Genomic DNA, 56416 nt, shown 5'->3' on the forward strand with positions numbered 1-56416 from the left:
CAACTTGTGCAACAACTATTTTTATGAGTTTTGCTGGTGATTATCAAGCAAAACTTGATAACCGCTTGTCCCTCGCAAGGAACAATAATTAGTATACCGGCATTGACCCGTTCGGTCAATGCTTTTTCACGAAAAATATTAAAAAATGCGTTTTACTTTTAAATAAACAAAGGAGATAGAAAACATTCGTTTTCTATCTCCTTTGTCGCGCTTATCGCATTTTATTGTTCGTTATTTTTAGATAAACTCCACAGATTGACCATCACGGCCATCTTTCACCAAGATACCCAACTCTTTTAACTGGTCACGTAGCTCATCAGACTTCGCGAAGTCCTTGTTTTGTCGTGCTTGTGCTCGTTCTTCTAATAGAGTCTTCGCTTCCGGGGATAACTCGCGACTTTCTTCAAAATTATCCACACCAAAAATGTGCAACCATTCAGCAAACTTCCGATAGATTACCTGCAACGTTGCCGCCGGCTTTCCCTCTTCCAAAGAGCGGTTTGCCAAAGTCAAGCCCTCGAACACCACAGTCAGTGCGTTCTCCACACCAAAGTCATCGTCCATCGCTCCGATGAAGCGTTCCTCCAGCAGGTGTAGTTGCGCCGCCACGGCAGCATCTACCTCTCCAGCAGTACCCGCCTTCTTGGACAAGGCCCGCATCGTGCGGTAAATCTTATCCAATTCCTGCTGGGCCTGGTCCAAACGATCACGAGAGTAAGCGACCGGACGGCGGTAGTGGGTCTTAACTAGGAAGTAACGTAGGCCCTGCGGGTCAATGCTGTCATCTTCCAACAAATCATGAATAGTAATGAAGTTACCCAAGGACTTGGACATCTTCTCATCATTGACGTTCACAAAACCGTTGTGCAACCAGTAGTTCACGAATGTCTTACCATGGTAAGACTCCGACTGTGCCAGTTCATTGGTATGGTGTGGGAAGGCCAGGTCGATACCACCAGCGTGAATATCAATGGTCTCGCCTAACAGCACGTCGTTCATCACGGAACACTCGAGGTGCCAGCCCGGACGTCCCAGTCCCCATGGTGAAGGCCAGGCCGTCGCATCTGGGCGAACCTCCTTCTTCCAGAGGGCGAAGTCCGTGTTGTTTTCCTTTTCGTCCTGATCATCCCCATCCAAGCGACCAGCTGCGTTCTTTTTCAGCTCATCCATGTTTTGGTGGGACAAAACGGCGTAGTCCTTAAATTGGTTAGTCCGGAAGTAGACGTTCCCGTTCACCTCGTAAGCCATCCCCTCCGCCATCAACTTCTCGACAAAGGCGACCATTTCTTCCATAAACTGGGTGGCACGGGGACGGGAAGTGGCAGGTTCAACGTTCAAGGCTGCCGCGTCTTCCAAAAAGGCATCGGCGTACTTGTCCGCCACCTCTTCTTCAGTCAGTCCTTCCTTTTTACCCTGGGCAATGACTTTATCACCTAAATCGGTAAAGTTGGAGACAAAGTTCACTTCATAGCCCCGCCACTCCAAGTACTTACGAATGGTATCAAAGGCAACCGTCGAGCGGGCGTTTCCAATGTGAATGTAGTTATAGACAGTCGGTCCACAAAGGTACATGCGAACCTTGCCCTTTTCGATGGGGGTGAAACTTTCTTTTTCGAGGCTGTACGTGTTATAAACCGTTTGCATGTCGACTGTCCTTTTTAAACTTTTTTCTTATTATAACAAAAAAGCAGGAACCTTTCGGCTCCTGCTCTTTCAATTATTCATTAGGCAAGGTACTTTGCTTTCACATCGTCCATTGTCTTCAAAACTTGCTTCTTGTCCAACAAAACAAGCAATTCAGGCAAGTTTGGTCCTTGGATTTGATGAGTCGTTGCGATTCGGATTGGGTTCCAAAGTTCGCGGCCCTTAATCTCCAAGTTGTTTTGGATGGCACGGATGGTCTTCATGTAAGTATCCGCATCAGCATCCTCTGGCAAAGCCTTATAAGCTTCTTCCCAGGCAGCAAAGACCTTGCGGCCGTTTTCAGACGTGAGGTATTCCTTCATTTCGTCTGTAATGTCGCCCAATTGGAAGAATGGTTCGCGCATCAAATCAACGATTTGACGGGTGTATGAAATACCATCCACACCGGCAACGTCGATGGCTTGAACTAGCCAATCATGCTTAGCCTTGGCTTCGTCTTCGGTAATAAAGCCTGCCTTAACCAACTCCTCGATAAGTTGTGGCATGATCTTATCCTTGTCGCGACGAATCCACTGGTTGTTAATCCATTCCAACTTCTTTTGGTCGAACTTGGCGTTGGCCTTTGACAAACGCGTTTCGTCGAACATGTTCTTGAATTCTTCCAATGAGAAGATTTCGTCTTCACCCTTAGGTGACCAACCAAGCAAACCGATGAAATTATCCAAGGCTTCTGGTTGGTATCCCAATTCGCGGTACTGTTCCACGAACTGCAAGACATCGTTATCACGCTTTGACAACTTCTTTCCAGTTGCAGCGTTGATAATCAAAGCCATGTGACCGAACTTTGGAATGTCCCATCCAAAGGCATCGTAAACCATCATTTGCTTTGGTGTGTTTGACACGTGATCATCACCACGCAAAACGTGGGAAATCTTCATCAAGTGGTCATCAACAACAACGGCGAAGTTGTAGGTTGGCATACCATCGGCCTTTTGGATAACCCAGTCACCACCGACTTCTTTTCCACCGATTGAGATGTGACCCTTAACGATATCATCCCATTCGTACATCTTGTCTTCGGGAACACGGATACGAACAACTGGCTTCAAGCCTTGTGCTTCGTACTTAGCATATTCTGCTTCGCGTTCTTCCTGTGACATGCCTTCGTATTCGTAGACATAGTGAGGAGCCTGCTTAGCAGCCTGTTGTGCTTCACGTTCAGCCTTCAATTGTTCAGAAGTCTTGTAAGACTTGTAAGCCAAACCACGCTTCAACAAATCGTCGATGTATGGTTGGTAAATCCCTTGTTCGTTACGTTCTGATTGACGGTAAGGACCGTATTCACCAGGGTTTTCTGGTGATTCGTCCCAGTCCAAGCCCAACCACTTCAAGTTGTCGAGCTGAGACTTTTCCCCGTCAGCAATGTTACGGGCCGCATCAGTATCTTCGATACGGATTACAAAAGTCCCGTTGTAATGACGGGCAAAAAGCCAGTTAAACAGCGCCGTACGGGCGTTTCCAATATGCAAGTAGCCCGTTGGTGATGGGGCATAGCGGACACGAAAGTCGTCTGTCATGAATTCTTTACTCCTAAGTCAGCTTAGCTGAAAATTTCTCTTAATTAGTATACAACAAAGTTCCTAGTCATTTCAGGGCCTAGCGGGATTTTCTGAGAAAATCTACTCTAAAGCAAGCTTCAAAGCCTCTTTAATAGTAGAAACCCCAATCACTTGGATACCATCTGGCACATCAATCCCCGTCAGGTTATTCTTAGGCACAATCGCCCGGGCAAAGCCGAGCTTCCGTGCTTCCTTCAAACGGCCCTGCAAATCAGAAACCGAACGGATTTCCCCGGTCAGTCCCAGTTCACCGATGAAGACATCTGATGCTGGTGATTCCTTATCCTGATAGGAAGAGGCAATCGCAACGGCAATGGCCAGATCAATGGCTGGCTCATCCAGTTTGACACCACCGGCCGCCTTCAAGTAGGCGTCCTGGTTCTGCAAAAGTAAATTGGCCCGCTTTTCCAAAACCGCCATAATTAAGGACACGCGGTTACGGTCCAACCCCGTCGCCGTTCTCTGAGCGTTTCCAAAGACCGATGGCGTTACCAAGGCCTGGAGTTCAACCAAGATTGGTCGTTCTCCTTCAAGGGTGGCCACAATGGCTGAACCAGTCGCTCCGGCCAAGCGTTCCTCCAAGAAAATCTCGGATGGGTTGGCGACTTCGGCAAGCCCCCGGTCGCGCATCTCAAAGATGCCTAGCTCGTTAGTCGCACCGAAACGATTCTTCACTGCACGGAGAATCCGGTACTTATAATGACGGTCTCCTTCAAAATAAAGCACCGTATCAACCATGTGCTCCAAAATCTTAGGACCGGCAATGGCACCACCCTTGGTTACGTGGCCGACGATGAAGATAGAGATGTTATTTGTCTTGGCAATCTGCAGTAAATCGGCCGTGACTTCCCGAATCTGGGCTACGGAACCAATTGGCGAGGTCAAATCCGGTTCCTGCATGGTCTGCACGGAATCAATTACCATAAAATCGGGTTTCAGCTCTTCCACCTGCTTCTTGATGGCTTCCATGTCCGTTTCTGGGTAGAGGTAAAAGTCATCCCCACCAACTTGCAGTCGGTCAGCCCGCATCTTGACTTGGGTCGCCGACTCTTCACCAGTGACGTAAAGGACTTTGCCCTTACTTGCCAACTGGCCGGAAACCTGGAGTAGCAAGGTTGACTTACCAATCCCAGGATCCCCCCCAATCAAGACCAAAGTCCCGGCAACAACACCGCCACCAAGTACCCGGTTCAGCTCTTTCAAATCAGTCGCAACTTTGGGCGTTTCTTCCAAAGAAACCTGGTTAATCTTTTGAACCTTGGCAGCCTTACCGTCTAGCCCAACACGGGACTTACGGGACTGTGTTTCCGGTTGAATTTTTTCTTCAACGAAGGTTCCCCACTCACCACAGTTTGGACAGCGTCCAAGATAACGGGCAGAGATGAAATCACAGTTGGAACAAATGAATTGTGTTTTTGTCTTGGCCACTAATTAGGCCTCCCCCGTTGAACCAAAGCCACCGGCACGCACGACCTTCACATCGTCCGCATCCTGGTCAGCAAGCAAGAATGGTAGGAAGATTCCCTGACCAATTCGCTCACCCTTCTTGATGGCGACATCTTCATCCCCAAAGTTCAAGAATTGGAGGAAGATTTCCCCTTCGTTCTTTTCATTGTTGTAGTAGTCACCATCGACAACGCCGACACCGTTTGGCATGATCAACTTCTTCTTGATTGGTCCGGATGAACGGGAAACCAACTGCAAGTATTCACCCTCTTGCATGTAAGCCTTAATACCAGTTGGCACCAAGACAGGCTTTACTGATTCTTGCAATCCCTTGGCTGGAATAACCATGTCCACGGCTGCTTCAAAGTCATAGCCGGCAGCCTGCATCGTGGAACGCTTAGGAAGGTTCAACCCTTCCCCTTCATATTTACTGACAATTTCAAATCCGCGTACTGACATTTCGCGTCCCCTTTATTTCTGCTAAAATTTACTTATATTATGTCTACCATTATACGTCATCAAAGATATTTCAAAAAGGAGGAAAGCATGGCAATCATTCAAAAACCTGGTTGGTTCTATTACGAAGAAGAGGGTGAACGACTCGGTGAGGTTTCCTACCTCAAAGCCGGCCATGGTAAAGTTTTGGTCCTCAATCATACCTACGTCGACCCTAAACTCCGTGGCCAAAACATCGCTCGCCAACTAGTCGACGCCGTCTGCGACCTCGCCCGCTCCGAAGGTAAAAAAGTCCAACCGGACTGTCGCTATGCTGCCGCCCTCTTCAAGCGTTTCAAAGAAGACTACGAAGATGTCGCTCTCGAGCCCGGACAAAATGCCGACTCCTGTCCCATTAACTAAAGGAAAATTCCATGAAACAAAAGAAGACTTTCAATAACTTTTGGCGCTATTTCCTGACCGCCTTTCTGGCCATCACGATTGCCGAGGTTCTACAATTTTTCATCCCCGCACTAGCTAAGCCAATGTGGGTCAACCTACTAACATTCTTACTCGTTTACTTCTTGGTATCGACAACCATTACAGTCATTGTGACCCGGATGAATCGAAAGAAGTAAAAAAAGTACACCCGACCTATGTCGACCCACAACCGCGCGTTCCAGATATCATTCTCGAACTTGGACAGAACGCCTATTCCTGTCTCATTAGCTAAAGGAAAACCGCATGAAACAAAAAAAGACTTTCAATAACTTTTGGCTCTACTTACCGATTGCCTTTTTATCCATCACGATTTCCGAAATCCTACAGACTTTGATTCCCGCACTGGCCGAGCCAATGTGGGTCAACTTTCTAATGTTCTTACTGGTTTATTTCTTAGTATCAAAAACACTTACGGTGCTTGTAGCCCAGATGAATCAAAAGAAATAAAACAAAAAGCAGCACCCGCTATAATTGGGGACTGCTTTTTTATGATAATCTATCTAATTATTGCTAGCACTATATAGATTTTTTAGTTCATAGCACTTACTAAGCGACCCATGAAGGGCATGGTCAATCAAACCATGTCCTTTATTGTACAGTCTCATTTCTGCACTGACTAAGCGAGCCAACTTACTGTCCATTCCCTAGTATTAAAAATAATCGCAACAATTGTGACTCGGATGAAGCGAAACAAATAAAGCATAAAACGGCCCATTATTGACTTATACCTCAAAAGTTACTATAACTTTCGGGGTATTTTATATTATAGAAACGGACTCAATTCACCAAATCAATCTAGGTCAAGACTATCAATTTCGCCTTCTTCATTACCTACAAACATGAAGAAGATCAAACAAGCTTGTCCAATCGATAAGCTCATTGGAATACAGGCTTCCATTACTTTACCAGATATGAGGTCTGCAATTAACCAAATGATTTCGCCTACCAATGCCATTACCATGACAAATTGACAAAAAACTAAAGTATTCTTATTTTTCACTTCTTATCCCTCATCCTCAAAAACGTTTTTTATATTTTATCAGTTTATCCTTATATTTAAAATGCTCTTTTAAAAAAATACATTTATTTACCAAAATAAGAGGTGTTTTCTTCCCCAAAGGGACATTGCGTTCCTTAAATAATACGCACTACACCAACATTTATCTCATCACATTTTGTCATAAATTTTCTCCGAAAAATCAGTTATACTGTGAGCAGAAAATAACCGAAAGAAGAAATGGAGGTTAGAAATGAACACAACGATTAACTTGGACTTTGGTTCACCAAAAGTTATTGCACTTGCTGGTGATAAGGAGGGAGAAACAATTTACACCGAGCAGGTTGACTCGGTATTAACTCCTGAAAAATGGCAGGGGGAAATTACAATTTGCTTTCCAGACTCCGTCGTCATCATCGGTAGCTCTTTTTGGATGGGATTTACTAAAAACATGATTCAAGAAATTGGCTATGACGGTGTCTGTGATCGAGTAAAATTTGTGACTTCATCAGACGAATTAACGGAGGAGCTCTATGACGATCTTTTATGAAAGTATCATTATCCTTATCAGCATTCTCACTGTTTCAATTTCAGGATTAACATTTTATCGTTCCGAGCAACGCCTTAAATCAGTTCGCGAATTGGAGATGTCTCGAGTACTGTATGATGAGTACTTACTCTTGAAATTACCAAAAGCATATGACAGTTATAGTAAATCAAGCAACCCGATTCAAGCGGGCAAACAGTTATCCCGACAGCTCAAAATATTTAAGCAGCACCTTCACTACTTTGAGTATTCACATCTACCAATCTATACAAAAGTCTTATCAGCAATTCGACTCATTGACCTCGCTGTAAAAGATCAAGTTGAAGGAGCTAGCCACTCTCAATCCAACCGAAAAATACGTTATGCATTGAATACCATCTACAAAGCTTTCCTCTACGAACTACCCGATGACCATATCGAACAATACTTCAAGAAAAAATAGGAGGTACCTAAGCATGGCAAAAACAATCAACCTATCTTTTGCCCCTAACACCTACGGACTCGCTGGGGTATCCAAAGGTAAAGAAACTTTCAAAACACAAGTAGAACCCTTGATTACTCCCGAAGTACTAAATAGTCCTGATCCAATTACCATTCAATTTCCAGACTCGATTGTCATTATCGGTATTTCATTTTGGGACGGCTTTTCAGAAGAGCTCATCAACAAAGTCGGCTACGACGGTATCGCAAAACGCGTGCACTTTGGCACTTCGTCCGACCGTCTGACGCAAGAACTATATGATTACATGATTTAGGCAACCCTCTTCATTCCACACAAAAACACGCCCCCAATTCCTCGGGAGCGTGTTTTTTAGACTAGAACGTCAATTGCTTTAAATTACTTAGCCTTCTTTTCTTCGATAGCTGAGATGACAACCTTGCCATCAACCATGTCGGCTGACAATTCGGTCTTGTCTGGGTTATCCAAATAAAAGTCGGTGACTTGGTCACGGATTTGTTGCTCGATGACACGGCGTAATGGACGAGCACCAAGTGCTTCATCGTATCCGTCTTCAATCAAGTGTTCCTTGACTGCGTCAGAGATCGTCAATGACAAGTGCTTCTTTGCCAAAGTCTTGTTAACGTCATCCAACATCAAGTTAACGATTTGCTTCAAATCGTGCTTCGTCAATGCTGAGAATTCAACGACACCGTTGAAACGGTTCAAGAATTCAGGACGGAAGAAGTGTGACAAGCGGTCCATCAAATCGCCCTTTTCAACTTCCTTGTTACCGAATCCGGCGTTAGAAGTTGCAATGACAACCGTGTTCTTGAAGTTAACCACGTTTCCTTGACCGTCCGTCAAGCGACCGTCATCCAAGACCTGCAAGAGCAAAGTCAAAACTTGAGGGTTAGCCTTCTCAATTTCATCCAAGAGGACGATTGAGTAAGGGTTACGACGAACTTTTTCAGTCAAGGTGTGTGAGTTATCGTCATATCCGACATAACCAGCAGTGGCACCAATCAACTTTGAAACAGCGGTTTGGTCAGAGTATTCTGACATATCCAAACGGATAATGGATTCCTTCGTACCGAAGAGATCCTTAGCCAACTGCTTTGCCAACTCGGTCTTACCAACACCAGTAGGTCCGACAAAGAGGAATGATCCAATTGGACGGTTTCCCTCGTCGAATCCGGCACGGTTACGACGGATGGCACGAGCGACCATGTTCACGGCTTCGTCTTGGCCAATGACTTTACCAGCCAAGCGCTTGTCAATTTGCTTCAAGTGCTCGATGTCTGAGGCACCCATCTGTGAAACAGGGATACCAGTCAAACGTTCAACAGACTTCGCAACATCGTTGGCAGTTGCGGTAACCTTCTTGGTCTCCTTAGCTTCCTTCAATTCATGCTTGATGTCCTTGATTTGGTTCTTAATTGACAAGGCCTTTTCATAATCTTCTTCAGCTACGACACGGTCTTGTTCAGCTTGCAAAGTCTCTAAGCGCTTCTCCAAGGATACCTTATCGGTAGCTGGGTTCTTAGCAGACAAGTGAGCAGCCGTCATATCAATCAAGTCGATGGCCTTATCAGGCAATGAACGTTGTGGAATGTACTGAACTGAGTAATCCACAGCTGCCTTCAAAACATCATCAGGCAAGTTGACGTTGTGGTGCTTCTCGTACAAAGGTGCGATACCCTTCAAAATCTTGAACGTATCGTCAGCTGAAGGGGCGTTAACCTTCACTTCATTGAAACGACGTGCCAAGGCAGCGTTCTTCAAAATCGTGTTACGGTATTCGTCTTGCGTGGTTGCACCAATCAATGACAACTCACCACGTGACAAGGCTGGCTTCAAAATATCAGCCAATCCCTTACCGCCGTCTTCGCCACCGGTTGAACCGGCACCCAAGATTTGGTGGATTTCATCGAAGAAGAGGACAACGTTTCCAGCCTTCTTCACTTCATCAACCAACTTTTGAACGTTCTCTTCGAAAGCACCACGGTACTGAGTACCAGCTTCCAACTGAGAAATATCAATTGAGTAAATTTGCTTGTCTTGGATAGCGGCGGGAACGTCACCAGCTACAATAGCTTGTGCCAATCCTTCGATAACCGCCGTCTTACCAACACCGGCATCCCCAACCAAAACAGGGTTGTTCTTTGTACGGCGTGACAAAATCTCGGCCGTCTCTTGAATCTCTTTGTTACGTCCAATAACTGGATCCAACAAGCCATCCTTGGCTTCCTGTGTCAAGTTACGTCCTAACTTTGCCAACATTCCGTCTTCTTTTACCTTGCCGGCCTGTTGACTTGCACGACCGTTACCAGCCGTTTGTGCTTGGTCCATGTTAGGCAACTTGCCTGTTTGCTTGTATTGTGCAAATTCTTCAGGAGTTACTTCGCGACCATTGATGAGGTAACGACGGTTTTCTGAGTTCATGCCGCCGAGGCCGCCCATCATGTTGTTAAAGATATCATTCATATCTGAGTTAAAAGGATCATTTTGGTATGCCATAATCATTACCTTCCTTATTTTAAAATCATATTTTTATTTTTGTACATTAGCTAAATCCTAATGCACGGAGTCGGTCATTCTGAATCTTCTGTCTTCTCCCGGTAGCCTTCTTCCAGTTCACGTAGCACCTGCCACATAGCTAAGTGCTGCGCCCTGGCTAAAGCATCCAAATCGCGGACATTCATTGATGTCGCTTTCGACTGTGCCTTATTGAAGGAGCGGTGAATTGTTGTATATCCATAGCCGGAATTCTTCGATACTCGATAAATGGTTAACGAGCGATCTTCCAAATAACGCTTGATATTAAACTGAACCATATGCAGCCTCCATTTCTTTTATCGCTGTCATATATTGAACCATCCATATGACCTCCTCGACTTTTAGTATAGCACATATATGATATAACACAAGTATGCTATATCTATTTTTTTTAATTTCCATTAAACTATAAATAATCACTGCCAGAAAGCGCTCTGCTAACTGGCTTTTCTTTATTTGTCCTATTCAAGAGGTAAACATAGTGGGTAAGAAGCATTTCGAAATCGAACTTCCTGAGAAAGTCGTCCAAGACTTGCAGTTAGAAGATGGCGATAAAATCGACATCCAGGTCAGCAATCAATCCTTTAAGGTGCTACCAACCAAGAAGCTCCAGGAAAATCAGAATCAGCAGTTATCGATTCGCCGCTTCCTCATTCCTTCTATTTTAGCCGCTGTGGCTTTTGCCTTCTATAATATCTGGCAAAACGAACGTCTCATTCCCTTGACCGGTTCGGATTCGATTGCCACCTGGGTCATCTTCATGGGAGAACTAACTGGAATGGCAGCTTTTGTCTACACGCGGATCCAGAAACTAAAAAAGATTCACGACCCGCTGCAAAAGAAAACCGCCATTCGACTGGCGCCGACTCTCTTCATTTCCTTCGCCTTGATTCAGGCCCTGACCATGGTGGCCATTTTTTGGGCAATCGGCTACCTCTTCCAGGCAGCTTCCTTTGATTCACTAACCGCCACCTTGATTTTCTTCATCTTCATCTCTGTTGTAAATTACGTGATGATTTACTCGGCAACGTTAATTTCGACCACCTTTATGATGTTTCTTCTTATTATCACCATTGTTGGTGGCGTTTTGATTGCCATGGTGACCAACTCCCGTCTCCTTTGGTGGCAGCACAACTTTTCATTCTTAGGAACGGCGAAGGCCGACTTTTCATGGACCTTCAACGCGACCTTAATGGTTTCTGGTATTCTTTGGGGAACTTTGATTGACTACCTTTTTGTACCAATCCAGAAACGTCTACCACGCAACTGGCGCTTAATCACTCTTCGCATCTTCTTAACCTTTGATGCCATCTGCCTGTTTGCCATCGGGGCACTACCAAACAACCCCGGATTCTTGCACCTCGCCCATGACACGGCAGCCAACCTCCTTATCTTAGGAACCGGCTTACCAATGATTAGCATCCGCCTACTCTTACCAAAAGCATCCAAGGAATTCTTGATTTTTTCACTATCAACCGCGCTAGGCATCATGCTGTCCTGCTTCCTTTTCTACGGCATCCGCTACTTTTCATTAACAGCCTTTGAAATCTTCGTCCTAACGATGGGCATTTCCTGGTTACTACTGCTGATGCAAAATATTCACGAACTATACGAATTAAAGGACAACACTTATTCCTTTACATTAAAGGCACTCGACTAGGAGAGACTATGTCAGATTATCAAAAAAATTTTAAATCAAAAAAAAGCCCCTATCAAGGAGGCAACAAGCGCAATCAAAAGCGCCCTTCCCGTTATAACCAACAAGATGTCAACGTCAAAGTCGGGCAGAAGTTTCCACTGACCATCAAGCGACTTGGAATCAACGGCGAAGGAATCGGTTACTTCAAGCGTAAGATTACTTTTATTCCAGGTGCTTTGCCTGGCGAAGTCGTGACTGCCAAAGTAACCAAGGTGACCGATAAGTTCCTGGAAGCAAAAACGATTACAGTCCGTGAACCATCCCCAGACCGTGTCACCCCTGAAGACCCCGCTGCCGACCTCGTTGGTGGTTTTGAACTAGCCCACCTAGCCTACCCAGCACAGCTTGCCTTTAAAAAGGATTTGATTGGCCAGGCCTTGGAAAAGTTCCAACCAAAGGGCTACGAAAACATCAAGGTCTTAGACACTCTCGGCATGGACGTTCCCGCCCACTACCGGAACAAGGCATCTCTTCCCATCCGTAAGTTAAAGGGTCAACTGACCATCGGTCTTTACAAGCGTGGAACGCACGACCTGGTCGACCTACCAGAAATGGCGACACAGGACCCACGCACCTTGCACATCATCCGCAAGCTGGGTCAAATTTTGGATAAGCACTCCCTTTCTTTCTACAATGAGAAATCTAAGAAAGGCCTCGTTAAGACTTTGATTGTTCGTACCAACCAAGCTGGTTTGGCCCAAGCAACCATCGTCACCACCGAAGACCGCTTGCCTGATGAGGAACTCATTGTTCAAGACATCCAAAAGGAACTACCTGAAGTGGTAGGCCTTTTCCAAAACCTCCACGATGACTCCAGTTCCTTAATCTGGGGTGAAGAGACTTGGAAGCTTTGGGGAGAAGATTACCTACAAGAGGATATCTTAGGCTTAACCTTCAACTTTTCCCCACGTGCCTTTTTGCAGCTCAACTACGAACAAATGGAAAAGACCTACGAAATCGCCTTGGCTGCCATGGACTTGCAACCAAACGATAAATTGGTCGACGCCTATGCTGGAGTGGGTACCCTTGGGCTTTCAATGGCTTATAAAGTCGCTGAAGTCCGTGGAATGGAAATCATCCCCGAAGCCGTGGAAGACGCCCGCTTGAATGCCGAAGAAAACGGCATCGAAAACGCCCACTACGAAGTCGGTTCTGCCGACCGCGTCTTCAAGAAGTGGGCCAAAGATGGCTTTAAGCCAACGGCCTTGGTCGTTGATCCACCACGCCCAGGATTGGAAGACGACCTAAAGCGTGCTATCTTAAAAGCCCGCCCAAGCAAGTTCGTTTACATCTCATGTAATCCTTCCACACTTGCCCGGGATCTCGCTGACCTTGACTCTGCCTACAAGGTGGATTACATCCAGCCAATCGACATGTTCCCCCAAACTCCACGTTGGGAAGGGGTCGTAAAACTTGTTTTGAAGTAACCGCTAGAAAGGCCCTTGGCCACTTTAGCTAACGAAATGGAGAATGATTATGCACTACCGCGACGGACAGTACTTTGAGCTTTCCTTCCGCCAATTTTTCTTTTACTTTATTTTTTCGCTAACCTTAGATGCCCTTGGAAACGCCCTCTCTGTTTCCACAAACTTGGGTTCAGCTCCATGGACAGCCGGAGCTGCCAATCTCTCAAAGTTAACCGGATTTCCCATTGCCCTCTTCCTTGGACTCACGACTGTCCTGGTTGCCACGGCCAACATCTTCTTTTCGGGTAAGCTGAACTGGAAGCGTTTCTTCGGAAACATTCTCTTCGGTGTTCTCTTTTCACTAATGGTTGGTATTTTTAATGGCTGGTTAGCAGTATTACATCTCAACCAACTCCCAATCTACGAAAAAATCATTATTGATATTGCTGGTTTAGCAACCGTCGGCGTTGGTATTTCCATCTACCAACGAGTGAACGTCATCCTGCACCCTATTGATGACTTAACCAACATTTTGCGTTTCTCCTACTTCAAGGGATCGGCACCAAAGGCCCAGATGTCCAACTTCATTGTGGCCATCTTCATCTCTTTGACCTGTTGGTTACTTTCCGGAACGGTTGTTGCCCTAAACATTGGAACAGCCTTTGCCTTCATCTGTCAGGGTTCTATCATTGCCTGGTCTGACCGCCACGTCTTTCCTGCCTTAGTGCACGGAAACATGGAGCAGTCTCACAAGGACATTCCACAGCAAAGTTAAACTTACTAAAAAAGCACCCCTTCAAACGAAGAGGTGCTTTTATTAATAACTATTTATTAAATAAGCGCTTTGACAAATCCAAGACAACTCGGTTATTCAACATCCAATAAGTTAGTACTAACTGAATTGGATAAAAGATGACTGACTTCATGAGTCGTGGTGCCAACATTCCAGTAAAGACCGACCAAGAATGGTGGTGTGAGAACAAGAACATTAGAGCCAACGTATTGGTAATTAGGTTAACAAAAACCGTAATGCACAACACTGCTAAGGCAATGTTCCACCAGGATAACTTCTGGTCCTTTTTCTCTTGATAGAAAAAACCACCGTAAATCAAGCCGGCCATTGCCACCCCAATCGCCATGATTGGAGACCATGTTCCCCCTGAAATGAAGGTAACCTTAACGAAGTCCGTTAGGACCATGGCTAACATAGTCCAAATTGGCCCAAACCACTTGCCCATCAAGGATGAGGCCAGGAAAACAAAGGAGATACGAATGATCTGCGTTGTAATCGAGACCCGTCCCAAGATGAAGGACAGGGCAATCAAAGCAGCCAGTAAGACCAGCTGCTGGACCGACAAGCGGGGCAAGCCCCACTTCAAAAAACGAGTGCGTGAATTGTTCATATGATTGAACCTCCTCAAAGGAGTGTCCACCTGTGTTGGTGAATGCGAAACCCGCACCGCACATTAACTGTTTCGTCGCTGGCCCACATTCCGTTTCCAGCGCACTTAACGCACGGGTTTCTACCCCATAAATTTTAGCGGCGTCCGCTAGCAGAACGCCGCTTTCAATTATAGCAGGTTTACTTGGTTATTCTTAGTAAAAGTTCTGATATATATTGAAAAAGAAAAAAATAAAAAGGAAGACCAACCGGTCTTCCTTTTTTAATACAACTTTTGATTACTTATATAGAATCAACGCTGAAACGTGTTCCAATGATTCTGAGAATTTCACATCAATGATTTCATTGCCATCATTCTGCAAATCCTTCAAGACCGCGTTTAATTGGTCCGTAAAGCTTTCTTCTGACTTGGTTCCTGTGACTAAACGACTTAACATGTTTATGCTTCCTTTCGTTCTATCTACACCTCGAGTGTAGCACGATTTTAGAACAGTGACGCACTGACATTATAAAGTCACTTTTGCTCAGGACGATAAACAAGGTGAAATTTTTCTAACACAATCTTCGCCCGCGTCTTATCAAAGGTCTTCCCCATCCCTTTATACTCTTCCTTAAAGAATGGTTCATGTAACGACCGCCAGTAAGCAAGGCTTCTGTCTCCTTCACCCTCTTCGTAGGCGTGCCGTTCACTCACGGCCAGGTACTCTTCCAGTTTGACCGAATCATTTTGAATGACACAAACGGCCTCTTCACGGCTATCTAAGATAACATCATAGGCGTCCTATTCAGGTAGTGGCTCGTCCTTTTCGTAGAGTTCATAAACCGAAGCCGTTGCCGTCTTCGTTTCCTCTAGCACTAAACTAGCCAATTCATCAGCAGCGACGCCAAACTGAAAGGACGATTGCAACTTGGCAGACTTAGGAACAGCTCCCGCTTCTTTAGCAGCTTCAAAGAGTTCTTCTGCTTTCATTCCTATCCCTTTCGATCAAAAAAGCAGCCAACTAAGAATTGGCTGCTTTTAACTTTCAATTTACATCTTTGCTTCCAAATCAACGTTTGGATACTTATCCTTAAACCAATTCATCGCGAATTGATTTTCAAACAAGAAGACTGGACGGTCATAACGGTCACGAACCAAAAGGTTACGTGAGGAAGCCATCTTTTCATCAACTTGGTCAGGATCAACCCAACGGGCAACCTTTGAACCAATTGGTTCGAATTGGATGGCCACGTTGTATTCGTTTTCCATACGGAACTTGAAGACTTCGAACTGCAATTGTCCAACAGCCCCCAAGATGTACTCGTTTGAGTTCCAAGACTTATAAAGCTGAATCGTTCCTTCTTGTACCAACTGGGTGATTCCCTTGTGGTAGGACTTCTGCTTCATAACATCCTTGGCAATGACTTTGTTAAAGTATTCTGGCGTAAAGGTTGGCAGGTCTGGGAAAGTCACTTGCTTCTTCCCTGAGTAAATCGTGTCCCCGATCTGGAAGTTACCAGTATCATAAACACCGATAATATCACCAGGAACGGCTGTCTGAACGTTCTCACGCTCTTCGGCCATAAACTGGGTAACGTTGGCCAAACGAAGCTTCTTACCTGTTCGTGACAAAGTCACGTCCATCCCCTTGGTAAACTCACCAGAGACAATACGGACAAAGGCAATTCGGTCACGGTGACGAGGGTCCATGTTGGCCTGAATCTTGAATACAAAACCAGTGAACTGGTTGTCATCTGGTTCAATCAAGCGGTCGTCAACCGTCTCAATGGCAGCTGGTTCTGGTGCATACTGCAAGTACTGTTCCAAGAATTCCGTTACCCCGAAGTTGGCCAAAGCGGAACCAAAGAAGACTGGCGTCAACTTACCGTGCGCAACCGCATCGGTATCAAAGTCGTTTCCAGCATCGTCCAGCAATTCGACTTCATCCATTCCTTCTTCCAACACTTCAGGATGGTCCGAAACATTCTTGAAAGGAATCATTTCCTTTTGACGGAGGTCATAGATTCCCTGAAGAATCTGTCCAGAACCAATTGGCCAGTTCATTGGGAAGGCCTTAATGCCAAGGGTCGTTTCCAATTCGTCAACAAGGTCCAATGGTGCGCGTGCATCACGGTCAATCTTGTTGAAGAAGGTAAAGACGGGAATACCACGCTTTGAAACGATTTCGAAGAGCTTCTTTGTCTGGGGCTCGATACCCTTGGCGGCATCGACAACCATGACAACCGAATCAACGGCCATCAACGTACGGTAAGTATCTTCAGAGAAATCTTCGTGCCCCGGGGTATCCAAGATGTTGATTCGCTTACCGTCGTAGTCAAACTGCAAAACAGATGAAGTAACGGAGATTCCACGCTGCTGCTCGATGGCCATCCAATCGGATGAGGCCATCTTCTTGGCACCACGGCCCTTAACCGTTCCGGCTTCACGAATCACACCACCGTGCAAAAGCAACTGCTCAGTCAGTGTTGTTTTACCCGCATCGGGGTGGGAGATAATGGCGAATGTACGCCGTGTTTTTAACGCTTCTTTAAAGTCTGTCATAATGTCTTTATTTTACCCGAAAAAAGCAGTTAGGGCCAGACGCAATGTCTGCTCTAACTGCTTTAATCATTTTATATTTTAAATACCTTCTCGTATCGCAATATATCAATTTTGGTCGGCTTTGTATTTAGCTGCTTCTTCCTGTGTTGCCAAGACAAAGTGTCCAGCTTCCATCTCTACCATGTGACGCTCCTGACCGTCCTTTTCAAAGGATGGGTCGTAGCTCTTCACGTGATGGGCCTTTTCCTTAACAGGATCTGGCACGGGCACTGCTGAAAGCAATGACTTCGTGTATGGATGCAAGGGGTGGTTGTATACTTGGTCAGCTGTTCCCAACTCAACCAACTTACCCCAGTGCAAGACACCAATACGGTCTGACAGGTACTTCACCATCGCCAAATCGTGGGCGATGAAGAGGTAGGTCAACTTCTGTTCCTTTTGCAACTTAGCAAGAAGGTTCACGACCTGGGCTTGCACGGAAACATCCAAGGCAGAAATTGGCTCATCGGCAATCACAAACTTTGGCTGTACGGCCAAGGCACGGGCAATTCCGATACGCTGCTTCTGTCCACCTGAGAATTCGTGGGGATAACGTGAAGCATGGTCTTCGTTCAATCCAACCATGTGGAGCAATTCCAAGACCTTCTTACGACGCTCTTCCTTATTCTTAGTGAAACCAGCTTCATCTAGTCCTTCACCCAAGATGTTTGAAACCGTCAAACGACCGTTCAATGAAGCTTGAGGATCTTGGAAAATCATCTGAGCCTTTGAACGGAAGTCTGCCAACTCCTTTTTCTTCATCTTGTTGATGTCTGAACCGTCGAATTCAATGGAACCACCGGCTGGGCTGTAGAGCTTCAAAACCGTACGACCCAAAGTCGTCTTTCCTGAACCAGATTCCCCAACAAGACCAAAAGTTTCCCCTTCGTAAATATCGAAGGAAACATCTTCCAGAGCCGTCTTTTCGTTCTTCTTACCAGCGTTAAAGGTTAAAGTCAGGTTCTTAATCGAAACCAATTTTTTTGCTTCTGGGTTTTCCATCTTTTAACCTTCCTTTACAAAGTGTTCTTGCCAGTAGGCTTGGCGCTTTTGAATTTCTTCTGGTGGCACAACCTTTGGCGCACGTTTATCGAGCAACCACGTTGCTGCTTCGTGGGTTGGTGAAACCTGGAAGAATGGTGGTTGCTTTTCGTGGTCAATCTTCAATGCATAGGCATTACGGTTGGCAAAGGCATCACCCTTAGGTGGGTAAAGCAAATCTGGAGGAGTTCCAGGAATGGCATGCAATGAACCCAAAGCCGTTGAAGTTGTTGGCATTGATGACAACAAGCCCCAAGTATACGGATGCTTTGGATTGTAGAAAATCTCGTTAACCGTTCCCTTTTCAACAATCTTACCAGCATACATAACGGCCACACGGTCAGCCACATCGGCCACAACCCCAAGGTCGTGGGTGATGAAGATAACGGCCATCTTGCGCTTCTTTTGCTGAGCTTTCAAAATGTTCAAAATTTGTGCCTGAATCGTCACATCCAAGGCAGTGGTTGGTTCATCGGCGATTAAGATGTCAGGTTCGGCTGCCAAAGCAATGGCAATAACCGCACGCTGACGCATACCACCTGACCATTGGTGAGGATAATCATCAATGTGTTCTTCGGCATCAGGAATCCCAACGTCCTTCATCAAGGCCAAAGCTGCTTCACGCGCTTCCTTAGCCTTCTTACCCAAGTGCTTTTCCATTGGTTCAGCAATTTGCTTTCCAATTGTCATCGTTGGGTCCAAAGAGGTCATAGGGTCCTGGAAAACCATGGCAATCTTCTTACCACGGATTTGGTCCCAGTCCTTCTCCTTATAATCAGCTAAGTTCGTGTTGCCAAGGAGAATTTGACTGCCCTTTTTGACCGTTGCATTGGCTGCATTTAGTCCCAAAAGGGTCTTTGTTGTAACAGATTTTCCGGAGCCAGATTCCCCAACAATGGCTAATGTTTCACCTTCAAAGAGTTGAAAGTCGACACCACGAATGGCTTGAATGGTTCCTGCATAAGTTGCAAATGAAACCTCTAAGTTTTTAACTTCAAGAATTGGCGTTTGCATAAAACACTCCTATTCGTCTAACATCTTTGGATCGAAGGCATCACGCAAGCCATCCCCTAAGAGGATGAAGGCCAATGACACGAGGACCAAAATTGCTGATGGAATCAAAATTTGATAAGGGTAGTACTGCAACATTTGCTGTGCATCTGAAATCAATGTTCCAAGGGAAGCCGTTGGCGCCTTAACACCCAAGTTAATGGCTGACAAAACAGCTTCGAACATGATGGCTGATGGAATGGTCATCATGACTTGAACGATGATGGTTCCAGCCATGTTTGGCACTAAGTGCTTAAAGGCAATCTTAGGACCAGATTCACCTAGCGTCTTAGCTGCAAGAACAAAGTCACGTTCCTTAAGAGTCAAGGTCTGGTTTCGAACCTGTCGAGCCATTCCAACCCAGTTGGTCAAGGCGATGGCCAAGATGATTGACCCGATTCCTGAACCAAAGAGCATGGCCAACAAGGTAACAACAACCAAGGTTGGGATGGCTGAAATAATTTCAATGAATCGCTGGAGAACCGTATCAATCCACCCCCCGAACCATCCGGAAACCAATCCATAGGAAACTCCAAAGAGCAGGTCAATGGCCGTTGCGGCTAAGGCAACAAACAATGAGATACGAAGTCCAACCGTCACACGCTTTCCAAGTGAACGGCCCAGGTTATCGGTTCCAAGAATAAAGTTTTTATCTACGCCGTTCTTTTCGTAGACATCAACCTTATCCGTTGATCCTAGAACAGTACCATTTCCATCCCAAAATGGAATCGGAAGGCCTGACTTTGGTGGTAGGTTTTTATACTTACTACCGGCATTGGTATTAAATTGATTAGCTGAATTCTGTGAGACAACGGCTGTTGAAACCAGGGCAAAGGCACTAATGGCAATCAAGAAGTACATTGAAATAACGGCCAACTTGTTCTTCTTCAATCGATGCCAGACGGACTGCCAAAATGTCAGCGTTGGTTTATTAATCTTTTCAGTGGCGGCAACGTTTTCAATGCCGACCAATTCGAAGTCTTGACTAGCTTCCATGACTATCCTCCTACTGCAAACGAACTCGTGGATCAACGATAGCCGTTAAGATATCGGTAATCAAAATCATAACCATCAGCATCAAGGCGTAAACAATTGTCGTTCCCATGATAACTGGATAGTCCTTTGTTGGAATTGAACTAACAAATTGCTGTCCAATTCCAGGAATTGAGAAGATGTTCTCAACCAAAGTTGAACCTGTCAACAATCCCGCCGTCAATGGTCCAATCAAAGTCAAGATAGGAATCATTGAGTTTCGGTAGGCGTGCTTTTGAATCACTTGGTCTTCACCAATTCCTTTGGCACGGGCCAATTGGATGTAATCGGAGTGCAAAACTTCAATCATTTCAGAACGGACAAAACGCGTTGTGATGGCCATTGGCGTAACCGCTAGGGCCAAAGTTGGCAAGATTGTCTGCGAGAATGAATCGCCCCAACCAGAGATTGGTAACCAGTCAAGCTGATAACCAAAGACGAAGAGCAACACAATGGCCAAAATGAAGGAAGGTGTTGAAATCCCAAGAGTTGAGATAACCCCAAGGAATCCATCTAACTTCTTATTCTGGTTACGGGCTGAAACAGCACCGAACCAGAGTCCCAATAATACACCAACAACCAAAGCTTGGAATCCCAACTGAGCTGAGATTGGTAAACGCTGTCCAATCAATGTTGAAACCGATTGGTTCTGGTACTGGAAGGAGGTTCCTAAATCACCGTGTAACAAATTAATTAAGTAGTCCCAGTATTGAACTAAGACCGGCTTATCTAACCCATAAGTGGCATTCAGCTGATCAATCGCTGATTGCGTCAACTTAGGGTTGTTGTATGGCGTTCCCGGTAAAATCTGCATCAGGAAGAAGGTGGCGGTAACCACGATCCACATCGTGATGATCAAGATTAACGCACGTTTTAGAATATAGCGGGCCATAGGGTCTCTCCTTTAGTTTCATCAATATGTACGAAAGTCGGCTCTCGCCGACTCTCTTTACACTTATTTTACTTGCGGTGTGCGTAAGTAAGGTCGAGTGTCAAACCAACTGGGTTTTCAACAGCACCCTTCACGTTTGAGCGAACAAGTGAAGTTGACTTCCATGAGTAAAGTGGGTTGATGTTAGCATCATCCATCAATGCCTTTTCAGCATCCTTGAAGTCTTGTTCACGGGCAGAAGCGTTTGTTGCATCTGTGTTATCAGCCTTCTTAACTGCATCGAAGTATGTTTGGTTCGTAAACTTACCATCGTTGTATCCAGCATCCTTAGAAGCGAACAAGTCGTAGAATGTTGAACCATCGGCATAGTCACCGTTCCAGTTTGTAACAACGACATCGAAGTCACCAGATTGTGAATCCTTCAAACGTTGCTTGAATGGCACAATCTTTTCAGATACTTCAATATCTGAACCGAATGTTGATTCCCAAGCCTGCTTGATGTAATCAACCGTGTTCTTTGAGATGACAGAGTCAGCATCAGTTTCAAGGCTAATCTTCATCTTTCCTTGGTTCACTTCGGCAAGACCTTCCTTGAAGAGCTGTTGAGCCTTCTTCTTGTCGTAAGTGTAACCAGGCTTTACGTAGTCTGACAAGTCCTTGCCAGAAGTTGTTTCAGTCAATCCCTTTGAAACAAGTGATTGAGCAGCATCACGAGTACCACCCGTTGCTTGTGTTGCCAATTCTGAACGGTTCGTTGCCAAGTTCAAGGCTTGACGAATCTTCTTGTTCTTCAAGAAGGCGTTTGTATCTTGGTTATATTCAAGATAAGTAGCAGCGGCAACGGCTGCTGACTTAGCATCCTTCTTGTTCTTGTTAGCTGAGTACATTTCAGGCGTGTTTGAGATTGAAACGCGGTCAATCTTACCTTGCTTGTAAAGCTTCAAGGCAGTATCGGCGTTCTTAACTACTTGCCAGTTAATCGTCTTTGTCTTAACGTCCTTTGAATCCCAGTAGTTATCGTTCTTTACCATCTTGAACTTACCGTTTGTACCGTTCCAGTCTTCAAACTTGTAAGCACCTGAGTAAACTTGCTTTGCTGCAGTGGTTCCGTACTTGTCACCTTGCTTTTCAACAAACGTTTGCTTTTGTGGGGCAAAGTTTGGGAATGAGAGCAAGTACTTGAATTGAGGCATTGCGTGGTCAAGTTGGAAAGTAATGGTATTGCCAGAAGCGGAAACGCCCAATTCTGAAACTGCTTTCTTACCAGCCATGATGTCATCAGCGTTCAAAACACCTGAAGCCAATGAAGCATACTGTGATCCAGTCTTTGGATCAACCATTCGTTGCCATGAGTAAACAACATCCTTGGCCGTCAACTTTGAACCGTCAGACCACTTCAAGCCTGAACGCAATTCAACTGTATAAGTCTTTCCATCATCAGAAACCTTATATGACTTAGCCAAGTCAGGAGCTGCTTCTCCCTTTGAGTTCATACGCAACAAGTTTGATTCCGTATTACCCAAAATCATGTTTGAATAGCTATCCGTTGACTTAGAGATATCCAAAGTTTGAATATCTGCTGGTAACGCATAATTCAACGTATTCTTATCGGTACTAGGATTTCCACCCCAGAGACCAGCTGCTTTGGTTCCACCCGCCACAGCAGCGACAACGACAATAGCCGCCGTCCACTTCTGCCATTTTTTCATCTTTCCAACCTCCCGAGGTCTTTTTTAATGTTGAGTTAATCGTATCAGACTGTTTTTTGATTTTCAATTAGTTTTTATAATAATTCACTCATAAACGTGGTAACAAACCTGACATATAAGTCTTTCAACACTGTTGCAGCAAGGGGTTTCACTGGCCTATACCAGTCAAAAAAAGTTCTTAATTTTTATTTAAATGAGCAGATTATCATTTCAACTATGAGTAATTTTTCCTATTTTTATCAAACACTACTAAAAAAGAAAAAGAAAAAAACACCTACAAAAGCAGGTGTTTTTATGCATCTGGGTTTTCTTTATAAGAAAGGGCTGCGACGTTCAGCGTCTTGTCAGCAAGGTCCTTAGTAAATGATACTTCGTGGGAAACGATGATGGCGTTTCCAGGGAAAGCCTTAATGGCCTTGTACAAAGCATTCTTTGTTTCTTCATCCAAGTGGTTAGTGGGCTCATCAAGAATCAAGAAGTTCGATGGCTTCATTTCCATAATGGCCAGTTTAACCTTGGTCTGTTCTCCTCCAGAAAGCTGGAAAAGTGGCTTGGATGCGTTCTCAGCGTTAATACCGGCCGCTGCAAGACGTTGGCGCAGCTCTTTTGGCATTGTTGTAGGGAAGAGGTCCTGCATGGCCTGTAGCGGCGTCTGCTGGTCGTTATCCCAGTCCAAATCCTGATCAAAGTAGTTGACCACAGCAGATGGCGAGAATTCAACCGTTCCGCCAAGATTTGGAATGTCCCCCAAAATTGATTTAATCAAGGTTGACTTACCAGCCCCGTTAAATCCGGCAAAGACGACCTTTTCTTCCGTGCGCATTGAAAAAGTCACAGGTTCCAAAATTGGCTTGTCGTATCCGACTGAGAGCTTTGTAACCGTCAAAGGTGCCGCTGACTGTGAGTTCAAGTATGGGAAGTTGAATTTCGCCTTCAAGTTTTCTTGAGGTGGTTCAACCTTATCCATGCGGGCCAGCATCTTTTCACGGGAACGGGCCTGCTTAGATGTTGAGGCACGAGCCTTGTTCTTGGCGATAAACTTTTCAGCCTTCGCAATTTCTTCCTGCTGCTTTTCGTATTCACGAATTTGCTGATCAGCACGTTCTTCCTTCTGGCGCATGGCTTTTTGGAAGGAACCACGGTACTTGGTAATCTTACCGAAGGAAACATCGGCGATGGCGTTCGTGACTTTATCCAAGAAGTCAAAGTCGTGGGAGATAATCATGGCAGCGCCCTCGTAGCTCTGCAAGAAACCTTCCAACCATTCAATGTGAGCCACATCTAAATAGTTGGTGGGCTCATCGAGAATAATCACGTCATCGTTTTCCAAAAGCAGCTTAGCCAAGATAACCTTGGCACGCTGTCCACCGGACATGTGTTCCAATTCGCGGTCACGACCGATGGCTTCCAGACCCAAACCAGAAATCACTCGTTCAATTTCTGTATCGACGTCATAGAATCCAGCGGCATCGAGTTCCTCTTGCAAACGTCCGGCCTTTTCCAACAGCTTATCGTCAGCTGTCGCCGCGTACTTTTCGTACAAAGCGGTTGCCCGGTCCTGCTTATCGTAGAGGTCTTGGTAGGCTGTATGCAAAAAGTCTACCAAGGTCATCCCCGCTGGTATCTCCGCATACTGGTCCAAGTAGCCAATCTTTAAGTTCTTGGCCCACTCGATTTTTCCTTCCAGTGGCAACACCTGCCCGGTTAAAATCCGGATTAAAGTAGACTTACCGGCCCCGTTTTGGCCGACAATTCCCATGTGTTCCCCTGCCTGGAGTTCCAGATCAGCGTCTTCGTATAATGTTTTTTCTGCGTAGGCCATTGATAGCCCACTTACTTCTAATAATGCCATAAGCCTAATTATAGCAGATTTTCAGCCATTACCATAGCAAAGCGATAGCGCTTGGCCTATACTATTTAAGAAGATAAAGTGAAGGAGACTTTCAAATGAAAGCACGAAAACTAAATATCAAAACCATCCCCGCAAAAGACCCTAACCGGGCCTATCGTTTCTGGCGCGATGTTTTCGACCTTCCCCAAGTTGGCGCACAAAGCGAACGACGTCTAGCGGTTGACCACGAAGAGTTATCCTTTGTTCAAGGAAACACTGAAAATAACTTCGAGCTGTTAGTGCGCGACCACGAAGCAGAGTTAGAGCAGCATCTAAAGAATAACTTCATCGCCATCATCAAGCGTGAAGAACGCTTTGGCGATAAGGTGGCCTTGACTGTAAAAGACTCCGAAGGCAACGAAGTGACCATCGAAGGTAATCGCAACAAATAAATTCTAAAAAACCGACTTTTTTATCGAAAAAGTCTTGTCAGCCCCTGACTGCCATGCTATACTAATATCTGTTGTTTGAAACTGGTTAGTTAGCTCAGTTGGTAGAGCAACGGACTCTTAATCCGTGGGTCCAGGGTTCGAGCCCCTGACTGACCATCAACTAATAAAAAGACCAACACTTCGGTGTTGGTCTTTTTTTGTGCTCTTAAATCGACAACAAAAAAGCCGAAGCTCTCGCTTCGACTTTTAAAGTCAATTACTGACGGTAAACATAATAAGTTAGGTGACCACCATTTGCCTCTTGGTTGTAAGCATAGGCATTGGCATAGTTCCATACTGAAACCGCAGCACCCTGCTGTTCACCGTGGGCGTAGTTAACAGAGATTGCATTGTTTTGATCAACCATCACTTGGGCGTGACCTGCTGATCCTAATGAAGCACCCTGTTGTCCCCAGATAACCACATCACCACGTTGTGCATCCCATGGCTGGTCAACAGCGACCAAGTGGTACCCGTTTTGGGTCAAATAAGAGTGCAAAGTCTCCGTGCTGTATAGGTAGGCTGGTTTAGAAGCTCCCGCTTCGTACAATGCCTCGGTCATTGAACCAGAACAGTCGGCAGTTCCATCAGAGCCGTTACGTGAACCGTCCATGTCATAGGTCAACTTACCCATGTGGTTGTAGAACCAGTTAATCAAGGCTTCCGTGTTAACACGGCTGGCAGATGCTGGTGTTGAAGCCGGCGTTACCTGACTACCACCGTTATCGTTAGCAGCTGGCGTGTAAGCAGTTGGTGTAACCGAACCATTATTGTCAGATGAATCATCATCTGCCATACGTGGTAAAACATCATCATCATTGTCAGTTGTAGCAGAATCGTTTGACCCGTTGCTTGATGCAGACGAATCTGTAGCAGGAGTCGCTTCTGGCGTTGCTTCTGAAGCGGCAGGCGTAGCTGGCGCTGCCTGACTCTCTACATCTGCCACTGCGCTGGCTTGCGAAGCGTCGTTACTTGCTTGGCTTGCAGCAGATTGTGAGTACTGGTTAGCAGCTGTAGAAGCGGCCGCCATTGAGTTTGACTGTGAAATGGCTTGGCTTTCGGCAGCAGCTTGCGAGGCTTGTTCGTAAGCGGCTTGAGAGCCAGACTGTGAGTTCGCTTGGTTGTTTACCGTAGCATTCTCGGTAGCCTGTTGATTGTTGTTCGTATCCAAGGTTGGTGTACCCTGTTGAACCATAATCAAGTTTTGGTCACCCTTACCAAGGTCGGCCTGCTGCCTTTGTTGACCATCGGCCAAGTATCCAGCAGTCTTCAATCCCTGAATGATTTCAGCTTGCTTGCCCATCGTTTGACCAGCAACCAAAAGACCGTGGTCTGACAGACCAAGTTGCTGAGCAGCAGCATCAGCAGTTGTTCCGAAGGCTTCAGCAATGGCTGACAAAGTGTCACCCCATTGAACTTGATAATTCTTCAAATCCTTAGCTGATTGCTTCTCAACAGCCTGCTTGACATGGTCAACCGAGTTAGCCTTCCATTGATTTTGCGCATCCGTTTGGCTAGTTTGCTCGGTTACATCATTAGCTGACGCTGTCTGAGCATTTCCAACCACTGTCGCACCCAGCACGGCACCGGTGGCTGCCAAAGTACTTGCTCCGGCAGTGACCATTAAGCGCTTGCTGAGTTGCTTCATTGTTTGATTCTCCATAGTATGAACCTCCATTTCATTTAGCGCTTCTCTACTATAGAGTAGCAGAATCAGAGTCCATGGCGATTGGTCAGCTAAAGGTTTAAACTTTGCTTAACGAACTTTATAAAATTGAAAACGCTTGGCCTATTCTTTCATTAATGACCTTTCTAAAACCATAAAAAAAGCAGCTAACGGCTACTTCTTTTCTAATTATTTAATATTCAAAGATGACGAATGACCTGGACCCGCCAGTTCCGGTGCATAGTAAGCAATAGCCGCGTTAACAGCAGCCGGTGCCTGACCGAATCCCGTTGCAATCAAATCAATGTGATCTTCGTAGGTCGTTAAATCGCCAACCGCAAAGAGTCCTTCCTGCTTTGTCTTAACCAAGTCCTCGACAAGTAATCCGGCACGGTTCCAGTCCAAATCAATCGCCCAATCACGTTCTGCCTGACCAGCAGTCTTAAAACCATATTGGACAACCAACCGATCAACCGCTAACTCTTCCTTCTGGCCATCGTCCTTAGGGTTAGCCAATGTCAGCAGCAATTCATCCCCACTCTTCTTCACGGCATCAACCTTGAAGGGTGTCTTTTTAATAACACTTGAATCATCTAAGGCTTTAACCGATTGTTCCAAAGCACGGAAACTATCCCGGCGGTGAATCAAGTGGGTACTCTTCGCAATGTCAGCTAACTCAGCTGCCAAGTCCACCGCAGAGTCACCTCCGCCTAGGACAGCAACCCGCTGTCCTGCAAAACTAGCTAAATCAGGCGCCGAATAACTCAAGCCCTCAGACAAAAGCTCTGCTTCGTTTTCAACTTGTAAGCGGCGGGGTTCAAAGGCCCCCTTACCGGTTGCTAAGATGACGGATTTAGCCTGCAACTTTTCTTCACCCTGATTAATTTCCAATTCAAAAGTCTGACCGTCCTTCACTAAGTTTGTCAGACGCCAGCCAGTATGGATAGGTAAATCGAAACGTTTCGTCTGGTTCAGCAGTCCGTCAATCAAGTGACGGCCGGTTTCACCGGCTAAACCAGCGACATCCCAAATCTTCTTATCTGGATAAAGAGTGGTCACTTGACCGCCCACCGTATCCTGCGCTTCAACTAACAGTACCTTCGCATCACGCAGTGAAGCATAATAGCCGGCAAAAAGTCCAACTGGACCAGCACCAACGACAATAATATCGTACATTTCAGACATTTTTATACCTTTTATTCGGATATTTCATAATATCCTGGACTTTTTCGCCCTTTTCTCGAATAATTTTTGCTATACTTATTGTACCGAAACAAAGGAGACTTTCAATGCCACAATACAAAATGATTTTAGACCTGGACACTGGTATCGATGATGCTTTGGCACTTGCCTACGCAATTGGTCACGAAGACATTGACTTAATTGGGATTATCGCTTCCTATGGAAACAACTTAACTTCAGTGACGGCTCAAAACTCACTGGATCTCTTGGACCTCTTGGGTGCTTCTGATGTTCCCGTCTTTTACGGAGCTAGTCATTCCATCACGACTGATGACTTCTCAGTGATGCCCGTTTCTAAATTGATTCACGGGGATAACGGAGTTGGCGATGTTGACGTTCCAAAGTCTAGCCGTTCCGTTTCAGAACAGTCTGGTATCGACTTCTTAATTGAAGCCGCCCACCAGTACAAGGATGATCTCATTTACTTGCCAACTGGTCCTTTGACCAACATGGCATTGGCCCTTCAAAAGGACCCAAGCATTGCACAGCTCATCGGTCAAACAACGCTCATGGGTGGTGCCTTAACCGTTCCTGGTAACGTGACTTCATTAACTGAAGCAAACATCAGTCAGGACCCAGAGGCGGCTAACCAGGTCTTCCAAGCACAGAAGAACTTAACCATGGTTGGATTGGACGTTACCTTGCGTACCTTGCTTACAAAGAAGGAAACGGCCGCATGGCGTGCCACTGGAACCGAAAAGGGAAAGCTTTACGCTGACATCATGGACTTTTACATTGATGCCTATAAGACCCTTAAAATCGATGAGCGCGGTGCCGCTTTGCACGATCCTTTGGCTGTGGCAGTTGCCGTGCAACCGGACTACATTGAAACCCTTGACTTGAACATGAAGGTCACAACCGACCGCTTCACTGGCGACTATGGTCGTACCATTGGTGATGCCAAGAAGTTACTTGACCCAACGACTTCAAAGGCAGCCGTCTTGGTTGACCAGGACCGTTTTGTTTCAGACTTCCAAAACATGATGTTGAAGGTCTTGAAGTAATTAAAAATCCATTCAAAAAGATAATAAAAAAGGCTCACCTTTCGGTGAGTCTTTTTTACTTTGCCTGTACTTCGGCTAACTTATCGTCAATCATTTGTAGCACCGTCTTCTTAGCTTCTGGGTCTTCGACGAAGTTTAATTCATCCCCATTAATCAACAGCTTTGGTGAACGGTCATAGTTGTCAAACCACTCTTCATAGCGGTGGTTTAAATCCTTATAGTACTGGTAGAGATCTGGATCTTGATCAACTTGTTCATATGGTCGACCGCGTTTTGCAATTCGGGCCAGCATCGTATCCAAAGAAACGCGAACGTGAATCAGCAAATCTGGCGTCTTCAATTGATGTTCTTCATCAACCTCTTCAAGAACATTATTCAACAAATCCTTGTAGATATCCACTTCGGTCTGAGTGGCACGTCCCAAGTCAGCATTCAACTGAAAAAGTAGAGAATCTTCAAAGATGGAACGGTCAATAATACTGTTCTTTTCCTTCTGCGCTTCCATAATTTGGTCTAATCGTGTGTTTAGGAAGTAAACCTGAAGTAAGAAAGCATATTTCTTAGGATTCTTGTAAAACAATGGCAAAATTGGGTTGTTATCAACACTTTCATAGTAAGCTTTCGCCCCTAAGTGTTCAGATAAAATTTCGGTTAACGAGGTCTTCCCCGCCCCAATCGTTCCGGCCAATACAATCATGATTTGTTCTCCTAAACATTCTCTTTTTTTAGTATAGCAAAGTTATTCAAACACCAGTAGTCTTGACTTTTACAAATATCCTATCAACGGCAAACAAAAATAGCTCAGGCCTTTGCCTGAGCTATTTCAAAGAATTGTTACCGTTACTTTACGATTTCAAAGTCTGATTCAACTTAACCGTTACAGTCTTCTTAGCTGTTCCACGGTAGTAGGTTAGCTTAATCTTATCGCCCACCTTATGCGTATAGAGTTGCTCACGCAAATCAGCTTGTGTGGAGACAGCCTTACCATCAATAGCCGTTATCAAATCATACTTCTTCAAGCCAGCCTTTGAAGCAGGTGAACTGTCGTTTACCTTGTATACCACGACACCACCAGAGATATCAGTTGGCAACTTCAACTTGGACTTCTGTTCGTCTGCTGGCACCTGAGAAAGGTTAATCATTGAGATACCAATTGCTGGTCGAGTAACCTTACCGTACTTAACCAACTTATTAACGATGTTCACCACCTGGTCAGAAGGAATGGCAAAGCCAATTCCTTCTACAGCCGTTCCTGATGATGAAGATGACAACTTCATTGAATTAATTCCAATAATCTGACCGGCTAAGTTAATCAATGGTCCCCCAGAGTTACCAGGGTTGATAGCCGCATCCGTTTGAATAACGGTTGAACCACCGTAGTTCGTACTTGAAGAATCATCGGTATTAACTAAACGTTTCTTGGCCGAAATAATCCCCTCCGTTACGGAAGAAGCGTATTCTGAACCAAGTGGCGACCCGATGGCCAAAACCTTTTGACCAACGGCAATCTTTTCAGAATCTCCAAAGGAAGCCGCGGACAAGTCATCTGAATCAGCAACCTTCAAAACGGCCAAATCAGTTAAGGAATCTTTCCCAACTAGGTCGGCCACAATGGTCTTACTGTTGTTGGTAATAATCTGAATTTTGGCAGCCCCATCAATCACGTGGTTGTTCGTGACAATAAAGGCCGATCCATCGGTCTTCTTGTAAACGACCCCGGACCCTTCAGAAGACTCTGTATAAGAGGAGCCAGACTGCTTAAAGTTCACCACTGACACCACGGCGTTTGCGACTTTGGTATAAGCCGTCGAAGCGTTGTCAGAAGAATCCATGCTCTTCGTAGTATTTGCTTCCGTTAACACCTTCGAGTGGGTCACTTGGTAATTTTGATAAATCTCTTGACCGGCTAAAACGGCAGACCCGCCAATAAGACCGGCAAAAGCACCAGCCAATATTAACTTTGTGAGCTTACTTTCCATAATCTACTCCAAATTTTGCTGATTCAAGTTTATCCAGTGTCGATTAACTATAGATTAAGAATGAGCTTAATCATCATCCCACTGTTTTTCAGAAGATAGCAAATCGTCATCAACATAGGCTAATTCTAGCTTAAAGGTTGAGCCGATTCCTTCTCTTGATTCTACCCAAATTTTACCACCAAATGTCTCAATTACCTCCTTGGAAATTGCCAATCCAAGTCCGGTTCCACCCATTGCGCGTGAACGGGACTTATCAACACGGAAGAAACGGTTAAAGACCTGTTGTTGATCCTTCTTAGGAATTGCCAAACCTTGGTCGGAGATGGCCACTTGAACACGCTCGCCGACTTTTTCAAGACGAACGGTAATCGTTCCACCATCGGGTGAATACTTAATGGCATTGTTCAACAAATTATCCAAAACCTGAATAATTTTATCGTGGTCAACATCAACCCAAAACTCTTCCGTCGGAATATGACGAACGATGTTTAGTGGTCGACTAGTCTTATTGGTATTATTCGTCTTGATAATCATATCGAAACGATTAATAACAAAATTCAGCAAGGCATTTAAATTAACCAATTCCGTTTTTACCGTCATCGTACCCTGGTCAATTCTAGAAAGTTCTAGCAAATCAGCGACCATTCGAGACATACGGTCCGTTTCCTTCTGGATAACAGAGAGGAAGTGGTCCAACGTTTCAGGATTATCCTTAGCACCATCAATCAAGGCTTCAATATAGGAAGTAACCGTTGTTAATGGTGTTCGAAGTTCGTGGGAAACGTTTGAAACGAAAGCTTTTCGTTCATCTTCGGTCTTAATTTGAATGGTCACATCGTGCAGAATCAAGATTAAGGCATTAATCATCCCCGAAGGATCCTTAATCATTGAGATACGCACTTCGATGACCCGGTCGCCCAGGTCCATGGTAAAGGGTTTTTTCGTCTTAATTAAATCGCGAATATTCTGATATTCTGGCATATCCAAAATATCAAAGACAGGCTGTCCTAAGGCATCGTATTCATTCACCTTAAGATAGTTCGAGGCCGCCTGGTTAATAATCGTCAAACGACCACGCGCATCCGTTAGTAAGACCCCATCGGTCATGTGGTGCAGAACAGAATAGAGACGGTTCTTCTCATTTGAAATCATCTCAGTCGAAGAAGCAATCTTCTGTGACATGACGTTGACCGAGCGGGCCAAGGAGGCAATTTCGCTGGAACCGGCAATCTTATTCACCATGGCATAATCACCAGCAGTGATACGCGCCGTCTGCTTGGATATCTGCTCAATTGGTTTCGTGACAGTTCGCGAAAGGATAAAGGCGAGGTAGACGGCCGCCAGAACTGTCATCGCTCCTGAAATGACAAAGAGCCACATCACACGGCGGGCATTGGCATAGACTTCACGAAGGTTACCATAAGTAACCACCGCCCCCACAACCTGTCCATCTTTTTTCAGTGGAGTGGTGACAATGACCTCTTGCCCCTTAGGTCCATCATTTGTCCGCGCCTTACGGTAGGCTGGACTTTGACTCAGCGCTAACTTGGTATTAGTATCCAAGCGCTTCGTCTTTTTATCGCCGTTAACAAGGCTATTTTGGTCGGTAACAACTTGACCATCCTTGTTGTAGACGACGACGTTATCAACCATCTTATCGTCAAAAGTCTTAACCGCTGACGTTAATTCATCCTGCGCCCATTTTTCAGAAGGCGAAGTGAGCCCGGCGACTACCTCGTTTTGCATGTAAGATGGCATGGTCAACCGGTCACGGGAAGAAATTAAATCGTTAGACTCAATTTGCTGGACAAAGAAAACACCAACGGATTCAAAAAGAATCACAAAAAAAAGAACAAAGACCAGCGACAGTCTAAAGCGAATCGATTGTAATGACTTAGCAAAAAATTTCATATTCGCAAACCGGCTAGGCCTTGCCCTCCTCAATTGTATTTATTGTCCTTGCTTACCTGATGATAGGAAGTATCCAACACCACGACGTGTTCCCAACCAAACGGGGTGAGATGGCACATCTTCAATCTTCTCACGCAAACGGCGAACCGTTACATCGACGGCACGGACATCACCGAAGTAATCGTAACCCCAAACTTGACGAAGCAAGTTTTCACGGTTCATTACTTGACCAATGTGTTGTGCCATGTAGGCGAGCAATTCAAATTCACGGTGCGTCAATTCAACATCCACACCATCCTTCGTGACCATGTAAGTCTTAGTATGAATAACTAAGTTTCCTAGCTGGATGTCATCTTGGTTGATTGTTGAGTCGTTTGTTTGACCTGGTGTATGACGGTTACGTAGGTTGGCCTTCACACGGGCCACCAATTCACGGTTTGAGAATGGCTTTGTGATATAATCATCCGCACCCATTTCAAGTCCGATAACCTTATCGATTTCTGAGTCCTTGGCAGTTACCATGATAACCGGTGTCTTGTCCTTAGCGCGGATTTGACGGAGAACTTCGATTCCTTCGATTTCTGGAAGCATTTGATCCAACAAAACCAAGTCAGGGTTCTCAGTGTGGTACAAATCCAAGGCTTCTTGGCCATCACTGGCTGTCACAACTTCATAACCCTCTTTGACCAAGTTAAATTTAATGATATCTGAAATTGGTTTTTCGTCATCGACGACTAAGATTTTGTACATAGACCCTTCTCCATTTAAAAAGTAGTTATATTGCTCTCATTCTAACATATTTATGTCGTATATTGAGCATATTGATAAAATCTAGACATAAAAAACACTAGTTTGACATTTTTAAAGGTCTTAACTAGTGTTTGATTACGCTAAATATTTATTGAAAAGTCACTTAAGACCTATTCTGTTTTCGCAGCCCAGATTACTGGTTACGACGACGGAAACGGTGCTTAAACAATGGTGAAATTGCTTCGTTCATTGATACACGGCGAATAGCTTCGCCAATCAATTCACCAACAGAAACAATTTCCAACTTATCAAACTTCTTGGAATCAGGAAGGTTAATTGAATCCGTCACAATAACTTTTGTGAAGACCGAATTTTGCAAACGCTCCAAGGCTGGTCCTGAGAAGACGGCGTGTGAAGCAACAACATAAACTTCCTTAGCACCATGTTCCATGACAAGTTGAGCACCTTGAGTGATAGTGCCGGCCGTATCAATCATGTCATCAATCATGATAGCAGTCTTACCAGCAACATCACCAACGATGGAACCAACTTCGGCAACGTTTGGCTTTGGACGACGCTTATCGATTACGGCAACCGGTGCATCCAAGCCCAACATGTTGTTCAAGTTACGGGCACGGGTCATACCACCGTGATCCGGTGAAACAACAACGGCGTTTTCCTTATCTGCGATACCCGTCTCAATCAAGTAATCGGCAAGCAATGGCGCACCTTGCAAGTGGTCCATTGGCAAGTCGAAGAATCCTTGGATTTGGGCAGCGTGCAAATCAAGTGCCATAACACGAGTTGCACCAGCACGTTCAATCATGTTAGCAACAAGCTTGGCCGTAATTGGTTCACGAGAACGAGCCTTACGGTCCTGTCGAGCATAGCCATAGTATGGCAAGACAACGTTAATTTGCTCTGCTGAAGCGCGCTTCAACGCATCAATCATGATGAGTAATTCCATCAAGTTGTCGTTAACCGGTTGTGAAGTTGATTGGATAACGAAAACGTTCGCACCACGAACAGATTCTTCAATGTTAATCTGTACTTCACCATCGGCAAAACGCTTTACTGAGATATCAGAAAGTGGCACACCAACCTCCGCAGCGATTTTTTCAGCTAGCGGATGGTTTGATGAAAGTGAAAAGAGCTTAATATTAGACTGTGACATAGATTACTCCAGGCATCATTTGCGATATTTCCCTTTTATTATACCAATAAATCCATTAAAACTGGATAAAAAAAGGAGACGATTTTTAGTGCATCTCCTTTAATCTTTTTAATTAATTAGCCCTGGCGAAGCGCATATTTCAAAATCGCATTTGCAACGCCATCATGGTTATTATCAGTTGTTTCAACATCAGCTGCTTCTTTAATCATTGGAACGGCATTCCCCATGGCAACACCAATGCCAGCCTGACGAATCATCGTGACATCGTTTTCTTGGTCGCCAATCGCCATCGTTTCTTCAGGTTGAATACCTAATCGTTCAGCTAAGGCCATCATGGCCGCTCCCTTGGAAGCATCGCGGTTCATGAATTCCAAGTTATTTGGGGTTGAACGTACAACGTTCGCCGCTTCATCGAGGTCCTTTGGAACACGCGCTTGCACTTGATCCATGAAGTCCTTGTCGCCAATGAGCATAGCCTTAACAAAAGGTACCTTCTTCATGTCAGCAATCGAGTCAACTACCTTTAATGGTAACTGAACCACATAGTTTTCCTGTGCGACAAAAACATTCTGTTCACGGTCCAACGTATAGGCGTACTCATCAGATTCAATCTGTAAGTAGGCCCCTTGCTCTTGCGCAAAAGTCTCAGCCTCTTCAAACAAATCCCAAGGTAATGACTCGTGGTAAACCTTCTTTGAATGGTCAGTAGTTTGTGCCATTCCACCATTATGAGTAATGACATATTGACGGTCTGAAACAAGTCCTAAGTCCTGCAGAACTTGTTTAACACCAGTTGCAGGACGACCAGTTGTAATGACAACGTAGATACCCTTTTCACTTGCTTCTGTTACAGCTGCTTTAACAGCTGGTGTGATTTCACGACTATCGTTTAAGAGTGTGCCGTCGATATCAATCGAGATGAGTTTAATGTTTTGCATGACGGAGTCCCTTTCTTTAATAGGCCCTATTATAGCAGATTTCAGCCCTTTTCTGAGAAGAAAAACACTGTCGCATTCTTTCGAATATGTACAAAAAAAAGAACGAAGCAAATGCTCCGTTCCCTTTTTATGAAATGTGATTAGCTTACTTCAAAGCTGACCATTGCCACTTCGTGAATTCTTCGATGTCTCGACCTTCTTCACGAGTAACCTTCATGTGCTTTGCCAAGATGTCATCCATCTTTGAAATGAATGTATCGGCAGCAGCTTGGTCAATTACGCCACGTCCTGAAAGGACTTCAACGGCTTCCTTAGCTTGGTGGAAGCGGTCAAGGTGTGAGTAAACACGCATGTCGTAAGTAGTAGTGATATCACCATCTTCACGGTAACCGTGTACGTAAACGTCGCCACGGAACTTACGCTCGAAGAAGAATGATTCAACCAAGTTTTCGTAACCGTGGAATCCGAAGATAACAGGTGTATCAGCTTGGAAGAACTTGTTGAATTCGTCAGCTGACAATTCACGTTCGTCGTTACCGGCTGATTCTGACTTCTTTTGCAAACGAAGCAATTCAACAACGTTAACGTAACGGAACTTTACGTCAGGGAATTCTTGGTTAACCAACCAAAGGGCAGCCAACGTTTCGATAGTAGGTTCAGTACCTGCAGATGCGAAGGTAATGTCAACCTTTGCAGAAGGTGCAGTAGAAGCCCAATCGATAACAGCCAAACCTTCGTTAGCAAGAACTTCAGCTTCAGCAGCTGAGAACCATTGCTGACGTGGTTGCTTTGAGATAACCATGTGGTTAACCTTTGAGTGTTCTGAGAACGCACGGTCCATCACAGCCAAAGTAGCGTTACCATCAGCTGGCAAGTACTGGCGGATGAAGTTTGACTTCTTTTCGGCCAAGTGAGTCAACATACCAGGATCCTGGTGAGTGTAACCGTTGTGGTCCTGCTGGAAAGCAGTTGAAGTTGAAATCAAGTTCAATGATGGGTAGTCATTACGCCATGCTTGTTCTGAAGCGTGACGCAACCACTTGAAGTGTTGTGTGATCATTGAGTCGACAACGCGGAGGAATGATTCGTATGATGCGAAGATTCCAACACGACCAGTCAATGTGTAACCTTCCAACCAACCTTCAGCTTGGTGTTCTGACAATTGAGCATCCAAGATACGGCCTTCTGGGGCTTCGAATTGGTCGTTTGGTTCCTTCACTTCTTCCATCCACTGACGGTTAGTCGTGTCGAAGAGTGACCACAAACGGTTTGACATTGTTTCGTCAGGTCCGAAGAAACGGAATGACTTAGGGTTCATTTGCATTACCTTTTCAAGGTAAGTTGACAAAGTGAACATGTCCATGTTGTGGTTTCCATCTGGCAACAAAGTTCCACGGTTGTCGGCAGTAATGTCGTTCGTGTATTCGTGCCAGTCTGGCAAGTCAAGATCCTTAAGATCTTCACCGCGCTTACGACCACCGTTAGTGATTGGGTTAGCTGACATACGCTTGTCGCCCTTAGGAGCGATAGCCTTCAATTCATCCTTCAATGAACCATCAGCGTTGAACAATTCTTCAGGCTTGTATGAGTTCATCCATTCTTCGAATTGTGGCAAAGTCTCAAGGTTGTTTTGACCAAGAGGCAATGGAACTTGGTGGGCACGGAATGAATCTTCGATTGGCATTCCCTTTTGGTCCTTACGTGGACCACCCCATCCCTTAGGAAGGCGAGCAATAATTACAGGCCATGCAGGGATAGTTCCGTCTTCGTACTTACCGTTTTCACGAGCATCCTTTTGGATAGCTTGGATATCTTCGATGGCTTGGTCAAAGATTGACGCTGCCTTTTCGTGGTAAGTCATGTAGTCATGGATGTCATCGTTTTCGATGAAACGAGCTGAGTATCCAAGACCCTTGAAGAAGTTTGTGATTTCTTCATCTGACATACGTGAGAAGATAGTTGGGTTAGAAATCTTAAATCCGTTCAAATCCAAGATTGGCAAAACAGCACCGTCGTTCTTGGCGTTCAAGAACTTGATTGAGTGCCATGATGTCATTGATGGACCAGTTTCGGCTTCACCATCACCAACAACTGCGAAAGCAATTTGGTCTGGGTTATCCAAAACAGCACCGAAGGCGTGAGACAATGAGTATCCCAATTCTCCACCTTCATGCAAAGAACCTGGTGTTTGGGCCGTCATGTGAGAACCAATTCCACCTGGGAATGAGAAGCGCTTGAACAACGTTGACATACCCTTCAAGTCTTGTGTAACTTCTGGGTAATCTTCAGTATATTCACCATCAAGGTAGGCGTTAGTAACCATTACCTGGCCACCGTGTCCTGGTCCACCGATGTAGAACATGTTCAAGTTATACTTGTTGATCAGACGGTTTGCGTGAGCGTACAAGAAAGTTTGACCAGAGATAGTTCCCCAGTGCCCGATAGGCTTAACCTTCACGTCTTCAGCTTGAATTGGCGTCTTAGTTACTGAGAACAATGGGTTTGACTTCAAAAAAATCATCCCAGCTGACAAATAATTGGTAGCACGCCACCACTTGTCAACGAGTTCCAAGTACTCTTTTGAGTTGTAATCAACCATGTAAATAGTACTCCTTTTTCTTTCCACGAAGGCTGCTTATGCAATCCTTCGGTTAAATATTTACAAGTATTATTATATCTGCACATTAAATGGGTTTCAAGATAAAAGCGCTTTCAACAAAAACTTTCTTAATTTTGGTTGCACCTGTTTTTATAATTGGTACGTTCCAATTGTAAAAAGAACAGTAATTTTTCTATATGAAGAAAATTACTGTTCTTTTTGTTTATTCCGAACCCAACGATACAAAGGCGTTATAGCGGAGGTATTCATAATGCAGACGCATGTTGGAATATTCCAGCGGCGTACCATCGTCCATGAAGAAGATTCCTTCCATGATTCCAACTGGTTCCGTTGGCTTTAACTTTAGCAAAGTCTGTTCCTCTTCATTGGAAGGTGCCGCCATAATCGTCATGAATGACCGCGTGACTTTCTTATGCTTCTCCTTTTCAACATAACCATAAATTGACTGAGTGACATCCCCCTTCTTCAACCCAGGTAAAAGGGCGATTGGCACGTAACCGTACTCAATCATGAAGGGGACACCATTTAATTTACGTAAACGCTTAATTTCGTAGACAAAGTCCCCGTCGTTTAAGAACAAGGCTGACTGCTGTTCGGGAGTGGCTTGAATCACACGAAAGTCGAGTAGCTCGATTGCCGGCGCCTGTCCGTCAATTCGAAAGGAGTCGGAAACACCCAAGTTCGAACCTTCATGTTGGAAAATTGCTTGGTTTTTTAAATAGAGTGGATTCACAAAGGTTCCAGATCCACGTTTCTTGAATATAATCCCCTGCTGAACCAGCACGTTCAAAGCGCGCTTAATTGAAGAACGGGAAACGCCATAGTTTTCTGCCATCGAACGTTCGTCCGGCAACTTCAAATCTGGGTAGCCACCCTGATAAATTTTTGATTTAATATCGGCTTGCACCGTTACGTATTTAGCTTCTGTCATACCGGTATTCTATCATAAATTGGGTCGGCCCACTTTTCTGGTTGGTCCGCCGTCGCAGCTTGACCCCTATGCTAAAATAAAATTATGGCAAAAAAGAAAAAAGACAAAAAAACACTACCTGAATTAGTTCTTGAAAAACACGGAGTCACTTACGAGCCCCTACACTTAAACGCGCTCGATCTAACTCCAGAAGAAAAAGCTGAAAAGTTTTCAGCGCTTGGTATTCAAGAATCTGATATCTACAAGACATTGGCAGCTAAGGGTGACAAAACCGGACCCATTGTAGCGGTTGTTCCTTTAACAGAACGACTTGATATGAAAAAGTTCGCGGCCGTTTCTGGCAATAAAAAAGCCCACATGCTTCCGGTCAAAGAATTGGAAAAAACAACTGGCTATGTGCATGGCGCCAACAACCCCGTTGGAATTTGGCAGAACAAGCACTTCCCAATCTATATTGACCAGCACGCTAAGGACGCCGACTTCATTCTCGTATCAGCCGGCGAACTAGGTCGATCGGATAAGTTAAACCCACAAGAACTATCCAAGATGCTCAATGCCTCTTTTGAAGACCTAACGGAATCATAAATGATATAAAAAGTCCTTTGAACTTACCGTTCAAAGGGCTTTTTCTTTACCATGAATTATTCATATTCGAAGGAGCCGGTGGGATTGGCCCGTTTTCAGGACCACCCGCACGGTACTCCGGTGCTCGATCAGCAAACTTAAAGGTTGGTTTGTTGAACATGAGCGTGGCCGTACCACGCGCGCCGGCACGGTTCTTTTCCAAAATAACTTCGATTGGAACGGAATCCTGTTCTTCTTCAGGAGCACCGCCACCGTCTTCATCCCCTTCATCGCGATAGTAATCATCACGATAAAGGAAGGCAACGATGTCGGCATCCTGTTCGATTGATCCAGATTCACGCAAATCGGAAAGCACCGGCCGCTTATCCGTACGCTGCTCAACCCCACGGGAAAGCTGGGCCAAGGCAATAATCGGCGTCCGTAATTCCTTGGACAGTTTCTTAATGGAACGAGAAATTTCAGAAACCGCCTGCTGACGACTTTCCGTGTTCGATGATTCAATCAAACCAAGGTAATCGATCATGACCATGCCGAGAGGATGTGGATTTTCATCACGCTCTTCCTCAGACATATTAGCCAAGAGGTCCTTTTCCAGCTGACGGAGCTTTGAAGCAATCTGCGTCATTCGGATACCCGGCGTATCGTCCATGTAAATCTTCATGTTGGAAAGCGATTGAATGGCCATCGTCAGTGAGGCCCAATCGTCTTTTTCCATCTGACCAGTGGTAATGTGGTTGGAATCGATGGAACCTTCTGAAGCCACCAGACGGGTAACCAAATCAACGGCACCCATTTCCAAAGAAAAGATGACAACGGGAACTGCCTCAGTCTTAGCGACGTTCTTGGCAATGTTCAATACGAAGGCCGTCTTACCAACGGCAGGACGGGCACCGATAACAATCATCTGGTCTTCACGGAAGCCGTGGGTCAACTTGTCTAACTCAGGATAGCCTGTGGCTAAGCCGACGATATCGGAGTCGTTATCCACAGCCGCGTCCAAGTTTTCCTGGAATTCAACGATGACGTCTTGAATCCGGCGCAGTTCGTCGTTTCCACGGTCCTGTGCTAACTGGTCAACCTCGTGGGAAACTTCTTCTAGTAACTTAGTCGAATCCGTTCCGCCATCATAGGCCAAGGACATATTCTTCGTCAGCGTTTCAATCAAGCGACGAAGCACGGCTTTCTCGTGAACGATATTCGCGTAGTGCTTCAAGTTCGCAGCAGAAGCCGTTGATTCAGCTAGTTCAGCCAAATAGGCAATCCCACCAACGTTTTCCAACTGCTGGTTAGCGTTTAACTTGTCTTGTAAAGTCAAAACGTCGATTGGCCGATCATCATCAACCAAGGACTGCATGGCTTTGAATATTTCTTGGTGAGCCGTCCGATAAAAGTCTTTCGGCTCCAAAATTGCTTGGGCCGTCACCATGGCAGCGTCTGATTTCACATCAAAGAAAATCGCCCCAAAGACGGCTTTTTCAGCTTCGATGTCTTGGGGCGCCTGCCGGTATTCATTGGCCATTAATGAAACGTCGGCCATCATTACCCCTCTTGTACGTGTACGCGAAGGTCAGCTTGAACTTGCTTGTGGAGCTTAACCGGAACAGTGGCAAAGCCCATTGAGTGGATTGGTTGTTCCAACAAAAGCTTACGCTTGTCCAACTTCACTTGGTATTGTTTTTCCAAAGCCGCAACGATTTGCTTTGATGAAACGGCACCAAAGAGACGGCCGTCAGTTCCGGCCTTACCAGGAATCGTAACGACTGTCTTTTCGTCTTCCAACTTAGCCTTCAATTCCTTGGCAGCAGCCAATTCAGCGGCAGCTTGCTTTTCTTCGGCCTTTTGGCGGCCCTTCACAGCACCCAAGTTCTTACCAGTTGCTGCCTCAGCCTTCTTGTTCTTGATCAAGAAGTTGTTGGCGTAGCCATCAGGAACATCCTTGACTTCACCCTTCTTACCGCGACCCTTTACATCTTCCAAAAATACAACTTTCATTTCTGCCTCCTTTTGGGGACGAGGTCCCGTTTGCTTGTTTCTATTATAACTTAAATTGACTTTTCTTCAGCCTCTTGGCCGTGAATTGCCTGAACTAATTTTTCATAAGCATCATTGGTCGTGATATCCGCCATCTGCGTTGCCGCATTTGACAAGTGACCACCACCGCCGAGATCTTCCATCACGGTTTGAACGTTAAAGTCGCCGTTGGAACGGGCCGAAATACCGACCTTACCATCCTGGCGCTTTGTCAAAACAAAGGATGCCTTCACCCCTTCGATTTGGAGTAATTCATCGGCTGCCTGGGCAGTAATAACACCACCATAAACCGTATCGTTATCACCAACAGAAATGGCTGCGCCATCCTGCACTTCAGCCTGGGCAATCAATTCTGAACGAGCCTTGAAGTCGCCGAACTTTTCCTTCAAGAAGGATTGAATCAACTCGTTGTCGGCACCGTTAGCACGCAGGTAAGAAGCGGCATCAAAGGTACGTGATCCGGTACGAAGAACGAAGTTCTTCGTATCAACCTGAATACCACCAAGCATAGCGGTTGCCTCGATACGAGTGATTGGCGCACCCTTTTGGTTCTGGTACTGCAATAGCTCAGTGACCAGTTCAGAGGTTGATGAGGCGTATGGCTCAATGTATGCCAACAAAGGCTTATCAGACAAGGCATCTTCACCCATTCGGTGGTGATCAACAACCACCAAGCGGGTTGACAACTTGTGCAACAATTCAGGCGCACCAGTCAAAACTTCCTTGGCGTGATCGACTAAGATCAACAAGGATTGGTCGGTGGCACGACTAAGGGCATCCTTTTCAGAAATAATAGAAGCTCCTAAGTTAACACCAGGTGTTGGGTCTTCAGGGTCCGTGTTACGAACCGCCCGAAGCAAGGCCTGAATGTCTGAGAAGATATGTTCTTCATCAATGACCACGAAGGCCTTCCTGTCACGGGTTTGACTAAAGCGCCAAAGTCCCATGGCGGAACCAACCGCATCCATATCTGGATTCTTGTGACCAACCACGAAAATTTGGTCAGCCTGGTCCATCAATTCCGCAATCGTTTGTGAAATCACACGGGCACGAACACGGGTCCGCTTTTCCATTGGGTTCGTTGTTCCACCGTAGAAACGGGCGGGAGCGTCTTCTGCCTTCACAACAACCTGGTCACCACCACGTCCGAGGGCAAGATCCAAGTTGGTTTGTGCGAGTTGAACAAGGGAGTTAATCTCTTTTTCACCATAGGCAATTCCCATCGAAAGGGTCAAAGGTGAGTTCTGCTGAGCGGTTGCTTCACGAATGGACTTTACAACCGTGAACTTATCATCTTCTGCCTTTTGCAAATCCTGTTGGTAACCCATTAACAAGTATGACACTGGACTCAAGCGACGAACGTAAAGTTCATACTTTCTAGCCCAGTCCGTTAACTGCCCGGTAACTTCTGTACGCAGCTTAGACGTTTCAGAATCTGGCATTCCTTCGGTCACTTCTTCGTAGTTATCAACAGAAATGATCCCCGTTACAAGACGGTGGTCAGCCAAATTCATTTCCAAAGCCACATTATCGGTAATATCCAATAGATACAAGGCCCCAACACCCTTTTGGTAAATCAATTCAAAGGAATGGTCTAGCCACTGAATACTAGTATGACCATCTTCCTTCATTGCCATTGCAATGTCGGGTTCAGAGTCATCAAGGACAGAGCCAATCAGGTCTTGGTTACCAAGTAACTCCTGCAAGTATGGGTTTACCCAAACAACGCGGTCTTCGTCCAGCAGGATAACACCAATTGGCATTTCCAAAACGGCTTCCTGCTGACCGACTTTGACACGGTGGGTTAACTCCTCCATGTAGGATTCGGAATCCTGACTAGCTAAAATCAACTGGCGTACGAGAACCCCGGCCATCAGGACCAAGATTAGCAACCAGACAAGTGCAAAAATCCAGTTCACTAAAATTGCTAAAACCATCGATAGAATGGTAATCAAAGCAGCCATTCCGACCGACATGACAAAAGTCTTATTTTGTTGATAGCGGGCAAGCGCCCCAATGTTTAAAAAGGTTTTCATTTTTCCCTCAACAGTCCTTTATACTTAGGTCCATTTTACCATATTTAGTGAATTCTTAATATTTAGCTCTTTTTCAATTCAAAAGTTGAAAATATATTTAAGCACAAAAAAAGCAAGACCGAAGTCTTGCTTTTGATAACCATTAGTCTTCAGTGACGAATGGCAACAACGCCATGATACGAGCGCGCTTGATTGCGGCTGTAACCTTACGTTGGTTCTTTGCTGAAGTTCCAGTCACACGACGTGGCAAGATCTTACCGCGTTCTGAGATGAAACGTTCCAACAATTCAGTGTTCTTGTAGTCAACATATTCGATATGGTTGGCTGCAATGAAGTCTACCTTACGGCGACGACGTGGTCCACCTTGTGGGCGACGACGTTGTGGACGTGCGTTTTGTTCTGACATGAGAAAGCTCCTTTCCTAAAAGAATTTTTAGAATGGCAAATCGTCATCTGAGATGTCGATTTCCGAATTAGAGTTGGCTGCAAATGGGTTAGCATTTTGACTGCCAGCTTGATTATTATTTTGACTGTTGCTTGCAAATGGGTCAGCAGAAGAAGCGTTGCTTCCAAAGCTGTTGTTACCACCAAAACCACCGTTCTGACCTTGGTCAGATGAACCGTTTTGTGCACGGCGACGTTCTGAATCAGCCTTTGACTCCAACAATGAGAAGTTATCAACTGATACTTCGGTCACGTAAACACGTTGGCCGGCGTTGTTTTCGTAGTTACGAGTTTGCAAACGACCTTCGACGGCCACCAATGCTCCCTTACCAGTAAAGTTTGCAAAGTTTTCGGCTGCCTTCCGCCAGATCACGGCGTTAATGAAGTCAGCTTCGCGGTCGCCATTGGCGTTGGTAAAGTTCCGGTTCACGGCAAGCGTGAAAGAACCAACCGCCACCCCAGACTGGGTATAGCGCAATTCCACGTCACGGGTTAACCGTCCAATTAAAACAACTCGATTGATCATATTTTAGGTCCCTCCCGGTGGAATTTCGTTTTACTTTTCGTCTACTTTAACGATCATAGTACGCAAGATGTCTGCTGAGATCTTAGCCAAACGATCGAATTCGTTAGCTGCTTCGTTTGATGAAGCAGTGAATTCGATAACGTGGTAAGTACCTTCGCGGTAACCAGCGATTTCGTAAGCGAAACGGCGGTTAGCGGCCCAGTCAGCTGACTTAGTAACGTTCGCACCGTTGTCAGTCAAGATACCGTCAAAACGCTCTACAAGAGCCTTCTTGGCATCAGCTTCCATATCAGGGCGAATAATGTATGTTAATTCGTATGCTGTAGTCATCGATTTTTCCTCCTTTTGGTCTCTGGCAACCGGCTGGTTGCAAGGAGTGCGTGCAAGTCTGCACTCACGTCTATTAAATATACTAAATTTCTAACGATTTAGCAAGGGCTTAAGATATCCACCGTTTACTTCTTTCCCTTGTGCCCCGTGATACGAAAAAAGTCGGCGATTTTCGTCGACTTTTATAGAAAATATTTATTTTTCTTCCACGTCTTCTGACGCCTGGCGCAAACCAATTCCGGTCAATGCTGACAGCAAAGAGAAGACTGGTGAAAGCAAGGCCAAGAATGTGTATGGCACAAAGGCCAACACAGAAACGTGCAAAGTCTGGCTAGCAAAGGCACCGGCCACGCCCCAAGGAACCAAGTAGTTGGCAATGGCCCCGGAATCTTCCATAGCCCGTGACAAAGCAAGCGGAGACAACCCGAAGCGCTTGTAGTCTTCCTTAAAGAGCTGTCCTGGCAACATGGTTGAAAGGTACTGTTCCCCAACCAAGAAGTTGGTGGCAATTCCCGTTAGCAAAGTCGAGAAGACCAGCGAACGCTGTGACTTCAACTTTGAAACCAAAGGATTCATCACGGCACGAAGGATACCCAAGTTTGATAGTAGGCCACCCAAACCAAGTGCCAACATAATCAACATGATGGTGTCCATCATGGCAACCATCCCCCCACGGTTTAACAAAGCTACCAAAGTCGCGTTGTGGGATGAAGAATGGTAACCATTCACTACCAAATTCGACCAAGCCGTCAATGAATGACCGGAGAAGAGGTAGTATGCCGAGCAAACGACCACGTTAATCAACAAAGATGGAATGGCCGGAATCTTCTTAGTCGCCGTGATAAAGATCAAGGCAATCGGCACAATCGCCCACCAAGTTGGTGTAATCAAATCCGTCATCACCGCTGTCTTAGCTGACAAATCACCGGCATGTCCACCAGTGAATCCAAAGGCAATGGCCAGAACTAAGGTTGTCAGCAAGGCTGGAATCGTCGTCCACATCAAGTTCTTCAAGTGGGCAAAAAGGTCAACCTCGGCGACCGCCGCCGCTAAGTTCGTTGAATCAGACAAAGGCGAGGTCTTATCCCCGAAGATAGCACCGGAAATAATGATTCCAGCAACCAAGGCAGGGTTAAAGCCGATGGTAATCCCAATCCCCATCAAGGCCACACCAACCGTGGACATAGTCGTGAAGGCCGAACCAATCATGGTTCCAACCAAGGCCGATGTCAACAAGGCCGTTGGCAAGAACCACTGGGGGTTAATCAACTTAAATCCCGACCAGATCATCGTTGGGATAACACCCGTTCCAATCCAGAGGGCAATCATGGCACCAATTAATAGGAAGAGAAAGAGCGGCGCAATTCCCGCTTCAATTCCCTTAATCAGGGCTGCCTGTGAGTCTTTAAAAGTCACACCCGCCAAACGGACAAGTAGAATAGTCCAGGCAATGGCCACCAGAAGCGGTGCGATTGGTGCTAATCCAAGGCCGATGATTCCCCCGGCCAAAATGAAGACCACCCCTAAGAGTAGGATGGTCGAAAATGTACGATTCAATGTTTTTGTCATTTTTTTATCCAATAGTTATTCGCCAGTTTTACAGTGGCAAATCAGTATATCGACTAAAGCTCTTTCGTGCAAACTTTTAAGCCTTCTTGCTTCTCGCAATGGCGAAAAGCCCAATATTAACCAAAACCATCCCTACGAAAACCGAGAGGAAGAGTCCGGCAAACCAGCCGTGATCAAGCATGATTCCACCATAAACAGGTCCGAGCATACGCCCCATGGAAATCATCATCCCAACAAATCCCTGCGCCTGACCGGAGACGTCCCGTGGTGTCACCTGGGCAACCCAGGCCGGCACCTGAGGGGAAGCCAGCATTTCACCAACCGTCAGCAATTCGAAAACCAACACAATTTGCCAGAATTCGCTAACAAAAAGCATCAGGAAGAAAGACGAGGCGAAAATTAAACCACCGGCAATAACAGAAATCGCATAGTTCCGCTTGTTCGCCCAGTTCGAAATCATCTTCTGGAAGACGATAATGGTAATGCCATTCAAGACCCAGAGGTTAGCGTAGTGGGCCGTTGAAATACCAATCCGGTGCATGTAGGTTGCCATGACCGTTTCCCAAAGCATGTAAGAAAGATACATTAATAAAAGAAAGGCAGCAATCCAAACCAAGAGAGGTGTGATTTTTAGCTTTGGGCGTTCACCTTGAATCACCTTGGCAGGTTCAACCGGTACGTCATCAGCTAGAACCGTTTTGTTCTCTTCTTCCTCTTCCAAAGGAACTTCTTCGCTAATGGGACTAGTGTCCACGTTGAAGAAGATGGCCACAACCACACCCAATGTTAGGTACAAAGTAGCGGCAATCAACATCAACCACGAGAAGCCGTAGTCAAAGAGATAACCAACAACCAAGGTTCCCAAAACCACGCCAACGTTCAACACGATGTACATGTTGTTGAAAATCACACGGGTGTTTTTTCCCGTAACCGTCGTTGCATAAGCGTTTAGCAAAGTCGTCACAGAACCCAAACCGATTGAGGTCGACCAAATCAATATTGCAAAGACCGGCCAACCGTTAAAGAAGAACAAAGTCCCAACCGACAAGAAAGCGATGGCAGTTGCAATCAGTAATGCAGGATAGGGTTTCCAACGGTCAAAGAGTTGACCGGCAATGAAGGATCCCAGCATGTTCATCAAGGCCGCCACCAAGAGCACAATCCCCGATGTTGTTAGCGTCTGTCCCAAAGAGAGTGTCATGTGAAGGGTTGTCACCGGCCAAATCATGGCATGACCAGTGTTAGCAGCTAAATTGGCTAGCAGTAACCATTTTTCATTCAATTTTTTAGCCTGATTATCGACCATCTTAGCCCCCTTCAGCATTTTTAATTAGTATAGCATAGCCCCTTTTTAGAAAGGCCGACGAGAAGAAATCATTCGCTTTCCATTTTACCAGGGACAGTCCATCAAGAATGAAAGAATTTTGGTTAAGGCTTATCTAACAACAAAGTAACCGTTTTCATTTTTCTGACTTTTTAAGCATTAGTCACTGATTTTTCAGGTCGTATCGTTTATAATGTAGAAGATAGAGAAAAAAGAGATAAAGGGGAATCTTAATGGTTGATGAATTAAAAACCTTAGTTACGTTCTTCGGTGCTACTGGTGACCTTGCCAAGCGCCTGCTTTACCCATCTGTATTTAACTTGTACAAGAAGGGCTATTTAGCTAAGAACTTCGCCATCGTTGGTACTGCCCGTCAGGATTTGACGGACGCCGAATACCAAGACATGGTCCGTACATCTGTTTCAGAAGGTCAAGACAAGGAACAAGTTGAAGCTTTCTTGGAACACTTCTCATACATCGCTTCTGATGTAACAGATGCTGCTGGATACGTTGGTTTGAAGGAAGAAATCGAAAAGGCTTCAGATAAGTTCGACGTTGCCGGAAACCGTATCTTCTACTTAGCCGTTGCCCCACGCTTCTTTGGAACAATTGCTCAATTCTTGAAGTCTGAAGGACTTTTGGCTGATACAGGATACAACCGTATCATGATTGAAAAGCCTTTCGGAACTTCATACAAGACAGCCGAACAGTTGCAAAACGAATTAACGGCCGCCTTCAACGAAGACCAAGTTTACCGTATTGATCACTTCCTTGGTAAGGAAATGGTGATGAACATTGCCCCTCTCCGTTTTGGAAACCCAATGTTGAACACTGCCTGGAACAAGGACTACATCAAGAACGTTCAAGTTACCTTGGCCGAAACACTTGGTGTTGAAGAACGTGCCGGTTACTACGATACAGCTGGTGCCCTCTTGGACATGATTCAAAACCACACGATGCAAATCATCGGTTGGTTGGCCATGGAAGAACCAAAGGACTTCTCAGCCGCTGAAATCCGTAACGCCAAGAACGCCGCCTTCTCAGCCTTGAAGATTTATAACGAAGAGGAAGTAAACCGCTACTTCGTTCGCGCCCAATACGGTGCAAGCAAGACAAACGCAGACCACGTGGCCTACACGGACGAACCTGATGTTCCTAAGGACTCAAAGACTAACACTTACATCGCTGGTGAATTGCAATTCAACACGCCACGTTGGGAAGGTGTTCCTTTCTACATCCGTTCAGGAAAGCGCATGAGCAAGAAGACCACTCGTATCGACGTTGTCTTCAAGGCTGGTGCCTTCAAGTTTGGTGGTCAACAAGAACCTCAAGAAACTGTTTTGACTATCGTCGTTTCCCCTGACGAAAAGATTACGATGTCATTGAACTCAAAGAAGGTTGCCGATAACTTCTCAACACAGGTTATCAACCTTGGTTGGGCACCTACGGCGGAAGAAAAGGCCGAAACGCCAGCACCTTACGAGCGTATGCTCCACGATGCCATGGACGGTAACGGTTCAAACTTTGCCGACTGGCACGGTGTGGCAACTGCCTGGAAGTTTACCGACGCCCTTTCAGATGTTTATGCAGCTGACAAGGCACCACTCTTCACTTACGAATCAGATACCATGGGACCTAAGGAAGCCGATGAGCTTCTCGCCAAGAACGGCGACGCCTGGGTATTCGACGGCGAAGAATAATCATCCAATCAAAAAAGCAGTAGTCCGAAATCAATCGGACTACTGCTTTTTATTATGTCCTTCTAAAGGTGGCCAACCATGAGTTCGTAAAGATGCGCAATGAAGCCGGAGTCATAGAAAACGTACAGACCAATTAGGATATAACAGATTCGCATTAACTGTTCACCAAAGCGGTCGATGACGTCAGTCACTACCTTCTTTTGATCAACCCAGTTAATTAAGGAGACAGCAAGGACTGTCAGAATCGCAATAACAACTAAGCTGACAGCAAAAGTCGTCCAGCTTTTTCCCAATAAAACCGGTAAGAAAATAGAAAGATTACAGCCGGTACAAACCGATAGGTAAGTTCCAAAGACAATCCAGAAGGGCGACTTTGCCTGCACATCCCCCTCACCTTCATCTTCACCTTTCAGACCCACATAGATTGGGATGATACCTAATACACCAAGCAACCATTCTGGCAAAAAGCTCTCCAGCAACTGACCTGCGATAAAGCAGAGCACCATGAGCAGCATCGTTGCCGCCATAAAGCCAAAGAGCACCGACCGAAAAGGATACTTCTTCAATAAGAAAAGCATCATAATAAAGAAATCGAGGTTAATCGCTAAAAAAGTCAGTGCTAAAACTAAAATATTCATATATTCCCTCATTCACATTGCATGAATAATAAATCATATTTAATACATGAATAGAATATCATATATAAAAGCAAAGTCAATTAAGGCAATAAAAAAGCAGTCTTACGACTGCTTCAACTTATCAAATTAAACTTTATCCAAATCAAAAGCCGGATTATTTAATAGGCCAGTTTCTTCATTTAAGGTTCGCAAGAAGTTCTTCATATATTCTTTACGCTTTTCACCTTCTACTCGTGCTGCCGGCGTATTTAACTGAGCTGGCAACTTAAAGATTTTTTCATAGAAGTGGTTTACTGAAGGGTTATCGTTGTTACGGTAAGAGGCCTTATCCTTCAAGTCCTTAACAGGCAAAACCTTTGGGTCTGCCAGAACATGACCCTTTGCTCCACCGTAGGCAAAGGTTCGAGCGATAGCAATGGCTCCGAGCGTTTCAATTCGATCAGCATCTTGAACATATTGACCCAATTCAGACAACTCGTAGTGATGAACCAAATTTGCCGAGTAAGACATATGCTGAATAGTGTCCATCACATCATCTTTTTCTGCAGCGGAAAAGCCAGCATCTGTCAGCAACTTTTCCACCTTCTTGATCTGGCCAGGCACATCGTCCACAACCTTATCATCAATCGTATCGTGCAGTAGGCCACCTGCACGCATAATTGCTTCCTGCTCCGCCGTCACCTGGCCGTGGTCTTCAACGAAGAACTTCACCGCCCAGTCGGCAACACGTTGGGCATGATAAAAATCATGTCCTGACGTATCATCCCCCAAAGTTGCTAGAGCAAAGTCGTGAATCGCACCCAAATCAATCATGTAAACCTCTCCCCTTCAATCAAAGCCTAAATCGTTTTTCTCATTTTAGTGCAAAAAAAGCCATGGTTCAAGTGTTTATTTTTCAATTATTTAAATAAAAAGCAAACATTTATTTTTTTATTTTCTTTTATGTTCGTCTTTACCTGCTAAACCGTACATAAAGAGCGTTTCCAAGTCAGCCATCTGATTCTCCGTCAACTCTTCGTGTCGGTTTTCAATGTACTCCATTAACCAGGAAACCAGCATCATGATTGATTGATTACTGGCCTTTGTATGAATAACTCCGGAAACCCGCCCCGCCATAATCAGCATCGTCACTAACTGTTGCTGCATCTCTTTGAAATAGACAGAAATCCGTTCCGACTTCTGACCAAACACCCGGAATTCTTCAAAGCCTTCCGGTCCAAGCAGCTCTTCCAACTCCTGTTGATTCTTTTCAAAGACTCGAATCATTTCTTTGAAGGAAAGATCTTTATTAGTTACTTCTTCCAACAGCTGGTCGAGGTGTTGCTTTTGAAAGTCGTAGACAACCTCTTCCGTTAGCGCCTCTTTACTATCAAAGTACTTATACATGGTCACAAAAGAAATTCCAGACTTTTCGGACACTTCTTTAATGCTTGTATGAGCGATTCCTTGTTGAATCATCAGCTCCGTCGCCGCCTGTAAAATACGGCGACGATTCTGTTCCTTTAATTCTTCCCTTTTCATACAAAGCACCCCAGCGAGTTTAATAAAATCATTATAACTTGACTTTTCACGAATTAAAAGGTTAAATATACACAACGAATATTTAAGTTAATGAAAGGAAGCACCATGTCATTTTTAGAATTAAAGGACATTCATAAGTCCTACTTCTTGGGATCACAAGAGTTCCCTGTCTTAAAGGGCATCGACCTCAACTTTGACCTCGGGGACTTTGTTTCCATCCTAGGAGAATCCGGTGGTGGTAAGTCCACGCTGATGAACATCATTGGTGGCTTGGACCGTAACTTTGACGGACAGGTTCTTGTGAACGGGCAAAAGCTCGACCACAAAAAGGAAAAGGCCCTCGATAAGTACCGTCGTGAAACCATCGGCTACATTTACCAGTCTTATAACCTCATTTCCCACCTTTCCGTAATGGACAACGTTCTCGTTTCCTTGGACATGACTACCTTGTCAAAGAAGGAACGAGAAAACCGCGCCAAGGAACTCCTGACTAAGGTCGGCCTTGACGGTCAGATGAAGAAGTACCCAAATCAGCTTTCAGGTGGACAGAAGCAACGTGTGGCCATTGCACGTGCCCTAGCTTCTGACCCTAAGGTCATCATTGCCGATGAGCCAACTGGAGCCTTGGACTCTGAAAACACCAAGGAAGTTTTGGAACTGTTGAACGAGATTGCCGCTGAGGGTCGTCTGGTTATTACCGTTACCCACTCACAGGCCGTTGCCGATGCTGGAACCCGAATCGTTCGCTTGGCCGATGGTCAGATTGAATCGGACGAACGCATCAAGCCTGCCTTCAAGCAGACTGATAAGGAAATGATTCAGTCCCGTCCATTGCCTCGTATGGCTTCATTGAAGAACGCTGCTAAGCACTTCAAGTACAACCTAGGCCACAACTCCTTGATTATTCTAGGAACTTCAATTGGGCTATTCGCGGTGATTCTCTTCTCTGGCCTTGGAAACGGTGTGTCTGGCTACATGTCTAGCCAAATCACGAAGGTTGCCAACCCACAAGTTATGTCGGTTAGTCGCTACGTCAAAGAAGACGATGACGATGATTCCATGTCATCCATGATGTCCGATACGGAAACACCCGCCTTTACCAGTGCACAGCTTGAGCAAATTAAGAAGCAAAAGCACGTCTCAAAGGTGGAGCCTTCGCTCAGCGCAAGCAACGTCAACGTTTCATACAACAACCAAAACGTAAAGATGCGCTCCATGATGAACTGGACTTCCACTTACTCAAACGATTCAGTTAAGGCTGGTCACGCCCCTACCAAGGAAGGTGAAATTCTTTTGGACCAGTCAGCTGTTGCTGAAAAGTTCAACAAGAACAACTACAAGGATCTCATTGGTAAGCAAGTTACGGTTAGCTACGATACCCAAAACAGCCAGAAACAACCGGTAACGGTTACCTTCACGGCCACTGTTTCTGGTATTGGTCACACCGACAGCAAGGGCTATCAAGTAAACGCCGTTAACACAACGACGTTACAAAAGTCCATGCAAGCAGCTGGTGTAAGCACTGACCCTAGCGGTATCTCTGTGAAGGTTGATGACTTGGACAACGTTGAAAGCACTGCTAAGGCCATTGATAAGATCAAGGACGGTCAAACTCGTCTTTACAAGACATCAACAATTCAAAGCACCATCAACACCATCCAGACTTACGTCAACTTGGTCACAACGATTCTTGCTACCATCGCCGGTATCTCACTGGTTGTTTCAGCTTTGATGATCATCGTGACGATGTTCATGTCAGTTGCTGCCCGTACCAAAGAAATCGGTATTCTCCGTGCCTTGGGTGAATCAAAGCGTGACGTTAAGTGGCTCTTCGTTTCAGAATCACTTATCACTGGTATTCTTTCTGCCACTGTTGCAACAGGTATTGCCTACCTCGCCGAGGCAGCAATTAACGCTGGTTTGAAGAATATCGCTGATTACGCCTTCGTTCAAATTTCTGTTGGCAACGTTATCACTGCCTTCATTCTTGCACTTTTGATTTCTTTGCTTGCCGCACTACTTCCTGCACGTCGCGCCGCAAAGCTCAACCCAATTGATGCTTTGTCAGCTGACTAAGCGGTAAATCAATACAATTAAAAAGTCGTACGTGAATTACTTCGCGTACGGCTTTTCTTTTATCCAACATCAGCCGGTGGCAATCCTTCCAAGTAATCTCGGAAGAAGGGACAATCGAAGAATGCTGCCAAATCATTCCCATATAGATGGCAGAAGGTCAGAATCACCAAAAGGTCTGGTAGTACCTGACCCGACTCATACTTCGAGATGGCCGATTGGGACAAATGAAGGCTAGCCGCAACTTGTGCCTGCGAGTAGCCGTGCATCAAGCGGGACTTCTTCAGCCGGTTAGCCAGCTCTTCTTGAACTTGCTGGCGGAGGGCAGTTTCCATCCACTTGTGGTCAAAATGCTCAATTGCTGTGGGATGTGCAAGAACCATTTTTCTCTCCTCCTTCTAAATGGTTGCTTGCTTCGATTTCCTTTCTCCTACTGTCTTGCCCATATTATAACCAGTCATAGTCCCCTTTAGAAGTACAAAAGAGACCTAAAAGGCCTCTTATTCCTAAGGTTCATAATGGCTATACAAAAGCCCAAAAAGAGTATAAAAAAGGCCAGCATCTCTGCCGACCAAAATAAAAATTTAGAAGTATACACCAGAAATTGGAAAACCAATCGCAACCAAGTAGATGGCCCAGCCCCAGAAGAGGTAGCCAATGATTTCAACAATGGTACGTTGCCATGGCAAGTGCCAGAAGAATGGTCGCTGACGCATCAATCCCTTCACACCCTGTTCCAAGACGGCCCAAACGAGAAGCCCGAAGAACGTCCCTGACCCTTGCGTAATAGCAGAGTCATAGTTTGCCCAAACCACAAAGGAGATGCTCAAGACAACGGAAATCAAAATGAAGAGACCCTGGCCGAAATCAACGAAGATACCACCACCAATTGATAGCGCTTCCACCTTTGTTGTTTTCTCACTTTTGAAGACCTGCTGCCAACCAATTCGGACGAGCGAGGCTAAAATACCACCGAGTAGTCCAACCCAAAGGGCATTCAATAGAATTGTCGCAAGCATATCTAATCTCCTTTAATTCACTTCTTTTATGATAACACTACACTCATTCTAATCAAAAGACAGGCCGCTATTTTCTTGCTAAAGTCTAAAGAATCAACGAGGAAGCCCAGTATTATTGACTTTTTGGTATAATAGGACATTGAAAGGTTATTTATCTAGTATCTTAATATGACCAAATACAGTTAATTTCAATCGCAGACGGACGAAGAGTCACTGCATTCAAATGGAGGTTTTTCTTTTGAAAGTCAAACGCGAAAATATGATTGATTACTACACATTCAGTTCAACCGCTGAACTACTACTCTACTTAGGCATCGAGCGGGAAACCCTTTTCCACCGTGCCAAATTGCGTGGTATCGATTTGAACGGTACCTATACAGAAGAGGACCTAGCAGCCCTCAAGCCTTCTAAGGACGCCTACCTTGGTTCCCTTAACGCCGAAACCGAAGCAGAAGTCGAAGTCCTCAAGATGAAGCTCCAAATGCTTGAGTCACAACTCGGCTACAAGGATCAGCAGCTTGAAGATCGCCAAGAGCACATTGATACTCTTAAGGCCACTCTCTCAAAGGCTGAAAGCAACCTCGAAAAAACTCAAACAACGGTCGACCAACAACAGCACCTTCAATTGGCTACCCTCTCCCAACTCGACAAGGTCACATCCCGTGTCCAACGAATCGAAATGGAAGAAGACCAAAAGAAGCATTGGTGGTCACGCAAAAAGAAGAAGTAAAAGGAAAGAAGCCGCGCGGCTTCTTTTTTTGCAATAAAAAGAAGAGCTAATTCATACGAATCAACTCTTCTTTTTTAACACTATTTATTGGAATCAACTACTTGGGCCTGTAACCAATGTATAGTTAAAGGTTGCCGCAGAATCATAAGAACCATTCTTCCATGAGTTTGTAGTCTTTAATCTCAATCCATAATCATTTGCATATTGGTTACTGAAAGTATAGCCATCTGCTCGTATGCTGATAAAATGGACAGATTTTATGCATCGTCCACTGTATAATTATCCCAAGACTAAAAAGGAAATCAGCACATGACTAAAAGGCCACGTTACTCACAGGAATTCAAAGATGCCATT

General features: G+C 45.2%; 54 protein-coding genes, 1 tRNA gene, 1 pseudogene and 1 riboswitch. Of the genes and pseudogenes, 16 read left to right on the top strand and 40 right to left on the bottom strand.

Translation table 11 applies throughout. The features are described 5' to 3' along the window. Positions 1-237: 237 nt before the first annotated feature. The 4 genes from cysS to H7198_RS05425 all read right to left on the bottom strand — a co-directional run bounded on the left by cysS (position 238) and on the right by H7198_RS05425 (position 5168). Positions 238-1644: a cysteine--tRNA ligase gene (gene cysS, locus H7198_RS05410; protein ID WP_274458754.1), complete on the bottom strand. Its 1407-nt coding sequence runs from the start codon at positions 1642-1644 to the stop codon at positions 238-240. Positions 1645-1724: 80 nt separating this feature from the next. Then, positions 1725-3221, bottom strand: a complete 1497-nt coding sequence (gene gltX / locus H7198_RS05415; RefSeq protein ID WP_274458755.1) for a glutamate--tRNA ligase — start codon at positions 3219-3221, stop codon at positions 1725-1727. A gap of 102 nt (positions 3222-3323) precedes the next feature. After that, positions 3324-4691, bottom strand: a complete 1368-nt coding sequence (gene radA / locus H7198_RS05420; protein WP_274458756.1) for a DNA repair protein RadA — start codon at positions 4689-4691, stop codon at positions 3324-3326. A gap of 3 nt (positions 4692-4694) precedes the next feature. Next, the gene (locus tag H7198_RS05425) at positions 4695-5168 is read right to left on the bottom strand and encodes a dUTP diphosphatase (protein WP_274458757.1); all 474 of its coding nucleotides are present in this window, start codon (positions 5166-5168) and stop codon (positions 4695-4697) included. An 87-nt stretch (positions 5169-5255) separates the two neighbouring features. Here H7198_RS05425 and H7198_RS05430 point away from each other — a divergent pair, with 87 nt between their 5' ends. From H7198_RS05430 to H7198_RS05440, 3 genes are all read left to right on the top strand, one after another. Beyond that, positions 5256-5567, top strand: a complete 312-nt coding sequence (locus H7198_RS05430) for a GNAT family N-acetyltransferase (protein ID WP_274458758.1) — start codon at positions 5256-5258, stop codon at positions 5565-5567. A gap of 11 nt (positions 5568-5578) precedes the next feature. Next, entirely contained in the window at positions 5579-5782 is a 204-nt protein-coding gene (locus H7198_RS05435; protein WP_274458759.1) for a hypothetical protein, read from the top strand. Positions 5783-5888: 106 nt separating this feature from the next. After that, the gene (locus H7198_RS05440; RefSeq protein WP_274458760.1) at positions 5889-6092 is read left to right on the top strand and encodes a hypothetical protein; all 204 of its coding nucleotides are present in this window, start codon (positions 5889-5891) and stop codon (positions 6090-6092) included. Between the two features lie 343 nt (positions 6093-6435). Here the strand turns inward: H7198_RS05440 and H7198_RS05445 are convergent, their stop codons facing one another. Beyond that, the gene (locus H7198_RS05445) at positions 6436-6645 is read right to left on the bottom strand and encodes a hypothetical protein (RefSeq protein WP_274458761.1); all 210 of its coding nucleotides are present in this window, start codon (positions 6643-6645) and stop codon (positions 6436-6438) included. Between the two features lie 250 nt (positions 6646-6895). On the opposite strand from H7198_RS05445, the gene H7198_RS05450 reads away from it, so the two are divergent. The 3 genes from H7198_RS05450 to H7198_RS05460 are packed head-to-tail and all read left to right on the top strand — an operon-like array spanning position 6896 to position 7944. Beyond that, the gene (locus H7198_RS05450; protein WP_274458762.1) at positions 6896-7192 is read left to right on the top strand and encodes a hypothetical protein; all 297 of its coding nucleotides are present in this window, start codon (positions 6896-6898) and stop codon (positions 7190-7192) included. Continuing rightward, positions 7176-7631: a hypothetical protein gene (locus tag H7198_RS05455; RefSeq protein WP_274458763.1), complete on the top strand. Its 456-nt coding sequence runs from the start codon at positions 7176-7178 to the stop codon at positions 7629-7631. The genes H7198_RS05450 and H7198_RS05455 overlap by 17 nt, the downstream gene beginning before the upstream one ends. Positions 7632-7644: 13 nt before the next feature. Continuing rightward, entirely contained in the window at positions 7645-7944 is a 300-nt protein-coding gene (locus H7198_RS05460) for a hypothetical protein (protein ID WP_274458764.1), read from the top strand. An 83-nt stretch (positions 7945-8027) separates the two neighbouring features. Here H7198_RS05460 and H7198_RS05465 read toward each other — a convergent pair whose 3' ends face one another. Both H7198_RS05465 and H7198_RS05470 read right to left on the bottom strand, forming a co-directional pair. Continuing rightward, positions 8028-10148, bottom strand: coding sequence for an AAA family ATPase (locus H7198_RS05465; RefSeq protein WP_274458765.1), 2121 nt, complete (start codon positions 10146-10148; stop codon positions 8028-8030). 74 nt (positions 10149-10222) lie between these two features. Next, entirely contained in the window at positions 10223-10465 is a 243-nt protein-coding gene (locus H7198_RS05470; protein WP_274458766.1) for a transcriptional regulator, read from the bottom strand. Between the two features lie 203 nt (positions 10466-10668). On the opposite strand from H7198_RS05470, the gene H7198_RS05475 reads away from it, so the two are divergent. From H7198_RS05475 to H7198_RS05485, 3 genes are read left to right on the top strand one after another with little or no spacing between them, the layout of a single operon-like run. Then, positions 10669-11847, top strand: a complete 1179-nt coding sequence (locus tag H7198_RS05475; protein ID WP_274458767.1) for a DUF998 domain-containing protein — start codon at positions 10669-10671, stop codon at positions 11845-11847. Positions 11848-11855: 8 nt separating this feature from the next. Then, entirely contained in the window at positions 11856-13313 is a 1458-nt protein-coding gene (gene rlmD, locus H7198_RS05480; protein WP_274458768.1) for a 23S rRNA (uracil(1939)-C(5))-methyltransferase RlmD, read from the top strand. A 49-nt stretch (positions 13314-13362) separates the two neighbouring features. Continuing rightward, entirely contained in the window at positions 13363-14067 is a 705-nt protein-coding gene (locus H7198_RS05485) for a hypothetical protein (RefSeq protein WP_274458769.1), read from the top strand. A gap of 49 nt (positions 14068-14116) precedes the next feature. Here the strand turns inward: H7198_RS05485 and H7198_RS05490 are convergent, their stop codons facing one another. The 10 genes and pseudogenes from H7198_RS05490 to H7198_RS05535 form a co-directional block, all read right to left on the bottom strand. Beyond that, positions 14117-14695 (bottom strand): folate family ECF transporter S component, encoded by a 579-nt coding sequence (locus H7198_RS05490; RefSeq protein ID WP_274458770.1) that lies wholly within the window; start codon positions 14693-14695, stop codon positions 14117-14119. Positions 14696-14729: 34 nt separating this feature from the next. After that, a riboswitch (THF riboswitch) is annotated at positions 14730-14825 on the bottom strand. Positions 14826-14972: 147 nt separating this feature from the next. Beyond that, entirely contained in the window at positions 14973-15131 is a 159-nt protein-coding gene (locus H7198_RS05495) for a hypothetical protein (RefSeq protein ID WP_159427793.1), read from the bottom strand. 77 nt (positions 15132-15208) lie between these two features. After that, positions 15209-15664: pseudogene (locus tag H7198_RS05500) on the bottom strand (ASCH domain-containing protein). Between the two features lie 60 nt (positions 15665-15724). Continuing rightward, positions 15725-17236 (bottom strand): peptide chain release factor 3, encoded by a 1512-nt coding sequence (locus H7198_RS05505; RefSeq protein ID WP_274458771.1) that lies wholly within the window; start codon positions 17234-17236, stop codon positions 15725-15727. Positions 17237-17341: 105 nt separating this feature from the next. Next, a complete protein-coding gene (locus H7198_RS05510) occupies positions 17342-18277 on the bottom strand; it encodes an ABC transporter ATP-binding protein (RefSeq protein WP_274458772.1) in 936 nt (311 codons plus the stop codon). 3 nt (positions 18278-18280) lie between these two features. Continuing rightward, positions 18281-19330, bottom strand: a complete 1050-nt coding sequence (locus H7198_RS05515; protein WP_274458773.1) for an ABC transporter ATP-binding protein — start codon at positions 19328-19330, stop codon at positions 18281-18283. Positions 19331-19339: 9 nt separating this feature from the next. Then, positions 19340-20362, bottom strand: a complete 1023-nt coding sequence (locus H7198_RS05520; RefSeq protein ID WP_274458774.1) for an ABC transporter permease — start codon at positions 20360-20362, stop codon at positions 19340-19342. 10 nt (positions 20363-20372) lie between these two features. Beyond that, positions 20373-21290: an ABC transporter permease gene (locus H7198_RS05525; RefSeq protein ID WP_274458775.1), complete on the bottom strand. Its 918-nt coding sequence runs from the start codon at positions 21288-21290 to the stop codon at positions 20373-20375. A 68-nt stretch (positions 21291-21358) separates the two neighbouring features. After that, complete coding sequence (locus tag H7198_RS05530; RefSeq protein ID WP_274458776.1) at positions 21359-22999, bottom strand: peptide ABC transporter substrate-binding protein; 1641 nt, start codon at positions 22997-22999, stop codon at positions 21359-21361. Positions 23000-23291: 292 nt separating this feature from the next. Next, positions 23292-24851, bottom strand: a complete 1560-nt coding sequence (locus tag H7198_RS05535; RefSeq protein WP_274458777.1) for an ABC-F family ATP-binding cassette domain-containing protein — start codon at positions 24849-24851, stop codon at positions 23292-23294. 95 nt (positions 24852-24946) lie between these two features. Here H7198_RS05535 and H7198_RS05540 point away from each other — a divergent pair, with 95 nt between their 5' ends. Together H7198_RS05540 and H7198_RS05545 are read left to right on the top strand one after the other, a co-directional pair. Then, positions 24947-25282 carry a VOC family protein gene (locus H7198_RS05540; protein WP_274458778.1) on the top strand — a complete coding sequence of 112 codons (336 nt, stop codon included), beginning with the start codon at positions 24947-24949 and terminating at the stop codon, positions 25280-25282. A gap of 83 nt (positions 25283-25365) precedes the next feature. Further along, positions 25366-25438 (top strand) — tRNA-Lys (locus tag H7198_RS05545). A 100-nt stretch (positions 25439-25538) separates the two neighbouring features. On the opposite strand, the gene H7198_RS05550 is transcribed toward H7198_RS05545, so the two are convergent. Further along, positions 25539-26984, bottom strand: coding sequence for a peptidoglycan amidohydrolase family protein (locus H7198_RS05550; protein ID WP_274458779.1), 1446 nt, complete (start codon positions 26982-26984; stop codon positions 25539-25541). A gap of 192 nt (positions 26985-27176) precedes the next feature. Next, positions 27177-28172, bottom strand: a complete 996-nt coding sequence (locus H7198_RS05555) for an NAD(P)/FAD-dependent oxidoreductase (protein ID WP_274458780.1) — start codon at positions 28170-28172, stop codon at positions 27177-27179. A 104-nt stretch (positions 28173-28276) separates the two neighbouring features. Between H7198_RS05555 and H7198_RS05560 the strand changes: the two genes are divergently transcribed. Continuing rightward, positions 28277-29233: a nucleoside hydrolase gene (locus H7198_RS05560; protein ID WP_274458781.1), complete on the top strand. Its 957-nt coding sequence runs from the start codon at positions 28277-28279 to the stop codon at positions 29231-29233. Between the two features lie 55 nt (positions 29234-29288). Here the strand turns inward: H7198_RS05560 and H7198_RS05565 are convergent, their stop codons facing one another. From H7198_RS05565 to H7198_RS05600, 8 genes are all read right to left on the bottom strand, one after another. After that, a complete protein-coding gene (locus H7198_RS05565) occupies positions 29289-29930 on the bottom strand; it encodes a deoxynucleoside kinase (protein ID WP_274458782.1) in 642 nt (213 codons plus the stop codon). Positions 29931-30078: 148 nt separating this feature from the next. Next, complete coding sequence (locus H7198_RS05570) at positions 30079-31215, bottom strand: S1C family serine protease (RefSeq protein WP_274458801.1); 1137 nt, start codon at positions 31213-31215, stop codon at positions 30079-30081. 63 nt (positions 31216-31278) lie between these two features. Then, positions 31279-33123: an ATP-binding protein gene (locus tag H7198_RS05575; RefSeq protein WP_274458783.1), complete on the bottom strand. Its 1845-nt coding sequence runs from the start codon at positions 33121-33123 to the stop codon at positions 31279-31281. Between the two features lie 39 nt (positions 33124-33162). Further along, complete coding sequence (gene yycF / locus H7198_RS05580; protein WP_274458784.1) at positions 33163-33873, bottom strand: response regulator YycF; 711 nt, start codon at positions 33871-33873, stop codon at positions 33163-33165. Positions 33874-34066: 193 nt separating this feature from the next. Next, positions 34067-35047, bottom strand: coding sequence for a ribose-phosphate diphosphokinase (locus H7198_RS05585; protein ID WP_091502975.1), 981 nt, complete (start codon positions 35045-35047; stop codon positions 34067-34069). 116 nt (positions 35048-35163) lie between these two features. Beyond that, positions 35164-35985, bottom strand: a complete 822-nt coding sequence (locus H7198_RS05590) for a Cof-type HAD-IIB family hydrolase (RefSeq protein ID WP_274458785.1) — start codon at positions 35983-35985, stop codon at positions 35164-35166. Positions 35986-36130: 145 nt separating this feature from the next. Continuing rightward, positions 36131-38584 (bottom strand): phosphoketolase family protein, encoded by a 2454-nt coding sequence (locus tag H7198_RS05595; protein WP_274458786.1) that lies wholly within the window; start codon positions 38582-38584, stop codon positions 36131-36133. A gap of 223 nt (positions 38585-38807) precedes the next feature. Further along, positions 38808-39536 (bottom strand): GntR family transcriptional regulator, encoded by a 729-nt coding sequence (locus H7198_RS05600; RefSeq protein ID WP_274458787.1) that lies wholly within the window; start codon positions 39534-39536, stop codon positions 38808-38810. An 84-nt stretch (positions 39537-39620) separates the two neighbouring features. Here H7198_RS05600 and H7198_RS05605 point away from each other — a divergent pair, with 84 nt between their 5' ends. After that, positions 39621-40121, top strand: coding sequence for an aminoacyl-tRNA deacylase (locus tag H7198_RS05605; protein ID WP_274458788.1), 501 nt, complete (start codon positions 39621-39623; stop codon positions 40119-40121). Positions 40122-40167: 46 nt separating this feature from the next. Here H7198_RS05605 and dnaB read toward each other — a convergent pair whose 3' ends face one another. The 8 genes from dnaB to H7198_RS05645 all read right to left on the bottom strand — a co-directional run bounded on the left by dnaB (position 40168) and on the right by H7198_RS05645 (position 48363). After that, positions 40168-41658, bottom strand: coding sequence for a replicative DNA helicase (gene dnaB / locus H7198_RS05610; RefSeq protein ID WP_274458802.1), 1491 nt, complete (start codon positions 41656-41658; stop codon positions 40168-40170). A gap of 2 nt (positions 41659-41660) precedes the next feature. Then, entirely contained in the window at positions 41661-42113 is a 453-nt protein-coding gene (gene rplI / locus H7198_RS05615) for a 50S ribosomal protein L9 (RefSeq protein ID WP_274458789.1), read from the bottom strand. A gap of 50 nt (positions 42114-42163) precedes the next feature. Beyond that, a complete protein-coding gene (locus H7198_RS05620) occupies positions 42164-44188 on the bottom strand; it encodes a DHH family phosphoesterase (protein WP_274458790.1) in 2025 nt (674 codons plus the stop codon). 142 nt (positions 44189-44330) lie between these two features. Beyond that, on the bottom strand, positions 44331-44594 hold the full coding sequence (rpsR, locus tag H7198_RS05625; protein ID WP_091502959.1) for a 30S ribosomal protein S18: 264 nt from the start codon (positions 44592-44594) through the stop codon (positions 44331-44333). A 27-nt stretch (positions 44595-44621) separates the two neighbouring features. Further along, positions 44622-45158, bottom strand: coding sequence for a single-stranded DNA-binding protein (ssb, locus tag H7198_RS05630; protein WP_274458791.1), 537 nt, complete (start codon positions 45156-45158; stop codon positions 44622-44624). A gap of 30 nt (positions 45159-45188) precedes the next feature. Further along, positions 45189-45488 (bottom strand): 30S ribosomal protein S6, encoded by a 300-nt coding sequence (gene rpsF / locus H7198_RS05635; RefSeq protein ID WP_091502955.1) that lies wholly within the window; start codon positions 45486-45488, stop codon positions 45189-45191. A 195-nt stretch (positions 45489-45683) separates the two neighbouring features. Then, positions 45684-47057, bottom strand: a complete 1374-nt coding sequence (locus H7198_RS05640; protein ID WP_274458792.1) for a Na+/H+ antiporter NhaC family protein — start codon at positions 47055-47057, stop codon at positions 45684-45686. A gap of 76 nt (positions 47058-47133) precedes the next feature. Beyond that, positions 47134-48363 carry an MFS transporter gene (locus H7198_RS05645; RefSeq protein WP_274458793.1) on the bottom strand — a complete coding sequence of 410 codons (1230 nt, stop codon included), beginning with the start codon at positions 48361-48363 and terminating at the stop codon, positions 47134-47136. Positions 48364-48614: 251 nt separating this feature from the next. Between H7198_RS05645 and zwf the strand changes: the two genes are divergently transcribed. Then, positions 48615-50081: a glucose-6-phosphate dehydrogenase gene (gene zwf / locus H7198_RS05650; protein WP_274458794.1), complete on the top strand. Its 1467-nt coding sequence runs from the start codon at positions 48615-48617 to the stop codon at positions 50079-50081. A 62-nt stretch (positions 50082-50143) separates the two neighbouring features. Here zwf and H7198_RS05655 read toward each other — a convergent pair whose 3' ends face one another. From H7198_RS05655 to H7198_RS05665, 3 genes are all read right to left on the bottom strand, one after another. Then, the gene (locus tag H7198_RS05655) at positions 50144-50719 is read right to left on the bottom strand and encodes a cadmium resistance transporter (RefSeq protein ID WP_274458795.1); all 576 of its coding nucleotides are present in this window, start codon (positions 50717-50719) and stop codon (positions 50144-50146) included. A 126-nt stretch (positions 50720-50845) separates the two neighbouring features. Continuing rightward, entirely contained in the window at positions 50846-51532 is a 687-nt protein-coding gene (locus tag H7198_RS05660) for an HD domain-containing protein (RefSeq protein ID WP_274458796.1), read from the bottom strand. 117 nt (positions 51533-51649) lie between these two features. After that, positions 51650-52240 (bottom strand): TetR/AcrR family transcriptional regulator, encoded by a 591-nt coding sequence (locus H7198_RS05665; protein WP_274458797.1) that lies wholly within the window; start codon positions 52238-52240, stop codon positions 51650-51652. A 105-nt stretch (positions 52241-52345) separates the two neighbouring features. On the opposite strand from H7198_RS05665, the gene H7198_RS05670 reads away from it, so the two are divergent. Continuing rightward, positions 52346-54316, top strand: coding sequence for an ABC transporter ATP-binding protein/permease (locus H7198_RS05670; protein WP_274458798.1), 1971 nt, complete (start codon positions 52346-52348; stop codon positions 54314-54316). A 59-nt stretch (positions 54317-54375) separates the two neighbouring features. On the opposite strand, the gene H7198_RS05675 is transcribed toward H7198_RS05670, so the two are convergent. Beyond that, on the bottom strand, positions 54376-54696 hold the full coding sequence (locus H7198_RS05675; protein WP_091502936.1) for a helix-turn-helix domain-containing protein: 321 nt from the start codon (positions 54694-54696) through the stop codon (positions 54376-54378). Between the two features lie 201 nt (positions 54697-54897). Next, positions 54898-55332 carry a DUF1440 domain-containing protein gene (locus tag H7198_RS05680; RefSeq protein WP_274458799.1) on the bottom strand — a complete coding sequence of 145 codons (435 nt, stop codon included), beginning with the start codon at positions 55330-55332 and terminating at the stop codon, positions 54898-54900. Positions 55333-55570: 238 nt separating this feature from the next. Here H7198_RS05680 and H7198_RS05685 point away from each other — a divergent pair, with 238 nt between their 5' ends. After that, complete coding sequence (locus H7198_RS05685; RefSeq protein WP_274458800.1) at positions 55571-56062, top strand: hypothetical protein; 492 nt, start codon at positions 55571-55573, stop codon at positions 56060-56062. Positions 56063-56416 lie beyond the last annotated feature (354 nt).

The organism is Fructobacillus sp. CRL 2054 (assembly GCF_028764065.1).
GTDB lineage: Bacteria > Bacillota > Bacilli > Lactobacillales > Lactobacillaceae > Fructobacillus.

Bases quoted from the DNA above. Each gene is read 5' to 3' on its own strand.
- cysS (WP_274458754.1), bottom strand. From the start codon at position 1,644: ATGCAAACGGTTTATAACACGTACAGCCTCGAAAAAGAAAGTTTCACC.
- gltX (WP_274458755.1), bottom strand. From the start codon at position 3,221: ATGACAGACGACTTTCGTGTCCGCTATGCCCCATCACCAACGGGCTAC.
- H7198_RS05425 (WP_274458757.1), bottom strand. From the start codon at position 5,168: ATGTCAGTACGCGGATTTGAAATTGTCAGTAAATATGAAGGGGAAGGG.
- H7198_RS05430 (WP_274458758.1), top strand. From the start codon at position 5,256: ATGGCAATCATTCAAAAACCTGGTTGGTTCTATTACGAAGAAGAGGGT.
- H7198_RS05435 (WP_274458759.1), top strand. From the start codon at position 5,579: ATGAAACAAAAGAAGACTTTCAATAACTTTTGGCGCTATTTCCTGACC.
- H7198_RS05440 (WP_274458760.1), top strand. From the start codon at position 5,889: ATGAAACAAAAAAAGACTTTCAATAACTTTTGGCTCTACTTACCGATT.
- H7198_RS05450 (WP_274458762.1), top strand. From the start codon at position 6,896: ATGAACACAACGATTAACTTGGACTTTGGTTCACCAAAAGTTATTGCA.
- H7198_RS05455 (WP_274458763.1), top strand. From the start codon at position 7,176: ATGACGATCTTTTATGAAAGTATCATTATCCTTATCAGCATTCTCACT.
- H7198_RS05460 (WP_274458764.1), top strand. From the start codon at position 7,645: ATGGCAAAAACAATCAACCTATCTTTTGCCCCTAACACCTACGGACTC.
- H7198_RS05465 (WP_274458765.1), bottom strand. From the start codon at position 10,148: ATGGCATACCAAAATGATCCTTTTAACTCAGATATGAATGATATCTTT.
- H7198_RS05470 (WP_274458766.1), bottom strand. From the start codon at position 10,465: ATGGTTCAGTTTAATATCAAGCGTTATTTGGAAGATCGCTCGTTAACC.
- rlmD (WP_274458768.1), top strand. From the start codon at position 11,856: ATGTCAGATTATCAAAAAAATTTTAAATCAAAAAAAAGCCCCTATCAA.
- H7198_RS05485 (WP_274458769.1), top strand. From the start codon at position 13,363: ATGCACTACCGCGACGGACAGTACTTTGAGCTTTCCTTCCGCCAATTT.
- H7198_RS05490 (WP_274458770.1), bottom strand. From the start codon at position 14,695: ATGAACAATTCACGCACTCGTTTTTTGAAGTGGGGCTTGCCCCGCTTG.
- H7198_RS05495 (WP_159427793.1), bottom strand. From the start codon at position 15,131: ATGTTAAGTCGTTTAGTCACAGGAACCAAGTCAGAAGAAAGCTTTACG.
- H7198_RS05505 (WP_274458771.1), bottom strand. From the start codon at position 17,236: ATGACAGACTTTAAAGAAGCGTTAAAAACACGGCGTACATTCGCCATT.
- H7198_RS05510 (WP_274458772.1), bottom strand. From the start codon at position 18,277: ATGGAAAACCCAGAAGCAAAAAAATTGGTTTCGATTAAGAACCTGACT.
- H7198_RS05515 (WP_274458773.1), bottom strand. From the start codon at position 19,330: ATGCAAACGCCAATTCTTGAAGTTAAAAACTTAGAGGTTTCATTTGCA.
- H7198_RS05520 (WP_274458774.1), bottom strand. From the start codon at position 20,362: ATGGAAGCTAGTCAAGACTTCGAATTGGTCGGCATTGAAAACGTTGCC.
- H7198_RS05525 (WP_274458775.1), bottom strand. From the start codon at position 21,290: ATGGCCCGCTATATTCTAAAACGTGCGTTAATCTTGATCATCACGATG.
- H7198_RS05530 (WP_274458776.1), bottom strand. From the start codon at position 22,999: ATGAAAAAATGGCAGAAGTGGACGGCGGCTATTGTCGTTGTCGCTGCT.
- H7198_RS05535 (WP_274458777.1), bottom strand. From the start codon at position 24,851: ATGGCATTATTAGAAGTAAGTGGGCTATCAATGGCCTACGCAGAAAAA.
- H7198_RS05540 (WP_274458778.1), top strand. From the start codon at position 24,947: ATGAAAGCACGAAAACTAAATATCAAAACCATCCCCGCAAAAGACCCT.
- H7198_RS05550 (WP_274458779.1), bottom strand. From the start codon at position 26,984: ATGGAGAATCAAACAATGAAGCAACTCAGCAAGCGCTTAATGGTCACT.
- H7198_RS05555 (WP_274458780.1), bottom strand. From the start codon at position 28,172: ATGTCTGAAATGTACGATATTATTGTCGTTGGTGCTGGTCCAGTTGGA.
- H7198_RS05560 (WP_274458781.1), top strand. From the start codon at position 28,277: ATGCCACAATACAAAATGATTTTAGACCTGGACACTGGTATCGATGAT.
- H7198_RS05565 (WP_274458782.1), bottom strand. From the start codon at position 29,930: ATGATTGTATTGGCCGGAACGATTGGGGCGGGGAAGACCTCGTTAACC.
- H7198_RS05575 (WP_274458783.1), bottom strand. From the start codon at position 33,123: ATGAAATTTTTTGCTAAGTCATTACAATCGATTCGCTTTAGACTGTCG.
- yycF (WP_274458784.1), bottom strand. From the start codon at position 33,873: ATGTACAAAATCTTAGTCGTCGATGACGAAAAACCAATTTCAGATATC.
- H7198_RS05585 (WP_091502975.1), bottom strand. From the start codon at position 35,047: ATGTCACAGTCTAATATTAAGCTCTTTTCACTTTCATCAAACCATCCG.
- H7198_RS05590 (WP_274458785.1), bottom strand. From the start codon at position 35,985: ATGCAAAACATTAAACTCATCTCGATTGATATCGACGGCACACTCTTA.
- H7198_RS05595 (WP_274458786.1), bottom strand. From the start codon at position 38,584: ATGGTTGATTACAACTCAAAAGAGTACTTGGAACTCGTTGACAAGTGG.
- H7198_RS05600 (WP_274458787.1), bottom strand. From the start codon at position 39,536: ATGACAGAAGCTAAATACGTAACGGTGCAAGCCGATATTAAATCAAAA.
- H7198_RS05605 (WP_274458788.1), top strand. From the start codon at position 39,621: ATGGCAAAAAAGAAAAAAGACAAAAAAACACTACCTGAATTAGTTCTT.
- dnaB (WP_274458802.1), bottom strand. From the start codon at position 41,658: ATGGCCGACGTTTCATTAATGGCCAATGAATACCGGCAGGCGCCCCAA.
- rplI (WP_274458789.1), bottom strand. From the start codon at position 42,113: ATGAAAGTTGTATTTTTGGAAGATGTAAAGGGTCGCGGTAAGAAGGGT.
- H7198_RS05620 (WP_274458790.1), bottom strand. From the start codon at position 44,188: ATGAAAACCTTTTTAAACATTGGGGCGCTTGCCCGCTATCAACAAAAT.
- rpsR (WP_091502959.1), bottom strand. From the start codon at position 44,594: ATGTCAGAACAAAACGCACGTCCACAACGTCGTCGCCCACAAGGTGGA.
- ssb (WP_274458791.1), bottom strand. From the start codon at position 45,158: ATGATCAATCGAGTTGTTTTAATTGGACGGTTAACCCGTGACGTGGAA.
- rpsF (WP_091502955.1), bottom strand. From the start codon at position 45,488: ATGACTACAGCATACGAATTAACATACATTATTCGCCCTGATATGGAA.
- H7198_RS05640 (WP_274458792.1), bottom strand. From the start codon at position 47,057: ATGACAAAAACATTGAATCGTACATTTTCGACCATCCTACTCTTAGGG.
- H7198_RS05645 (WP_274458793.1), bottom strand. From the start codon at position 48,363: ATGGTCGATAATCAGGCTAAAAAATTGAATGAAAAATGGTTACTGCTA.
- zwf (WP_274458794.1), top strand. From the start codon at position 48,615: ATGGTTGATGAATTAAAAACCTTAGTTACGTTCTTCGGTGCTACTGGT.
- H7198_RS05655 (WP_274458795.1), bottom strand. From the start codon at position 50,719: ATGAATATTTTAGTTTTAGCACTGACTTTTTTAGCGATTAACCTCGAT.
- H7198_RS05660 (WP_274458796.1), bottom strand. From the start codon at position 51,532: ATGATTGATTTGGGTGCGATTCACGACTTTGCTCTAGCAACTTTGGGG.
- H7198_RS05665 (WP_274458797.1), bottom strand. From the start codon at position 52,240: ATGAAAAGGGAAGAATTAAAGGAACAGAATCGTCGCCGTATTTTACAG.
- H7198_RS05670 (WP_274458798.1), top strand. From the start codon at position 52,346: ATGTCATTTTTAGAATTAAAGGACATTCATAAGTCCTACTTCTTGGGA.
- H7198_RS05675 (WP_091502936.1), bottom strand. From the start codon at position 54,696: ATGGTTCTTGCACATCCCACAGCAATTGAGCATTTTGACCACAAGTGG.
- H7198_RS05680 (WP_274458799.1), bottom strand. From the start codon at position 55,332: ATGCTTGCGACAATTCTATTGAATGCCCTTTGGGTTGGACTACTCGGT.